47 protein-coding genes and 3 tRNA genes (2 of these 50 only partly in view) are annotated in these 57,671 nt (G+C 44.3%); 18 read left to right on the top strand and 32 right to left on the bottom strand.

The window, feature by feature from the left end:
- From lpxD to rimO, 9 genes are all read right to left on the bottom strand, one after another.
- A protein-coding gene (lpxD, locus tag JMX70_RS09905) for a UDP-3-O-(3-hydroxymyristoyl)glucosamine N-acyltransferase (protein WP_201591710.1) crosses the window boundary here: on the bottom strand, positions 1 to 254 show its beginning. 763 nt of this gene lie to the left of the window's left edge; the window shows 254 of its 1,017 coding nt (coding positions 1–254); it begins with the start codon at positions 252 to 254; its stop codon lies off the left edge, out of view.
- A gap of 160 nt (positions 255 to 414) precedes the next feature.
- Positions 415 to 2,838, bottom strand: a complete 2,424-nt coding sequence (bamA, locus tag JMX70_RS09910; RefSeq protein ID WP_201591712.1) for an outer membrane protein assembly factor BamA — start codon at positions 2,836 to 2,838, stop codon at positions 415 to 417.
- Positions 2,839 to 3,102: 264 nt separating this feature from the next.
- Positions 3,103 to 4,479: an RIP metalloprotease RseP gene (gene rseP, locus JMX70_RS09915; protein WP_201591714.1), complete on the bottom strand. Its 1,377-nt coding sequence runs from the start codon at positions 4,477 to 4,479 to the stop codon at positions 3,103 to 3,105.
- 59 nt (positions 4,480 to 4,538) lie between these two features.
- Entirely contained in the window at positions 4,539 to 5,747 is a 1,209-nt protein-coding gene (gene ispC, locus JMX70_RS09920) for a 1-deoxy-D-xylulose-5-phosphate reductoisomerase (RefSeq protein ID WP_201591716.1), read from the bottom strand.
- A 170-nt stretch (positions 5,748 to 5,917) separates the two neighbouring features.
- Positions 5,918 to 6,727: a phosphatidate cytidylyltransferase gene (locus tag JMX70_RS09925; RefSeq protein WP_201591718.1), complete on the bottom strand. Its 810-nt coding sequence runs from the start codon at positions 6,725 to 6,727 to the stop codon at positions 5,918 to 5,920.
- Between the two features lie 184 nt (positions 6,728 to 6,911).
- Complete coding sequence (uppS, locus tag JMX70_RS09930; RefSeq protein ID WP_201591721.1) at positions 6,912 to 7,670, bottom strand: polyprenyl diphosphate synthase; 759 nt, start codon at positions 7,668 to 7,670, stop codon at positions 6,912 to 6,914.
- A gap of 272 nt (positions 7,671 to 7,942) precedes the next feature.
- Complete coding sequence (gene frr, locus JMX70_RS09935; RefSeq protein WP_068404574.1) at positions 7,943 to 8,497, bottom strand: ribosome recycling factor; 555 nt, start codon at positions 8,495 to 8,497, stop codon at positions 7,943 to 7,945.
- A 150-nt stretch (positions 8,498 to 8,647) separates the two neighbouring features.
- A complete protein-coding gene (gene pyrH / locus JMX70_RS09940) occupies positions 8,648 to 9,373 on the bottom strand; it encodes a UMP kinase (protein ID WP_149489717.1) in 726 nt (241 codons plus the stop codon).
- A 206-nt stretch (positions 9,374 to 9,579) separates the two neighbouring features.
- On the bottom strand, positions 9,580 to 11,202 hold the full coding sequence (rimO, locus tag JMX70_RS09945; RefSeq protein WP_201591723.1) for a 30S ribosomal protein S12 methylthiotransferase RimO: 1,623 nt from the start codon (positions 11,200 to 11,202) through the stop codon (positions 9,580 to 9,582).
- 135 nt (positions 11,203 to 11,337) lie between these two features.
- Between rimO and JMX70_RS09950 the strand changes: the two genes are divergently transcribed.
- The 3 genes from JMX70_RS09950 to JMX70_RS09960 all read left to right on the top strand — a co-directional run bounded on the left by JMX70_RS09950 (position 11,338) and on the right by JMX70_RS09960 (position 14,727).
- Positions 11,338 to 12,687: a two-component system sensor histidine kinase NtrB gene (locus JMX70_RS09950; RefSeq protein ID WP_201591725.1), complete on the top strand. Its 1,350-nt coding sequence runs from the start codon at positions 11,338 to 11,340 to the stop codon at positions 12,685 to 12,687.
- Between the two features lie 53 nt (positions 12,688 to 12,740).
- Complete coding sequence (locus JMX70_RS09955) at positions 12,741 to 14,429, top strand: sigma 54-interacting transcriptional regulator (RefSeq protein WP_201591727.1); 1,689 nt, start codon at positions 12,741 to 12,743, stop codon at positions 14,427 to 14,429.
- A gap of 213 nt (positions 14,430 to 14,642) precedes the next feature.
- Positions 14,643 to 14,727, top strand: a tRNA-Leu gene (locus JMX70_RS09960).
- Positions 14,728 to 14,809: 82 nt separating this feature from the next.
- On the opposite strand, the gene JMX70_RS09965 is transcribed toward JMX70_RS09960, so the two are convergent.
- The gene (locus JMX70_RS09965) at positions 14,810 to 15,832 is read right to left on the bottom strand and encodes a serine/threonine-protein kinase (RefSeq protein ID WP_201591729.1); all 1,023 of its coding nucleotides are present in this window, start codon (positions 15,830 to 15,832) and stop codon (positions 14,810 to 14,812) included.
- A gap of 96 nt (positions 15,833 to 15,928) precedes the next feature.
- On the opposite strand from JMX70_RS09965, the gene JMX70_RS09970 reads away from it, so the two are divergent.
- A complete protein-coding gene (locus JMX70_RS09970) occupies positions 15,929 to 16,894 on the top strand; it encodes an ATP-binding protein (RefSeq protein ID WP_201591732.1) in 966 nt (321 codons plus the stop codon).
- Positions 16,895 to 16,918: 24 nt separating this feature from the next.
- Here JMX70_RS09970 and JMX70_RS09975 read toward each other — a convergent pair whose 3' ends face one another.
- The 7 genes from JMX70_RS09975 to JMX70_RS10005 all read right to left on the bottom strand — a co-directional run bounded on the left by JMX70_RS09975 (position 16,919) and on the right by JMX70_RS10005 (position 26,765).
- Entirely contained in the window at positions 16,919 to 18,040 is a 1,122-nt protein-coding gene (locus JMX70_RS09975; protein WP_201591735.1) for a ribonuclease Z, read from the bottom strand.
- Between the two features lie 68 nt (positions 18,041 to 18,108).
- Positions 18,109 to 18,378 carry a hypothetical protein gene (locus tag JMX70_RS09980; protein WP_201591738.1) on the bottom strand — a complete coding sequence of 90 codons (270 nt, stop codon included), beginning with the start codon at positions 18,376 to 18,378 and terminating at the stop codon, positions 18,109 to 18,111.
- 92 nt (positions 18,379 to 18,470) lie between these two features.
- Positions 18,471 to 19,139 (bottom strand): glutathione S-transferase, encoded by a 669-nt coding sequence (locus JMX70_RS09985; protein ID WP_201591741.1) that lies wholly within the window; start codon positions 19,137 to 19,139, stop codon positions 18,471 to 18,473.
- A 240-nt stretch (positions 19,140 to 19,379) separates the two neighbouring features.
- Positions 19,380 to 20,450, bottom strand: coding sequence for an EamA family transporter RarD (gene rarD, locus JMX70_RS09990; RefSeq protein ID WP_201591744.1), 1,071 nt, complete (start codon positions 20,448 to 20,450; stop codon positions 19,380 to 19,382).
- A 268-nt stretch (positions 20,451 to 20,718) separates the two neighbouring features.
- On the bottom strand, positions 20,719 to 21,789 hold the full coding sequence (rarD, locus tag JMX70_RS09995; protein ID WP_201591747.1) for an EamA family transporter RarD: 1,071 nt from the start codon (positions 21,787 to 21,789) through the stop codon (positions 20,719 to 20,721).
- Positions 21,790 to 21,985: 196 nt separating this feature from the next.
- A complete protein-coding gene (gene gyrA, locus JMX70_RS10000) occupies positions 21,986 to 24,748 on the bottom strand; it encodes a DNA gyrase subunit A (RefSeq protein WP_201591750.1) in 2,763 nt (920 codons plus the stop codon).
- Positions 24,749 to 25,163: 415 nt separating this feature from the next.
- Positions 25,164 to 26,765 carry an alpha/beta hydrolase family protein gene (locus JMX70_RS10005; protein ID WP_201591753.1) on the bottom strand — a complete coding sequence of 534 codons (1,602 nt, stop codon included), beginning with the start codon at positions 26,763 to 26,765 and terminating at the stop codon, positions 25,164 to 25,166.
- Between the two features lie 194 nt (positions 26,766 to 26,959).
- Here JMX70_RS10005 and JMX70_RS10010 point away from each other — a divergent pair, with 194 nt between their 5' ends.
- Positions 26,960 to 27,829, top strand: coding sequence for a methyltransferase (locus tag JMX70_RS10010; protein WP_201591756.1), 870 nt, complete (start codon positions 26,960 to 26,962; stop codon positions 27,827 to 27,829).
- Positions 27,830 to 27,875: 46 nt separating this feature from the next.
- Here JMX70_RS10010 and JMX70_RS10015 read toward each other — a convergent pair whose 3' ends face one another.
- The 7 genes from JMX70_RS10015 to JMX70_RS10045 form a co-directional block, all read right to left on the bottom strand.
- Positions 27,876 to 29,360, bottom strand: coding sequence for an ABC transporter ATP-binding protein (locus tag JMX70_RS10015; RefSeq protein WP_406947873.1), 1,485 nt, complete (start codon positions 29,358 to 29,360; stop codon positions 27,876 to 27,878).
- 158 nt (positions 29,361 to 29,518) lie between these two features.
- The gene (locus JMX70_RS10020; RefSeq protein ID WP_201591759.1) at positions 29,519 to 31,201 is read right to left on the bottom strand and encodes an ABC transporter permease; all 1,683 of its coding nucleotides are present in this window, start codon (positions 31,199 to 31,201) and stop codon (positions 29,519 to 29,521) included.
- A 97-nt stretch (positions 31,202 to 31,298) separates the two neighbouring features.
- Complete coding sequence (locus JMX70_RS10025; RefSeq protein ID WP_201591761.1) at positions 31,299 to 32,438, bottom strand: extracellular solute-binding protein; 1,140 nt, start codon at positions 32,436 to 32,438, stop codon at positions 31,299 to 31,301.
- 225 nt (positions 32,439 to 32,663) lie between these two features.
- Complete coding sequence (locus JMX70_RS10030; RefSeq protein ID WP_201591765.1) at positions 32,664 to 33,425, bottom strand: 16S rRNA (uracil(1498)-N(3))-methyltransferase; 762 nt, start codon at positions 33,423 to 33,425, stop codon at positions 32,664 to 32,666.
- A 20-nt stretch (positions 33,426 to 33,445) separates the two neighbouring features.
- On the bottom strand, positions 33,446 to 35,026 hold the full coding sequence (locus tag JMX70_RS10035; RefSeq protein WP_201591768.1) for a 3-deoxy-D-manno-octulosonic acid transferase: 1,581 nt from the start codon (positions 35,024 to 35,026) through the stop codon (positions 33,446 to 33,448).
- Between the two features lie 187 nt (positions 35,027 to 35,213).
- The gene (locus JMX70_RS10040) at positions 35,214 to 36,695 is read right to left on the bottom strand and encodes a tetratricopeptide repeat protein (RefSeq protein ID WP_201591771.1); all 1,482 of its coding nucleotides are present in this window, start codon (positions 36,693 to 36,695) and stop codon (positions 35,214 to 35,216) included.
- Positions 36,696 to 36,808: 113 nt separating this feature from the next.
- Positions 36,809 to 38,461, bottom strand: a complete 1,653-nt coding sequence (locus tag JMX70_RS10045; RefSeq protein WP_201591774.1) for a cardiolipin synthase — start codon at positions 38,459 to 38,461, stop codon at positions 36,809 to 36,811.
- A 442-nt stretch (positions 38,462 to 38,903) separates the two neighbouring features.
- On the opposite strand from JMX70_RS10045, the gene JMX70_RS10050 reads away from it, so the two are divergent.
- Together JMX70_RS10050 and JMX70_RS10055 are read left to right on the top strand one after the other, a co-directional pair.
- Positions 38,904 to 38,979, top strand: a tRNA-Val gene (locus JMX70_RS10050).
- Between the two features lie 51 nt (positions 38,980 to 39,030).
- A tRNA-Asp gene (locus JMX70_RS10055) sits at positions 39,031 to 39,107 on the top strand.
- 149 nt (positions 39,108 to 39,256) lie between these two features.
- On the opposite strand, the gene JMX70_RS10060 is transcribed toward JMX70_RS10055, so the two are convergent.
- Positions 39,257 to 39,694 carry a CopD family protein gene (locus tag JMX70_RS10060; RefSeq protein WP_200662411.1) on the bottom strand — a complete coding sequence of 146 codons (438 nt, stop codon included), beginning with the start codon at positions 39,692 to 39,694 and terminating at the stop codon, positions 39,257 to 39,259.
- A 60-nt stretch (positions 39,695 to 39,754) separates the two neighbouring features.
- Here JMX70_RS10060 and JMX70_RS10065 point away from each other — a divergent pair, with 60 nt between their 5' ends.
- Positions 39,755 to 40,234, top strand: a complete 480-nt coding sequence (locus JMX70_RS10065; RefSeq protein ID WP_201591777.1) for a hemerythrin domain-containing protein — start codon at positions 39,755 to 39,757, stop codon at positions 40,232 to 40,234.
- A gap of 174 nt (positions 40,235 to 40,408) precedes the next feature.
- On the opposite strand, the gene orn is transcribed toward JMX70_RS10065, so the two are convergent.
- A complete protein-coding gene (gene orn / locus JMX70_RS10070; RefSeq protein WP_102077375.1) occupies positions 40,409 to 40,996 on the bottom strand; it encodes an oligoribonuclease in 588 nt (195 codons plus the stop codon).
- A 227-nt stretch (positions 40,997 to 41,223) separates the two neighbouring features.
- Between orn and rsgA the strand changes: the two genes are divergently transcribed.
- From rsgA to secB, 4 genes are all read left to right on the top strand, one after another.
- Complete coding sequence (rsgA, locus tag JMX70_RS10075; protein ID WP_201591780.1) at positions 41,224 to 42,327, top strand: ribosome small subunit-dependent GTPase A; 1,104 nt, start codon at positions 41,224 to 41,226, stop codon at positions 42,325 to 42,327.
- Between the two features lie 164 nt (positions 42,328 to 42,491).
- The gene (locus tag JMX70_RS10080) at positions 42,492 to 42,947 is read left to right on the top strand and encodes a rhodanese-like domain-containing protein (RefSeq protein WP_144297732.1); all 456 of its coding nucleotides are present in this window, start codon (positions 42,492 to 42,494) and stop codon (positions 42,945 to 42,947) included.
- A 294-nt stretch (positions 42,948 to 43,241) separates the two neighbouring features.
- Positions 43,242 to 43,505, top strand: coding sequence for a glutaredoxin 3 (gene grxC, locus JMX70_RS10085; protein ID WP_201541272.1), 264 nt, complete (start codon positions 43,242 to 43,244; stop codon positions 43,503 to 43,505).
- Between the two features lie 205 nt (positions 43,506 to 43,710).
- The gene (secB, locus tag JMX70_RS10090) at positions 43,711 to 44,163 is read left to right on the top strand and encodes a protein-export chaperone SecB (protein WP_068407439.1); all 453 of its coding nucleotides are present in this window, start codon (positions 43,711 to 43,713) and stop codon (positions 44,161 to 44,163) included.
- 204 nt (positions 44,164 to 44,367) lie between these two features.
- Here secB and adk read toward each other — a convergent pair whose 3' ends face one another.
- From adk to JMX70_RS10120, 6 genes are all read right to left on the bottom strand, one after another.
- Complete coding sequence (gene adk, locus JMX70_RS10095) at positions 44,368 to 45,024, bottom strand: adenylate kinase (protein WP_068407441.1); 657 nt, start codon at positions 45,022 to 45,024, stop codon at positions 44,368 to 44,370.
- 228 nt (positions 45,025 to 45,252) lie between these two features.
- Positions 45,253 to 46,533, bottom strand: a complete 1,281-nt coding sequence (gene ccmI / locus JMX70_RS10100) for a c-type cytochrome biogenesis protein CcmI (protein WP_201591783.1) — start codon at positions 46,531 to 46,533, stop codon at positions 45,253 to 45,255.
- Entirely contained in the window at positions 46,530 to 47,084 is a 555-nt protein-coding gene (locus tag JMX70_RS10105) for a cytochrome c-type biogenesis protein (protein WP_227671244.1), read from the bottom strand. The genes ccmI and JMX70_RS10105 overlap by 4 nt, the downstream gene beginning before the upstream one ends.
- 86 nt (positions 47,085 to 47,170) lie before the next feature.
- Positions 47,171 to 47,821 carry a DsbE family thiol:disulfide interchange protein gene (locus JMX70_RS10110; protein ID WP_144297736.1) on the bottom strand — a complete coding sequence of 217 codons (651 nt, stop codon included), beginning with the start codon at positions 47,819 to 47,821 and terminating at the stop codon, positions 47,171 to 47,173.
- Between the two features lies 1 nt (position 47,822).
- Complete coding sequence (locus JMX70_RS10115; protein ID WP_201591786.1) at positions 47,823 to 49,832, bottom strand: heme lyase CcmF/NrfE family subunit; 2,010 nt, start codon at positions 49,830 to 49,832, stop codon at positions 47,823 to 47,825.
- A gap of 249 nt (positions 49,833 to 50,081) precedes the next feature.
- Positions 50,082 to 51,416, bottom strand: coding sequence for a hypothetical protein (locus tag JMX70_RS10120; RefSeq protein ID WP_193031309.1), 1,335 nt, complete (start codon positions 51,414 to 51,416; stop codon positions 50,082 to 50,084).
- A 591-nt stretch (positions 51,417 to 52,007) separates the two neighbouring features.
- Here JMX70_RS10120 and mrdA point away from each other — a divergent pair.
- The 6 genes from mrdA to JMX70_RS10150 all read left to right on the top strand — a co-directional run.
- The gene (gene mrdA / locus JMX70_RS10125) at positions 52,008 to 53,990 is read left to right on the top strand and encodes a penicillin-binding protein 2 (RefSeq protein ID WP_201591789.1); all 1,983 of its coding nucleotides are present in this window, start codon (positions 52,008 to 52,010) and stop codon (positions 53,988 to 53,990) included.
- A 50-nt stretch (positions 53,991 to 54,040) separates the two neighbouring features.
- Positions 54,041 to 54,727 carry a 16S rRNA (guanine(966)-N(2))-methyltransferase RsmD gene (gene rsmD / locus JMX70_RS10130; protein ID WP_201591792.1) on the top strand — a complete coding sequence of 229 codons (687 nt, stop codon included), beginning with the start codon at positions 54,041 to 54,043 and terminating at the stop codon, positions 54,725 to 54,727.
- A 211-nt stretch (positions 54,728 to 54,938) separates the two neighbouring features.
- Entirely contained in the window at positions 54,939 to 55,367 is a 429-nt protein-coding gene (gene rplM, locus JMX70_RS10135; RefSeq protein ID WP_068407459.1) for a 50S ribosomal protein L13, read from the top strand.
- A gap of 10 nt (positions 55,368 to 55,377) precedes the next feature.
- Positions 55,378 to 55,764 carry a 30S ribosomal protein S9 gene (rpsI, locus tag JMX70_RS10140; protein WP_193031305.1) on the top strand — a complete coding sequence of 129 codons (387 nt, stop codon included), beginning with the start codon at positions 55,378 to 55,380 and terminating at the stop codon, positions 55,762 to 55,764.
- Positions 55,765 to 56,297: 533 nt separating this feature from the next.
- Positions 56,298 to 57,284 carry an LpxL/LpxP family acyltransferase gene (locus tag JMX70_RS10145; RefSeq protein WP_455233755.1) on the top strand — a complete coding sequence of 329 codons (987 nt, stop codon included), beginning with the start codon at positions 56,298 to 56,300 and terminating at the stop codon, positions 57,282 to 57,284.
- 158 nt (positions 57,285 to 57,442) lie between these two features.
- A protein-coding gene (locus tag JMX70_RS10150; RefSeq protein ID WP_201591798.1) for a tryptophan--tRNA ligase crosses the window boundary here: on the top strand, positions 57,443 to 57,671 show its 5' end (the start). It continues 851 nt past the right edge of the window; only the first 229 of its 1,080 coding nucleotides appear in the window; it begins with the start codon at positions 57,443 to 57,445; its stop codon lies off the right edge, out of view.

Genomic DNA, 57,671 nt, shown 5'->3' on the forward strand with positions numbered 1-57,671 from the left:
ACGATTAAGGCAACCGTATTCTGTGCAACTTTGCTTTGATGGTCTGAGGTGGTCAGCACAGCTCCAGCCTGACTGTTTGCCAGACTAGGCAGATAATGCGGATTGGCTAAAAAGCTTAATTGCTGCGAATTGGCGGTGGTTAAATTACCGATACCCTCTAATTTTAGGCACAACTGCTCAGCGCTAAGGTCATCTTTGTTAAGAACAGGCTGACGCTGCTCAATCCGCGTGATAAGTTGCTCAATCGTTATCATAGTTGCTATTGGTATAATTAAAATTAGTATTGGTATGAATAAGTGGGTCGCCAAGTTGAGATATCAGCTTGGCGACCTATTAAATTTTAACTGCGGACTAGTTCACTTAGCTGCATAAATAAACAAAAGCAATCAAACCGCTGCATTTAACTTTATCGGACTAAAAAGTATTACCGATTTGGAACTGAACTTTTTCAGTCTCATCGCCTTCTTTGTCACCGATAGGCACAGCATAACTGAGCGAAATCGGACCAATTGGTGTATACCAGGTTACCCCTAAACCCGCACTAAAGCGGAATTTGTTATCTTGAGTTAATAGTGGAACACCCGTGTCGTCACCACTAAGTGGATCAATAAAAGTGCGGTCTTCTTTATCTGTGGTATCAAATACTTGACCACCTTCGGCGAATAATACTGGACGTACTTGATCCGCCCAATCGCCTTTAAACGGCATCGGTAGAATTAGTTCAGTACCAAAGCTAACCAACGCATTACCGCCAACCTCTTCGTCTTTATTGGCTGTATTTCCAGTAATCGCATTATAATAACTTTCTGATTTAGGTCCTAGCGTTGATGACTCATAACCACGTACTGAGCCATAACCACCGGCATAGAAGTTTTCATAAAATGGCAAGTCATTACCATAGCCAAGCTTGGTATAACCGCGCGCAACCCAATCTTTATAAATCGGATAGTAGATATTGCCGCGATAGACGAGTTTTTGATAACTTTCATCGCCAAAGCCAATGGTTGCATCGACAGTATGGCTCATACCTTTATTGGGGAATACGGGGCGATCTAGCGTACTGTAATCCCAGCCTAATAATAAGTTATAGGTCTGATAATCGTTTTTAAAGCCCGTACGATTTGAAGGGGTATCATCATCATTAACAAATTTTTCAAATGTACCGCCACCGTCAATAATTTGCTGTACGTTTGAAACACCAAGACGGTTACCACCGCGTACGGTGGTCTTATCAACGTTTAAACCTGCGCTCACACGTTTGGTTTCATCAACAGGATAGCTGTAGTTGAGCGTGGCACCGTAAGCATCGGTGACATAGTTACTGACGTTTCTGTCGTCGTATTTGGTTTCACGATAATATGCGCTGACACCTTGCGACACGCCGTTTTCGGTAAAGTACGGATCGGTATAACCTAAGCTGTAAGAATCGCGCGTTTCAGAACGTGATAGCGCTGCTTTCACGCGGTTACCTGTACCCATAAAGTTATTTTGGGTTAGATCTAACTGGAACGTCACACCGCCACTTTGCGAGTAACCAGCAGCAATCGTTGAGCTGCCAGAAGGCTGTTCTTCGACCGTATAGTTGACATCAACTTGGTCTGGCTGGTTTGGTACAGGCTTCACATCAACGTTGACCGCCTTAAAGAAACCGGTACGCATCAAGCGTGTACGCGACAGCTGAATTTTATCATTAGAGGCCAGTGTACCTTCTAACTGACGCATTTCACGGCGCAATACTTCATCTTGAGTTTTTAAGTTACCCGTAAAGTTGATACGGCGCACATAAATAGGACGCGCAGGATCAATATAATAGTCGATATCGACCACTTTGGTCTCATCATTGATACGCGGTACCGGTCTGATTTGTGCGAGATAATATCCTTCATTACCATAACGGCTCTTCAGTGCAGCAGTGGTCGCATCCAGTTTGGCTTGTGAATATTTTTCATCGGGCGCAAACGTGACCAGCTCTTTTAGCTCAGCGTTATCAAAGGTTGGTTTACCTAAGAAGTTCACCTCGCCAAATTGATACTGCTCGCCTTCGCTAAGACTGACTTCGATAAACACATTGCTTTTATCTTCGCTAATATTAAGAACCGCATTATCGACAGAAAAACGTACATAACCATCGTTTTGATAAAGTGCTTTTAAATTTTCTAAACTGGCCGCCAGCTTTTCTTTAGCATAGCGATCAGACTTAGATAATAGTCGCGTCCACGACGACTCTTTTACCGCAAAAACGTCTTTAATCTGCTCATCACTAAAGTGCTTATTACCAATGATATTGATATCGACGACTTTGGCGGGTTTACCTTCGATAAAGCGCACATCAAGCTTGACGCGATTACCATCTAATAATGTCTGATCGACTTCGATATTGCTATTGTAATAACCTTGACTAATATATTGCTGTTGTAGCTCGTTGGCAACACCTTGCAAGGTCGCTTGCTTTAGCACATCACCCACAGACAAACCAGCGTTACCAAGCCCTTGCTCAAGCCCTTCTTTTGGGATAAGTTTATTGCCTTCAAAGTTGACTTCAGCGATGATAGGACGCTCGACGACATCAAAGCGCAACTTGCCGCCTTCGACACGACTTTGAATATCAGCGAAGTTTTCAGTCGCATATAGTGCCTTAATACTGGCGGCCAAACGACTATCATTAACCGTATCACCCACCGAAATCGGCAAAACTGGATAGAGACTATCAGGAGTTAGGCGTTGTAAACCATTAAAGCCGATATCAGTGACCACAAATTCTGCAGCCTGCACCGGCATACTCATCATTGCTACAACTAACGGCAACCCAGCCGCGCTCATAAATAAAGGCGTACGCATAAACACTATCCGTCAATAAAAAACTTGCTTAAGTTAAGGTAAAAAGCACGTGTTGTCTAGCCCATTTCGCATAAAGTCGAAAAACTTCAGCACGGCAGACTCAGGACACTTTATATAAAACGCATCATAAAATAAACTAAAAAATAAAATTAGTACAGTAGCGGTAATAGAAAACAAGCGCCGTATTACATGAACTGCCTGCGCTGTAGCAGCATGCAAGCATTAAACCATCATGCTTTAGTTAATAAACCGCCGCATTATTTATCAAAATAGCCGACTGATATCATTACCAATTGCTAACACCATGAAACCTGCCAGCAAGAGTAAACCGATATTTAGACCGACCATTTGCACGCCTTCAGACAGAGGTTTACCGCGTATCAGCTCAATAAGATAGTAGACAATATGTCCACCATCTAATACTGGAATGGGCAAAAGATTCAAGACTGCAAGGCTCAAACTGATCAACGCTGCTGTCGATAACACCATCTGCCAGCTAATATCAAAGCTTTGTTTGGCGACTTTGGCAATGGTAATCGGACCTGATAAATTCTCCAAACCTATCATACCTGACAGCATCTTACCCATTGAGCTGACTGTCATAACGGCTAACTGCTCCGTCTTTTCAAATGACTTGATTAAAGATTCCCCAGGACCATAAACGACCGTGGTTTTGTAGGCGTCAGGAATGACAATTTCAGACTCTGCCACCATAGCACCAATTTGCCCGTAATCGTTACCTAAATTGTCTTTTTTACCTTGCGGCATGATGGATAACTGAACTTGTTTACCATCACGCAATACAGAGAAATTAAGCAAAGTTTCAGGATTGTCGCGAATGATACGCGTGGCGCTAATCCAGTCGGTAATCTCTTTACCATTAATAGCCGTAATGCGGTCACCAACCTGCAAGCCTTGACGGCTGGCAGCACCATCGGGCGTTAAATTGCCAACGATTGGTGCGATGTTTGGTTGCCACGGTATCATACCAAAGCTTGATAACGCATCTTTGCCTTGCGCGTCGCCTTGCATAAATTCTTTAATCGGTGCTTGATAGGTTTTGGTGGCGTTACTACCTGTTGCATCAGATTGTAAGGTGACACTGACATTGTCCGTCTCACCCATACGCCCAGCAAGGCGATAGTTAATACCTTCCCACGTCTGCACCTCATGACCATCAATAGCGACAATTTTATCGCCCACGGGCAACTGTGCCATCGCTGCTGGGGTATCTGGCAGCACCTGCCCTATCTTTGTCGCCAATTGCTCTGATGGGGTCATAAATAACACCCAAAATAATGCAATAGCGATGACAAAATTCATGATAGGACCTGCGGCAACCACCGCAATCTTTTTGAGCGGATGCTGACGATTAAACGCTAGATGTAGCTCGTCTGCTGCTACCTCACCTTCACGCTCATCAAGCATTTTGACGTAGCCGCCAAGCGGCAGTGCCGAGATACGATAATCAATGCCGCTTTTTTTACTGGTCCAACCAAAGAGTTTCGGGCCAAAGCCGATAGAATAAGTCAGTACTTTAACGCCGCAAAGCCGCGCCACGATGTAATGACCCCACTCATGTAAGGCGATGAGTGGACCTAAGACAAATATTGCCGCAAGTAGCGTTAATAAAAACGTCATGATCTTTTCTCAATATGCTCTTTTAACATCGTTTATCAAATGACTGAATTTCTATAGATTCATGCCAACTTTGCCACTAACGTATCAGTATGCTGACGCGCTATGTTATCAATCGCTAAAATATCTTCAATATCGGCAGTCTCATTTAATACCGCTACTTGTATCTCATCTAGTGCTTGCGCATTAATATCGGCAATATCAGTCAGACGAATCTGCCCATTTAAAAATGCGGCAACTGCAATCTCATTGGCCGCATTTAGTACAATCGTGGCCTGCGTACCCGCTTGCATCGCTTGCCTTGCCAAACGCAAACAGGCAAATTTTTGCAAATCAGGCTCAATAAACTCTAAACCACTTAATGCAAATAAATCTAATGGCTGCGAGCCACTATCGATACGGGCAGGGTAACTGAGGGCATGGGCAATAGGCGTCTTCATGTCAGGGCTGCCAAGCTGCGCCAAAAAGCTACCATCACTATATTCTACCATTGAGTGAATGATACTTTGTGGATGAATCACCACATTTATCTTATCCTCACTCAAATCAAATAAATGACAAGCTTCGATGAGTTCAAGCCCTTTATTCATCATCGTTGCTGAGTCAACCGATATCTTTTGCCCCATTGACCAATTGGGATGTTTAACTGCTTCAGCGACGCTAGCTTGCTGCATTTGCGCAAACGATTGCTGTAAAAAAGGCCCGCCAGACGCGGTCAACCAAAGCTTACGAACGCCATGGTTTGGCTGATGAATTTGGCTACTGTCTTGTTGAATCGCAAAGGGTAAACACTGGAAGATCGCATTGTGTTCTGAATCTAAAGGCAACAAAGTCGCGTGATGCGTTTTAACCGCATTAATCATCACCTTCCCTGCCATGACCAATGCTTCTTTATTCGCCAATAAAATACGCTTGCCTGCACGCGCTGCTGCCAAAGTAGAAGGCAGACCGGCTGCGCCTACGATAGCAGCGACGACGGTATCGGTTTGCGGATCAGTCGCAATATCGACCAACCCTGAAGCACCGCCGATTACGTCGATATTTAAACCAGCTGCACTAAGACGCTGAGCGAAATCATCGACCGCTGCTGTCGGCACACTGACGCGTTTTGGCAAAAACTGTTGGCAAAGCGCGAATAATTTATCTAAACGATGGTAGCCTGATAAGGCATAAACGTCGTAGTTCTGTGGTTGTGCCGCCAAAATTGCTAACGTGCTATCGCCTATCGAGCCTGTCGCGCCTAGTACGGCGATGCGTTGGGTCATAACCATCTATGCCTATAATACGTTGATATTAAATGAGAAATAAAGACAATAATATAAGGTATAGAATCTAATACGAGGTAGCCTAGTCGCTACCAAATATATAAGCCCTACCTACTTTATATTTTTAGCCTGATAGTTTTTTATTTTTAGACTTTTTATTCTTAAACTCTTGATTGCTATACGACCATTAAACCGAGCTGCTGTAGCGCCCAAAAGCCAAGCGCAAATATCGGCGTGGCAGACAATAACGAATCAATGCGGTCAAGTACCCCGCCATGCCCTGGCAAAATGGTGCCAGAGTCTTTGACGTCAGCGCGGCGTTTGAGCATAGACTCAAACAAATCGCCGAGTACAGAAGCCAAAATCGTCAGTGCTGACAATGCTACAAAAGCGACTAACGGTAGACCAGTCAACTGTAGTTTAAAAACACTAATGACAATAACCACAAGCAAACCTGTGACCAAGCCACCTGCTAGCCCTTCCATGCTTTTATTAGGTGAGACGTTTGGCGCCATCTTACGGCGACCGAGCTTACGCCCAACAAAGTAAGCGCCACTATCAGCACACCAGACCAATAAGAATACATACAGCAGCCACCATGCAGACAGTTGCCATAAATAGAACATAGCGGTAATGGCGGCAGTCAATATGATAGCGCCCATCAATGCTAATTTCTTACCGTACCAGTTGGTATGAGTGGGAAATAACCGTACCCAAGACAGGGCCATCAGCCAGATAACCAGTGATGCCACCCACCAAAACAGCCAGGTGACTTTAAACATCAGCGAGACGATGGTCAACGCCAAAACCAACAACACAAACAACGCAGGCTGCTGCCATTTTGGCATCAGTTTGGTCCACTCGTGGGCGGCGATAATGACACCAATCGCTAGCAGCGGTGCAAATAAAATAGGCGTTTGGCTCGCAAACATTGCAATACCAACGATAATAACGAGAACAATTGCCGTCTTAATTCGTTGCCACATACTTATCGAGCCTTATATAACGAAAAATGTTTGGTCGAAATCTAGCATAACAGCACTCTATAATAGCCCATTAAACAGGATTAACGCCAATTAAAGCAGCTTATCATAGACCAAACAAGTGTAATTCAAACCTCGCGAACGATTTAAGCAATTATTTCTACAGCACTTATTGGCTAAAATTATTTTAAGAAGTCTGCTGCTCTATGACTACTTGTTCGCTGGTTTTGCCAAAGCGGCGTTGGCGCTGAGCAAACTCCGTTATCATCGCAGCAAGCTCGGCTACTTTAAAATCGGGCCACAGGGTTTGGGTAAAAAACAGCTCCGCATAAGCAGATTGCCATAATAGGAAGTTTGACAAACGGTATTCGCCGCCCGTGCGTATCAACATATCAACCGCTGGCGCATCTGCTAATTGCACATATCCACCAAGCATTTCTTTATTAATGTCTTCTGCGCGCAACTTGCCCGCTTCGACTTGCTGCGCCAACTGCTTAGCAGCATGGGCAATATCCCACTGACCACCGTAGCTAATAGCGATTACCAAGGTCATCGCTTCAAAGTCAGCGGTTTTTGCCTCGGCATCTAACATCAATGCTTGCAACTCTTCACTAAGCTGACTGCGATCACCAATAAAACGCAAGCGAATGCGATATTTTTGCATGCGCGGCAATTGCTCATTAATAGTTAAGCTCAACAAATGCATCAGCAAAGCCACCTCGCTTGGTGGACGTTGCCAATTTTCACTAGAGAAGGCAAAGACGGTTAAGACTTCAATGCCCGTACTAACGCAGTATTCGACAATGGGATCTAGCGCATCTTTGCCAGCGATATGCCCCTGACCTTTGCCTAACTGATGGATTTTACCGTAACGGTTATTGCCATCCATAATGACGGCGATATGCCGCGGGAGAAGCGCGGGAGATGAAGTATCTGAAATAGACATAGGCTGACTTGCTTGTGGTTTGGGTAAAGTAAGGTGACGCGAATTATCGCCTGTTAAGAAAAACCATCGCTCATTAGCAAACAATTTATTAAAAACCTAAACTTGCAAAAACGCTTTAATAAAGGATTTTTAACAAAACAATGGCTTAAGAATGGCTTAATTTCTTATACAGCAATAAACAGCCAATATTTATTTAACACTGACTGTTTGTAGAGAAAAAATAATGCTAAAGCGTCGTCTTTAATCAAAGAGAAAAGACTGTCGCCTATCGCCTATACTTCCATCAAATCGCTTTCTTTTTTGCTCAAGCGGCTATCAATGGTTTCAATATATTTGTCGGTGATTTTTTGGATATCATCACTGGCGCGGCGCTCGTCATCTTCTGAAATCTCTTTCTCTTTTGCCAATTCTTTAATATCATTCATCATATCGCGGCGGATATTACGGATAGAAACGCGGCTGTTTTCCGCTTCACTGCGCGCAAGTTTTTGCATATCGCGGCGTGTGTCTTCGGTCAACGCTGGCATCGGTACACGAATAACGTCAGCAGTCATCGGGTTTAAGCCCAAATCTGCTTCGCGAATGGCTTTATCAATCGCTTGCACCATGCTACGCTCAAATGGCTGTACCAGTAAGGTGCGTGAGTCTTCGACGTTGACGCTGGCAACTTGATTCAATGGCGTATCGGCGCCGTAGTAGCTAACCATCACGCCAGATAGCATACCTGGGTGCGCGCGGCCAGTACGTACTTTGCTAAAAGTCGTCTCAAGCGCTTCTAAGGTTTTTTGCATGCGTGCTTCGCCGTCTTGCTTAATCTCTTTAATCATCATGTATCCTTATTTATCGCTATCGATAAATCACTCATTATTGTTAGGTATAAAGCTGTTAGGTATAAATCCTATGCAACGATTGATGCTTACAACATCAATGATTTTTATTCATATAATCATTTAGTCATCTATAAATAAAGTGAGCGTTTAATGATAAACGCGCGTGCCTTCATTTTCGCCCATAATGACGTTTAATAAGGCATTAGGCTTGGTCATATCAAATACTTGCAATGGGACGTTGTGTTCACGGCATAAAGCAATCGCTGTTAAATCCATGACGCCAAGTTTTTGCTCGAGCACTTCATCAAAGGTTAATCCGTCATATTTTTTGGCATCAGCATGGAGGCTTGGGTCTTTATCGTAAACGCCATCAACCTTGGTCGCTTTTAGAATTAAGCCCGCCTCGATTTCGATACCACGTAAGCAAGCGGCGGTATCAGTGGTAAAGAACGGATTGCCCGTGCCCGCGACAAAAATACACACTTCGCCATTTTTAAGATAGCGAATGGCATTACGGCTGCTATAGCTTTCAGTGACTTCGCCAATTGGCAATGCTGACATCAAACGCGTTTTAATATTACGGCGCTCGAGGGCATCACGCATGGCCAGACCATTCATCACAGTGGCTAGCATACCCATTTGGTCACCAGTGACACGGCCGACCAAACCTTCTTTTTGCAACTGGGCGCCGCGATACAAGTTACCACCGCCGACGACGATACCGACTTGTACCCCAAGTCCGCGTAAGTGGGCGATAGACAAGCTCATCTTATCGAGCACTTCGGTATCAATCCCCATCTCTTTGCCACCAGCTAAGGCTTCGCCAGAAAGTTTTAGCAAGATACGAGAGTAACGCGGGTTTTTGTCAGACATGAGGTCACCTTGTTAGCATGAAATTATAATGAAAATAAGCGGTAAAACACAAATTGCATTGGACTTTAGCTTACCCTTTCAAATTATCCTAAATGGCATAATAAGCGCCAAAAACGATGTCAAATAGGTAAAAAGCCAAATTGCGCTAATTGTAGCAAAAACTGCCCACGATTGGGCAACTTTCACTCGGTTATCGTTGTGGCTCTCTAACCTTTATAACTGGCAAACAAATCATATTCGCTGGCGTCATCGATCGTGACGGTTAGGAATTGTCCAACTTTGACTTGCGCAGTGATATCATCGACATAGACGTGACCGTCAATCTCAGGCGCATCGGCATAACTACGACAAATCGCGATGCCTTCTTCTTCATCAATCTCATCGACCAATACCATCAAGGTTTTACCGACTTTTTCTTGCAGTTTTTGTGCCGAAATCTCTTGCTGTAGTGTCATCAAACGCTCATAGCGTTCTTGCTTAATGTCTTCAGGTACATGATTTGGCAAATCATTGGCGACCGCACCTTCGACTTCTGAATACGTAAAAGCACCGACGCGATCAAGGCGCGCCTCGACCAGCCAATCAAGCAAGCACTGAAAATCTTCTTCGGTCTCACCTGGAAAACCAACAACGAAGGTTGAACGAATGACAATATCAGGGCAAATCTCACGCCACGCTTTGATACGCGCCAAAGTATTTTCGCTATGCGCCGGACGTTTCATGGCTTTTAAAACACTGTGGCTAGCATGTTGGAATGGAATATCAAGATAAGGCAGTAGTTTTTTCTCACCCATCAGCTCAACCACTTTATCGACATGCGGATAAGGATAAACATAGTGCAGGCGCACCCAAATATCCAAATCATTTAACGCTTGGCATAAGTCATAAAATTTCGACTTTAGCGGCATGCCATTCCAAAAGCTGGTTTTATATTTTAAATCCAGCCCATAAGCAGACGTATCTTGTGAGATAATCAGCAGCTCTTTCACGCCAGCATTTTTCAGCGCCATTGCTTCATTCATCACGCTATCAATCGGCCGCGAAACCAAATCGCCACGTAAGCTTGGAATGATGCAAAAAGTACAACGATGGTTACAGCCTTCCGATATTTTAAGGTACGCATAATGACTGGGGGTTAATTTAATCCCCGCCTCATTAATCAAATCTATTTTTGGATCATAGTTGCTATCTATATCGCGCTTGGGTTTGGGCACATGTTGCGAGACTGCAGTAATTACCTCATCATAAGCATGCGCACCGGTAACCGATAGCACAGCTGGGTGCATGGCACGGATTTTATCGGCCTCTTTACCCAAGCAGCCGGTGACAATCACTTTACCGTTTTTACTAATCGCTTCACCGATGGCGTCCAAGGATTCTTGCACGGCTGACTCAATAAAACCGCAAGTATTAACCACAACCAAGTCTGCGCCTTCATAATCGCTGGCAACTTGATAGCCGTCACGACTAAGCTCGGTGATAATGCGCTCACTATCGACCAGCGCCTTTGGACAACCAAGCGATACAAAGCCAATCTTTGGCGCAGCGTTCACGGGCGCATCAATCGTCGCTGAATTGGCTAACGTCGCATCGCTACTTTGCTCAATACTACGGTTTTGATTGTGATTGGCTTTATGGTGGTAAGGCTGGTTAGTGTTTGCTTGACTGACATCTGCCTGACTGCTTTCTTGCGCTATATTTGGCTTTGCAGGATTAAAAATAGTGGCAGTGTTTTTTGGCATAGAAGCTATTGAGGCAGAAGCTGGCGATGTAGGAACTGATGAGGTGGTAACAGTCGTATTAAGCGACTCGGTAGAAGTGTTGGGCATGGCTGACCTTGCTAGAGATAAATTGGCTGTGCGCATTGTACGTTTTTTTTGTGATAATCGCCAGTTTTGCCGCGCTAGTGTGTTGATTTATGGTTAAATATTATCCCCAGTCTCACTTAATTTTAGGCATTTTCCATGACGGCTGATTTGTCCATTGCCAAACCGAACCCAGATTCGACGTTTATATTACAGCATTTATTTACCGCTATTTTATACGTTGATGAAGCGCTGACCATTACCTGGCTAAATGCGCAAGCGGAGCAGCTGCTTGCCATTAGCAGCGGACGTTTGCGAGGTCAATCAATCTTGAGCCTACTTGCGCCCGATGAGTTAATGTTAAAAGACAGACTTATTAATAGTAATCGGGAAGATAAGACCTGCGCGTTGACGGAGCGTTTTGGTCAAGCAAAACACTATCAGCAGCCGTTTATTGATCATGATCACCTTATACACACCCAGCTTAACGGCGGACTGACACTATCCGTGGATTATAGCGTGACCCCTGTTAGTTATGCGCAGCAGTCTTATTTTATTATAGAGATGTGGGGCAAAGATCGGCAAAGTCGTATTTCAGAAGAACAGCGCCAGCAGCAGCAATATAGCGTCGCCCGTCATATGTTACGCTCGGTCGCCCATGAAATCAAAAATCCATTGGCAGGTATTCGCGGGGCGGCGCAATTATTACAGCGGCAATTTATTAAGTTTAATGAATTTTCTGCTATTGTGAATGAAAATTTGAATGTAGCGGATGAAAATAACCTGAGAAATAATGCGGCAAAGCTGCGGAGTTATACTGATATTATCATTTCAGAAACCGATCGTTTGACCCAGTTGATTGGGCAGCTTCTTGGCTCTCATCAATTGCCAAACTGGCAAATGCTCAATATCCATGAACCGCTAGAGCACGTTTTGGCTTTAATCATTCATCAATATCCGGACGTGGTGCTACAACGTGATTATGATTTGTCATTGCCTGAGTTATGCGCGGATAAAGCTCAATTAATCCAAGTGTTTTTAAACCTGATGAATAATGCTTGCGAATCGATGACTGAGTTTGAGCAAACGCTGCAAAAAAATACGCCAGCCACGTTTGGCAACTTTTCATCAGAAATTGCGCAGAAACACTCTGATGTTAATGATAACTATCAACCTAAGCTGCATATCCAAACGCGGGTTGTTTTTCAGCATACCATCGGTAGCCTGCAGCACAAACAAGTCTTGCAAATCACCATTACCGACAACGGCTCAGGGATAGACGACACATTAATCGGTCAGATATTTTTCCCGATGGTGACCAACCGCGCTGCTGGTACAGGTCTAGGTTTATCCATCGTCCAAGATATCATCAGCCGCCATCATGGTATGATTGACGTCAGCTCAAAGCAAGCCCAAGGTTTTAGCGACAATTTTAAAAGTCATTATCAGCACAATCAAACCCGCTTTACCCTCTACCTGCCTTTTTCTCAGCCAAGCGCTGACCGTTAAGGCTAAGATTTTATATTCATTTTCCATTTCTCACTGCTTATTAGGCCAAATCCATGACTCAGTATAATGACACGAAATACCTTACGAGCAATGAGCAAATCCCTATGGTCACTGTGGGCAATAATCCTGCTGCTACTCCCGCGACGTTATGGCTTATCGATGATGATGCGGCGCTGCGCTTGGTATTGGCAGATACCTTTGAAGAGGCAGGCTTAACGGTTATTAGCTTTACCCAAGCGCAAGCAGCGTGGACGCGCCTGAACGATATCTTGCAACAGCGCGCATCAGTTGACCAACTACCAGATGTGATATTGACCGATATTCGTATGCCAATGATGGACGGTCTGTCATTTAGTGATTGGGTACATCAGCATTTTCCTACGCTACCGATTGTCATTATGACCGCGCATTCCGACCTAAGCTCTGCTATCAATAGCTATCAGACTGGTGCATTTGAATATCTGCCTAAACCCTTTGATTTAGATGAGGCGGTCGCCACAATTTATAAGGCCATTAATTATCAGCCGAATTTAACAATAACAAATGATGCAACTAAGCCTGCTCAAAAGACTGTCAAAAAAGCTAAAAAGGAAACCAAAACGACCACCGAACTTAAATCTAAAAACCAAACGGATAGCGATATTAATAACAATCCGAGCGGTATCATCGGTCAATCACAAGCGATGCAAACGGTATTTCGCGCGATTGGACGCTTGGCACACTCTCCTATTACCGTTTTGATTACTGGTGAATCAGGCACAGGTAAAGAGCTGGTGGCAGGTGCGCTTCATGCCCATTCTCCAAGGGCGCAGCAACCTTTTATCGCGCTTAATATGGCAGCGATACCGCATGACTTGATTGAGTCAGAATTGTTTGGTCACGAAAAAGGCGCGTTTACTGGCGCAACGACGACGCGGCAAGGTCGTTTTGAGCAAGCGGACGGCGGCACGCTATTTTTAGACGAAATCGGCGATATGCCGTACAGTACCCAGACGCGTCTGCTGCGCGTATTGGCCAACGGTGAGTTTTTTCGCGTCGGCGGACAGCAGCCGGTCAAAGTCAATGTACGCATCATTGCCGCTACCCACCAAAACTTAGAAGAATTGGTCAAACAAGGCAAATTTCGTGAAGATTTATTTTATCGCCTTAATGTGATTCGTATGCCATTGCCGCCCTTACGGACGCGCCCTGAAGATATTCCTGCATTAGCAAACTACTTTATGCAGCGCGCCGCCAAACAATTAAATAGCGCCGAAAAGCAGCTGCATCCTACCACGCTTCAGATGATGCAATCTTTTGCGTGGCGCGGTAATGTCCGTCAACTTGAAAACGTTTGCCTTTGGCTGACGGTAATGACCACGGGCGACACCGTTATGATTGAGGATTTGCCGCCAGAGCTGCTAGACAATATTGCCCCTAATGTAGAGCAACAAAGCAATGCGGCATATCACGTGCATCAAAACATGCAAAACAGCCAGAACAGTCAATTGACCCAAACGCATGACAAGCAAAGCTGGCAGCAAGCGTTGGCTATATGGGCGAAGCAGTCGCTGCAAACGGGTGAAACCGATATTTTACAAACGGCAACGCCCGAGTTTGAGCGTGTGTTACTGCAAGCTGCTCTCAATCATAGCGGCGGTAAAAAAATAGCTGCCGCCAACTTACTGGGTTGGGGACGCAATACTTTGACCCGCAAATTACAGCAATTAGAGATGACAGCAGCAGAGAAAAATAATAATTAAAGCCATCAGTCTCTGAAATAAAAACCAGCAATATCAAATATTTATGAGATTTAGCAAAAATAATTTTCAAATAATTAAAAAAAATCGCAAATAGGGGTTGCCAAACCTTTGAAACTCTATATAATAGCCAACCACTGAGACGCACTACCGAATCAGTTAACTATCTCGATGGCATTTGAATTTAACTGCCTTTGATGATAGAGTAACGAAAATGGGGCTGTGGCGGAATTGGTAGACGCACCAGATTTAGGTTCTGGCGCCGCAAGGTGTGAGAGTTCGAGTCTCTCCAGCCCCACCATTTTCGGATAGTACATCTTAGACCAAATATTAAAGCCTGCTTTTTAGCAGGTTTTTTTGTGTCTAGAATTTAGCATTGATGATTATAATCTTTTCAAATCCAGCACGATTTCTTCCATACTTTGATAACGTTTTTCCATTCTCTTCGCCAACGCTTTATTGATAATACGTTGATAGCGACTATACTCCAACGGCATTGTTACAATTGGCTGTTGGCAATGCTGAGTCGCCCATTCTCTTAACGGCGCACCACTCGGATTATCAATCTTAAACGGTCGCTCGCCTGCCAATATTTCATATAGCATTATCCCAAACGCATAAATATCGCTTTGTAGCGTTGCGCCCTGTCCTTGCCAGCGTTCAGGGGCAAGGTAAGCGGGCGTGCCAGCATTGTTTTCTGTACTATTTTTCTTATTTATTTGAGTAATACCATTATTAATGGGTTCTGCCAAAGCAAAATCAGCCAATAATAAATTAGGTACGATACCGCCAATATCTGCATGATTTGGCACGAAAGCATCTAGTAAAATATTACTCGGCTTAATATCATTGTGTAGCCAACCTATGTGATGTAAATTGGCAATAAGCTTTGCGGCTTGAACGATTAATTGCTGCTTTTGCTCGGCAGTCAGGCTTTGTTTTAAATAGCGCGCGACACTACCGTTGGCATAATTTGGCATAACAACAAGGGTGAGTGTTTGACTGTTATTTAATACTTGTAGCTGTAAATGATGAGTGGCTAATAACGGCGGCGCGATAGAAGAAAATCTACCCTGATGGTTCGAGAGCTGATTGATAGATCTTAGAACGTCGGCCTCATAAGATAAAAGAGATCCGTGTCGATGAGCCTCTATACTTAATTGCCATTTCATCATGACCTCACCAAACTGGGGATGCTTGGCGCGTGTTAAACCTTGATATTCAAGCGCATTAGTGACACCCTGCTGACTGATACGCTGATGTGCTATCTTACTATACTGCAAGTCCAAGAATGCTATGGTCAATACAGGCAGAATTTGCTGCGCATCCGTTTGCAACGTTTGTTTTGCCAAGTCTTGCTTTGGCTTTGCTTGAAATACAGCCTGATTACTGGCACTATTTTTCATGATAAGTGCTACCTTGATGTATGTACTTGATATATGTAATAGGCAATCTGCCATTTTAATGATTATAAGTAACTAAATTATAAGCGACTATGTATTATGCCCCAATCTACTACGCCTGTTATGAATTACGCCCTACCCGACCATGTATTAAATTTACTTGAGCAGTATTTGCAAGAGCAGGTCACGCCGACTATCGAGATTGATCCTGCCCAGCTGGCTTATCGTTGGGTTGGCGGTAAGCAAGGGCACCTGGAGCCTTTGGCAGTGAATTTATTTTTAAGTTTAGATGACTTGCATGGTATCGATACCCAAAAGGCAAAATTGGTACAAAACACGCGCCAGTTTTTAAAGGGCTATCCTGCCAATCACGTCCTGATGACAGGCACACGCGGCGCTGGCAAGTCATCACTGATTCGGGCACTGCTACAAGCCTATCATAGCGAAGGGCTACGTATTATCGAAATCGCTCGTGATGACCTACAGATGCTTGATAAGATACGCGTTGCGATTAATGCGCTGCCAGCGGACTGTGGTTGCCGTTATGTGGTGTACTGTGATGACTTGGCATTTAACGGTCAAGATGAGAGTTACCGGACGCTAAAAAGTGTGTTGGACGGCGCACTGGATTCCGAGCAAGACAAGCTACTCGTCTATGCCACCAGTAACCGCCGTCATCTTTTGCCGCAGTTAATGAAAGACAATGTCAATATTTATAACGGTCAGACTGACGAAGTCAACCCTTATGAAACCATTGATGAAACGGTCTCCTTGTCTGATCGCTTTGGACTTTGGTTATCCTTTCATCCGATGGATCAAAACACTTACTTGCACATTGTGCGTCATTATTTATCACTTTCGCCAAACCGCAATCTAGATAATGCGAGTGACGTTAAAGAAAGTAATCATCATGCAGAGGAAAATAATACGCTGCCTGACTATACCAGAGCAGCAGCATTACGCTGGGCATCAGAGCGCGGTGGCCGCTCGGGGCGCGTGGCCTATCAATTTAGCCGCTACTGGATAGGGCAAATGCAATTAGCAGCTGAAGATAATAACGCTTAAAAGTTATTGAAATTTGTTGTTATGTTATTCTTTATGGTCGCGTGCAGAACCTAGATACTGCACGCGGCTCCCTTCTTCTGCGCTTACTAAGTCCGCTGTGCCATTTACCATATATTGATCAAAGTCAGCGGCTAACCATAGATTGCCTTGATAAGCACTTTGGGCATCCAAGCGGATATGCGCCATATTGGGCGTATCACCGTGAGGATTATCAAAGCTTTGATAACGGGCGCTAAAATGGGTCAAAATTAAATTTTTAACGCTGTTTTCTTGGGCAAATTGACCGACCAATTGCGCGCTACTGTGCATCGGATCAAAGTCTGGGTTTTTTGCCTGAATCTTATGTAACACATCATGAGTATATGTGGCTTCGTGTACCAACAAATCGGCATCGACTACCGCAGCACTTAGGCACTCTGGCGTATCGTTATCGCCCGCCACCACAACCTTTATGCGCTGACTGTTATTATCGACATAATTGGCTGAATAAAGCGTGCGTCCGTCTTCGGCTGCGACATCTTTGCCTTGCTGCAACTTGCCCCACAGCACGCTTGCTGGAATACCATCGGCTATCAATTTATCGGTATTCAGCGTACGGCGGCTGATGGTTTGATTGATAGCAAAGCCATAAGAGGCCACGCGATGCGATAAAGGATAAATACCTATCGTCAGCTGATGCTGATTGTCTAGTGTAATCGTTACTTGAATTTTGTTTTTATCGTCTGATTCAGAAAGCAAATCTTCTATCGCCATAAAGTTGATAACAAATGGAAAATATAGCTCTGTCGTCAAAGTTACCGCTTCAAGCAACGTGGCGATTGCTTTTGGCGCAACGATGATTAACGGCTCACGGCGCCCTGACATTGCCGCACTCGCAAGCAACCCCGGCAGACCATAACAATGATCGCCATGCACATGAGTGATGCAAATGGCTTGGAGCTGATGTAGAGATAACTTAGTATGTAAGAGCTGCTGCTGTGTGCCTTCGCCGCAGTCAACCAACACCCAAGGCCGTGATTTTTTAGATTGAGTCGTGTTTCGGATGTTTGAGGCATAGGGATTAAGAGACTCAACAGCTAATGCGGTGATATTACGCTGCTTGGTTGGCACGCCCGCTGAGGTGCCCAAAAAGGTAAGCTTTAACATAGGCAAACTCTTTATCTAAATACTTTTTATAGCGACGTTTTTATAGCCATGTTTTTATAAAGACGACTTTATAAAGACTGGCATAGCATGGTTCTTTGACCCTCAATCATTTGCCCACCATTGGCCGTACATTCATTGACCATATTGGATTCATAGGATTTCCAGCCACCATAAAAGCTCGCAAGGCATAGGAGTACTACCAGTAGCTTTTGTGACCACGCTTTGATAGAGACTTGCTGGCTATTTTTATTTTCTTCAGCAGCAATTATAGTTGGTTCCGTAGTTAAGCTTGTATCAGCATTGCTATGCCGGTTGTTTGTTTTATTTAAGTCTGTCATTTTTTATCCTAAAAAAGGTTTTGTCTATAAATAAACAAAACCTTTATTTTAATATAAATTCAGTCATTTATTAATGATGAAATGTGCTGCATCTAAAATTTCAAACGCCCGCCCTTTTCTTCTGCGCGCTTAAAGGCATCGCGCTCCTCACAGCGTTTTAGCCAGTTTAAGATATTGGCATATTTACTGCTATCTAAACCTGCTCCCGCATTGGCACCGACGACCGCAAGATGCATCTGAATATCCGCGGCACTGAACTCTACGCCTGCAAACCAATGATTATCTTGCAGATGTTGCTCCATCATGGCCAGCATGGTATCCAAACTTTTGCTAATCATGCTTTTCTCGACCTGATTGCGAATACTTTTGCTCACAGGTTTGATCAGCATCGGCGATTGCTCAACCACTTTGGTAAAGACCAGACGCATGACCAATGGCGGCATGAGTGATGCTTCTGCAAAATGTAGCCAAAACGTATAAGCATCCCATGCCGCTTCATTGTCATCAGCAGGCTTAAATTGATGTTCTTTATCATAATGCTTAAGCAAGTACTCAATGATAAATCCCGACTCGACGAGCGCACGGTCGTTTACCTCTAATATAGGCGCATGACCGAGCGGATGTACTTGTTTTAAACTGTTTGGGGCGCGGTAAGCCTTGTTGCGCTCGTAGCAGGTCAATTTATAATCGAGTCCAAGCTCTTCTAATAGCCATAGAATACGAAACGAGCGTGAATTTGCTAAATGGTGAAGATGTAACATAAACCACCCTAGTTATAATGTGAATAAGCGATAATCTTAAATAAAACATATATTAATAGGCTACGCCTGCCTTCAGACTTCATTTTTGTAACTCGTCAAGCATCATTGAGCAAGGCAACCTTATTGTCGATAATAGCGCAATTAATCGCTCTTTAATACAGAAACTATGTAGAGCAATAAGGAAAAATATAATGAAAAACAATGCTTGCTGAGTCTAATTGAGAGCCTTTATAGCAAAGCTTACTTAGCATGTAGCTCTTCGATTTTGCGCGTCATCTTATCTATTTTTTGCTGGTACTTTCTGATTTTACGAAACCGATGGGCAATCAAAACCCCTTTGATGCGGCGATTTTTTAGGCGGCGGCGCGGCGGGAAGCTGCCGACTTGTGGCTCATTGTACGCTTGCAGGCGGTCATGACGCTTACGTGCCAAATAGCCAAGCGCACTATCAGCAATCATAATCAGCAGCGCGATGACAATCATGCCATACATAAACAGTGAGCCGCCGTCATTGATACTTTGGTGCAAAATAGTAATGGAAAATATAAATAAAAATATCGGCTCAAGGTAACACAACGTACCAAATAGCGACACGGGCAACTTTTGGCTGGCAACCATGGTCAGCGCCATCGCCGCTGTACTAATAATACCGAGTAGCGGCAATAGATACCAAAACTTATCGGTCGCGAACGCCAGCTCAAAACCACCGCTTAAGTATAATATCACCAACACCACCGGCGTTAATAATACCAAATCCGAGATAAGTCCGGTGATGGGCGGTACGGCAAGCTTACGCCGCAGCAGATAATAAGGCGGATAACCCAAACAGACAAATAAAGTCGCCCAAGAAATGCTGCCATATTGCCACACATCATAGCCAATACCGAGCGCCGCACAAATGGTCGCAAGCCATTGCAGCAAGCTCATGTCTTCATTATAAAAAAAGCGCCCCACGACAATCATAATCATCGGGTATAAAAAGTAACCTAATGTCACCTCCAACCCCAAATCATTGACCGGCGCCCACATAAATATCCAGATTTGCGCACCCAAAATCGGCGTGGGAATGATAAATAAAAACCACTCTTTTGCCGTCTTTAAGGTTTTTAAATAATCAAAAATATGCTGCCACTGTTTCAGCACACTGACCAGTAACACCAAACTGAGTAGCATCATCAGCACGCGCCAAGCAGCAACTTGTGTCCCTGATAACGGCTGCATCAACAGACCAAATAAAAACAACCCTGCATATAAAAAGTTTGCGGCGACTGCAACGATGGTGCCTTGCGACGTCTGATTGGTGAGGAGCATAACAATTGCCTTTAAAAATAAGCGCACGTCCTTGGCAATTTTGAAAAAAAACAAAAGCCTCAGACGCGAACGTCGGAGGCCTTTTGTCTATCAGCTCTATTGTTGATAGAAATTTTTATCTATCCTTTAACTAAATAAAATTAAGATAAACGCTTCTGTATCTCATGCTCAGCATTATGTCAAAGTCGGCATAGATACGCAATACATTGGCCTAACCCGTCTGTTCATTTAAAAATCAGGTTTATTCATTTGACATACATGTGAGGATTTATTTGCTATCAAGCTGCTCGATTTTACGCTGTATGCTATCGAGCTTCCTTTGATAACGACGCATCTTACGAAAACGATGTGCGGCTAACACCCCGTCGATACGGTAGTTTATCAAGCGGTGACGCGGCGGAAAACCGCCCACTTGTGGCTCGCGGTAGCCGTGCAAATGGTTATCGCGGCGGCGGCGAAGATAACCCATGACACTATCAGTAATCATAATAAATAACGCCAGCGTAATCATACCGTACATAAATAACGAGCCGCCTTCCTCAATGCTTTGGCTTAACACGGTAATAGATAGCACAAACAATAGCATTGGCTCTATATAGCTTAGCGCACCAAATAATGAGACGGGTAATTTACTACTCGCAATCATGGTCAGGGACATCGCAAGCGCACTAAACGCGCCAAGCAGCGGTAATAAATACCAAAACTTCATATTTTGTGCCGCCACGCTAAAGCCGCCACTGCTATACAGCATAATAAGTACCACTGGCGTCAGCAAAGTTAAATCTGACAACAAACCAGTAATCGGCGGTACGGCAAGCTTACGCCGCAGCAGATAATAAGGGGGATAACCTAAACAGACAAACAAGGTAACCCAAGAGATGGTGCCATATTGCCAAATATCATGACCGATACCTAAAGCAGCCAACAGGGCCGCTAGCCACTGTAGCGCGCTCATATGCTCATGGTAAAAAAAGCGCCCCAATATGATCATCACCAGCGGCAATAAAAAATAGCCCAAAGTGACGTCAAGACCAAAGCCATTGACCGGCGCCCACATAAATAGCCAAATTTGCCCACCCAAAATCGGCGTCGGCAAGATAAATATCAGCCATTCTTTTGGTGTTTTTAAGGTTTTTAGATAATCAAAGACATGTTGCCATTGCTTAGTAAAACTGACCAATATAAGCAAACTCAACAGCATCATCAATATGCGCCATGATGCTACCTGTGTTCCTGTCAAGGGCAGCATAAATAACCCAAACAAAAACATCATCGAGAATAAAAAACTCGATGATATTGCGGCTAACGTTCCTTGAAAAGTTTGATTGGTCGTAAGCATAACAACGGCCTTAAAAAATAGCGCTTAATAGATATTATTTATCATAAGTGTATAGAAGCTAAGCATGCAAAGTTAAAGGTTAAAAAACACGCTATAAGGATAAACAGCGCTCAGAAAAAAGCCTCCAACGATGACGTCAGAGGCTTATTCTAGAGCAGTATGACTAACTAAACTAAAAAGCTAACAACTGATATGATTACTCGTCATCGTCGGTGTTTTCATTTGCGGTATCAGTCGACGTTTCGTCATCTAACGTGTAATCATTGGCAATATCAACAACATCATTGACGTCGGTCGTCGCATGACCCGTTTCGCTATCAATATCGATTTGTTCTTGACCCTCTACGTCAAAGGTACCATCTTCTTTCATCGCCTCGACCAACTCGTCGTCGCCCTCTTCGTTCTCAACGCACGCCATGGCCACCAGTTTTTCATCTTTTGACAGACGAATCAAGGTAACGCCTTGGGTATTACGACCCGAGCTTGCCACTTGCTCAACTGGCGTACGAACCAGCGTGCCTTTATCAGAGATTAAGATAATATCGTCTTCAGGCTCAACCTTGGTCGCTCGAACCAAGGCACCATTACGGGCGCTGGTTTTGATAGCAATGACACCGCCACCGCCGCGATTTTGCGTATTAAACTCTTCGACAAAGGTACGTTTACCAAAGCCATTTTCACAAGCGATAAGGATTTCGCGCACATCATCTTCGATAACCACCAGCGATTTGATAAATTCATCGGCGGCCAGGCGCATACCGCGCACACCTTTAGCGGTACGGCCCATCACGCGCGCATCGTTTTCATCAAAACGAATGGCTTTACCGCTCGAAGCAAATAACATCACTTCTTGACTGCCATTAGTAATACGGGCGCTGACCAATTTATCATCATCTTCTAATCCAACGGCAATCAAACCGTTCGAGCGAATATTGGCAAACTGCTCAAGCTCAACACGCTTAACCGTACCATTTGCGGTGGCAAAGAACACAAAATGCCCGCTCACATCTGCGGTATTTTGCGGTATTGGCAATATCGTGGTGACTGTCTCATCAGCATTTAAGCCGATCAAATTCACTAATGGACGACCACGCGAACCGCGGCTGGCAATCGGCACTTCAAAACCACGCAAGCTAAATACACGGCCTGTGTCGGTGAAACACAATACCGTTGCGTGCGTTGAGGTCACGACTAAATGATCAATCACATCGTCTTCTTTCATCGCGGTTGCAGATTTGCCTTTACCGCCACGTTTTTGCGCGACATAATCGTCAATCGGCTGCGTTTTTGCATAGCCCGTACGCGACACTGTCATCACAACGGTTTGCTCTGGGATAAGGTCTTCACGGTTAAAGTCCATGCGTGAATCGATGATATCGGTACGGCGTTCGTCACCGAAGTTTTCACGAATTTCAATCATCTCGTTTGAAATAATGGTCATTAATTTATCAAAATCACCCAAAATAGACTCTAAATGAGCAATTTCACGTAGCAGGTCTTGATATTCTTCGGTCAATTTGTCTTGCTCAAGACCCGTCAGACGATGCAGCTGCATGTCTAAAATGGCATTGACCTGCTCGAGTGATAAGCGATAGCTTTCTTGATTATCAATCAAACCAAACGGCGCTTTTGGGTCTTCGCCTTCTATAAAGTCTGGACGTACCGACTGGCTACCTGCCGCGGTTAGCATCGCAACGACGCTACCCGAACCCCACGTGTTATTCAGTAAGTTTTCACGCGCAAGGCCACGGTTTGCAGAGGCTTTAATCGTCGCAATAATCTCATCAATGTTGGCTAAGGCAACAGTTAAGCCCTCTAATAAGTGACCACGAACGCGGGCTTTATTAAGCTCAAAAATGGTACGGCGCGTTACCACTTCTTGACGATGACGGACAAAGGCAGCGATTAACTGACGCAAAGTCAATAGTTTTGGCTGACCGTTATCGAGCGCCACCATATTGATACTAAAGCTAGATTCGAGCGGCGTTTGCAAGAACAAGTTATTAACGATCACTTCTGCCGTTTCACCGCGTCGCAAATCGATAGCGATACGCATACCGTCTTTATCAGACTCGTCACGAATTTCAGTAATACCTTCGATTTTTTTGTCGCGTACCAGCTCAGCAATACGCTCAATCAATTTGGCTTTATTGGTTTGATAAGGCACTTCAGTAAAGACAATGCGCTCACGGTCACGGTTGACGCCCGTATCGCTCATTGGCTCAATGATATAGCGACCGCGTACATGCAAGCGGCCTTTACCCGTGCGATAAGCGTCTAAAATACCCGCTCGACCATAAATAACACCGCCAGTAGGAAAGTCAGGACCTGATATATGCGACATCAACTCTTCGGCAGATATTTGCGGATTTTCGGCATACGCTAAACAGGCATTAATCACCTCTGTCAGGTTGTGCGGTGCCATATTGGTCGCCATACCAACCGCAATACCGGTTGCGCCATTGACCAATAAGTTTGGAATACGCGCTGGCAAGACGCTTGGCATACGCTCAGAGCCATCGTAGTTGTCTTCCCAGTCGACCGTATCTTTATCCAAATCCGCTAGCATTTGATGGGTCAGCTTGGTCATACGCACTTCGGTATAACGCATTGCCGCCGGTGGATCATCATCAATCGAGCCAAAGTTTCCTTGACCATCAACCATAGGATAACGCAAGCTAAAGTCCTGCGCCATACGTACAATTGCATCATAGACGGCACTATCACCATGCGGGTGATATTTACCGATGACATCACCGACCACACGTGCTGATTTCTTATAAGGTTTGTTATAATCATTGGACAACACATGCATCGCATACATCACACGGCGGTGCACTGGCTTAAACCCATCACGCACATCAGGCAGCGCGCGCGAGACGATCACGCTCATCGCATAATCCAGATAGGACTGCTTTAATTCATCCACGATGGCAATAGGACTGATCGAGTCGCTCATATACACTCCTTTATTCACATTTTTTTCTAGTATTTGGCTCGGTTAAAAATGCTGATAGCCATACAAAAATAAAGGCGCTAAAAAGCGTCAATATCCCTGATAAACAGACTATAAAAAGCGCCATCAAACGGGCTAAATAATAGGAAAATGGCGATACGTTTCTTGTTAAAAGTAAGGTTTAATTAAAGAAGCTATTTTAACACATTTTTGTCTATTTAGGGGATTGTAGATGCTATTAAAATCAAGCAAAACAGCTGATTAGCACTTGTTTTTATCTTTAGTAATAAGGATAAAAACGACTTTAATAATTGGGCATTGTCTTTGCTGTTTTTAAAGGCTGTTTCATAAAAAAACTGCATCCAAAGGATACAGTTTTTTTTATTAGTATGAATATTAGACTCAAACTTAAACAATCTTACGATTGGTTAAAATTTTGCTCAAAGAATTCACGAGTAGCCTCAGTACAAGAAGTAGCCACTAGACCACCGTGATAGCTAGATAAAAAACTATTGCCAGCATCGGTAACACTAGCGTTAAAGCGAGTTTGGATATTAGGAATAGTACTGTTCTGCAACCATGGATTAGCTAGAGCCGACTGACTCAAAGGTACAATAGTAGGCACTCCTCTATTTGCTTCATCGCTATTATCAACATCTAATACCGTTATATTTAGATTAGCTGCTGAGTTATTATCGTTATATTGCTTTAAAATAGCTAACATTGACCCTGTATTTAAATCGTAGTACACGGTTGGATCACGATGACCGCCGCATAATAATGTTGGCACCTTAGGTTTATAACCACGAAGATCATTATCTTTTAATGCTTTACGAATATTACTTTTTGGATTGGCAGCGGGCATTCCCGTCGGTGTTGTCGGCGTTAGACTATCAGGGTTTTGTAGCGCATCTGCCATGTACATAGCTCGAAAATCAGTTTTTATCAAATATTTTTCAGCAGCGAATCCTAAAAAGGCAAAAGGCAGTTCACTATCGGGTAATTGATTTAGTAAAGGGTCACTAGTAGGTTTGGCTTCAAACAAGGCAAATCCAGGAAGTTGTCCAGCTGCGACTAACTCTTCAAAACTTAGTAAACTTGGAAATTGAGTATTAGCATAATCAGCACTGAATATCTCTGATCGACTGCTATAAATATTAGGATATTTTTTCTGTAATCCTATCGCTAATAGAGGTGCAAAACGAGTTGCGCCAAGATTGACATTACCTGCAAATATAAAATCACCAAACGCTGCTAAAGCGTAAGGGCCTGATGCTGGTGCCATGGCAGTAATAGGTTTACCTTGTTGCTCTAGCTTACGTGCGGTCGCCATAGCGACGTGCCCACCTTGCGAATAGCCACTCAAAAACAGCTTACCCGAGTCATCAATTTTACTGTAATTGGCATCATTGGCGCGTTTTTTGCGTTCGATAATGCTGCGCGCGCTATCTAGAGCGTCGACCATATCAGTGGCTTGTTGATCAGCCACAAGGTATGGATGGTAATCAAGATTAGACTCATCGTAACCGGCATAATTGGGAGCGACGACGATATAACCTTGGGCGGCAAAGTTTGCAGCAATTAAGTTGGCTTCCCCTACCGCAGGGTTTTTAATATTACCTACTTGGGCAAAATCATAGCCTTTATCCGTTGTCGTGCCATGCGCGTATAATAATACCGGGCGATCACCTTGACAGTCGGCGCTGTCTCCACTTGGCAGCATCAGCGCAGCGGTCGCATTAGTACGCTCGCCTGCTGCGCCTACTGTCCGATAGCTTACTTTCTCAATTTTAATATCACATTTAGCGGTTGGGGTGGCAGTAGTATTGAGGCCAAACTGAGTATTTACTTGAGTGGCAGTGAATGAGCCGATAGTTTTGACAGTTGTGGTATCAGAAACAACTCTTTCATTATCGTCATCGTTACAACCAGCAAGTAATAAGCTACTGGCAATCGCTAGCGATAATATACCGCGCGTCATGATGGGTTTGTTTATAATAGAGGTATTGGATAAGACCATGATTGCTATCCTTAGCAGTAATAATGCAAAAAATTGCCTAAACTCCTTGGCAAGGGATAAATGCAGTTTTATTGAAATAATTTAATAAAAATTATGGCTGCAATCCTACTATTTATACGCTAAAACCCTATTAAAATCCAATAAAAAAGTGATGAAAAACCATTTCAAATACTTTAGATAAAACAGAGCCCGTTATGAATCACGAAAGCAGCCAATCAACTGACCAGCCAAGCAATCAAACAAACACACCGTCCATTGACCAACCCGATACACGTACGGATCGCAGCTTTGATGCGATTGCTGACCACTTTGAAAAAAAGGTTTACGGCGGCTTAAAGGGCGACATTCGTCTGGCAGTATTGCGCCGTGATATTGTTGCCTATTGCACGCAGATGAGCCAGACACTTGGGCGACCGTTACGTATTTTGGATGTGGGCGCTGGGCTGGCGCAAATTGCGATTGAGCTTGCCACTCAAGGGCATACGCTGGTTATCAATGATATCTCAGCCAATATGCTGGAGAAAGCACAAGCAAACGCTGAAATAGTTAAAAAGGATTTGGATATTAGGTGGTACGTTTGCCCGTATCAAGAATTAGAAGAAAAGTTAGCAGGTAACACAGAGAAGTTTGATTTGATAATGTGTCATGCGCTGCTTGAATGGTTGGCAGAACCGGCCGCTGTGATGGATTTTTTCGATAAGCACTTAACTGAAAATGGCGCGCTATCGCTGTGCTTTTATAATCCAGCGAGTTTTGATTATCGCAATCTTATTATGGGTAATTTTAACTTATTGGATAACACTGAATATAAAGCGGACAATAAAAAAAGCCTCACGCCCAATCATCCGGTCGCTAAAGAAGAAGTTGAATCTTGGTTAGAAGCTCATCATTATCAAACGATACTTGCCAGTGGCTTGCGGGTATTTCATGATTATTCGCCGCTAAAACGTGGCGGTCATAATGACCCTGATGCGGTCATACGCATGGAGCTGCGCTACTCACAACTCGAGCCGTATAAATGGCTGGGACGTTATTTGCATATACTGGCAACGCGCCAAGCTTAAAGTTCTTGCTAAACTTCAAGAGCAGCGCCAAGCTTAAAATTGACAACTACCTGACGTCTTCCACGCGCTCTGATCTATCATACTCTGACCACGTGGTAGCATTGATGTCTTTTTCATCAAACACCACTACGTGCTCTAGGATAGGCAAGATGCCAATGTGTGAACCAATCTCATGGTTATGATGACTGGCAACTAACGACAGTACGGTTTGACCATCGGCAAGCTGTAAGCGATAAAGATAGTTTGCCCCGCGAAATACGCGTCCGACGACTAAAGCCGTTTGCGGGCTTTCATCGTCATGGATAATATCATCAGGACGTACTAACACCTTAATCGGCGTACCATTCGGATAGTCGTACTCGCAATACTGCGGCTGCCCTGATTCATCATAAACTTCCATACGGCGATAAATATCTCCAAGCGCGGTTTCGACATGACCTTCTTTGATGATACCGTCTATCATCGCACCTTCGCCGACAAACTCAGCGACAAATGGGCTGACTGGCTCATGATATAGCTCACTTGGCGTCGCCCATTGGACCAACTTACCTTTATCCATGACCCCGACTTTATCGGCTAACGCAAAGGCTTCGTTTTGATCGTGAGTGACCAAAATAGCGGTGGTATTGGTACGTTTAAGGATATCACGGACGTTCATCGCCAGTGACTCACGTAGTACCACATCCAAGTTAGAAAACGGTTCATCAAGTAGCAAAAGCTTGGGCTTTGGTGCCAATGCGCGGGCTAATGCTACACGCTGTTGCTGTCCACCCGATAGCTCACTAGGACGTTTATCCGCATGTTCCGACAACTCTACCAGCGCTAGCATCTCTTTAACGCGGGCTTTTTTGTCAGCAGCCGACCATTTGTTTAGGCCAAAAGCGATATTTTTTGCCACGCTTAAATGTCCAAATAAGGCATAATCCTGAAACACCATACCCATGCCGCGCTTGGCTGGCGCGACCGCAAAGGTAGTACGTGCGGTTTGTTCCGTTAAACGCTGATTGCTTAAGCGAATCTTGCCGCCACGGCTTTGCTCTAAGCCTGCAATCGCCCTTAGGGCCGTGGTTTTACCGCAGCCGCTATAACCCAAAAAGCAGCCGATTTCACCTTGCTGCAAATCTAGCGATAAGCCATTAACGATAATCGTATCGTCATAACCAACGATTAAATCTTGAACGCTAAAATAAGCATCGTCAGCGCTAGTGTTCTTTTTAGAGGAATTAAAAACATGGTTATCTTGCAAGTGAATTTGTCCTGCTGTTTCTTTATTTAAGGCAGTCTGATTTGAGACGCTTTGATTTGATATGCTTTGATTTAAAGCATCTTGTGTTGATGAGCTGTGAGGCAAACTTTTACCCGCTTGCAGCTGTGCTACCTGAGCTTTGGTTAATAGGGTGACGGGTGGTTTTTTCACATGCTCCGGTCTTGGCTTACCGCCTATCTTTAAGGATTCAGGCTTTAAGGATTCAGGCTTTAAGGATTTAGACGCTGCTGGATTGGTTGAATCGTTCATCAAGTCAGTATACATAGACGGTACCAGTAAGCTATTAGTGAATAAAACCCATCATTGACGCGGTTTTTAATATTGCTCTTCTTAATATAGTTATTTCTTAATATAGTTATTTCTTAATATTGCTTTTTAATTATGACTCTTTCATTATAGCTTTTTAATAAAATGCATTTAACTTAACCTTGTTTATCACTTTGGCGCAGCAATACCCAAACAGGTATCAGCCCAACCAGCACAATCAACAAACTGGGCAATGCGGCGCGTCCCCACATGCCTTCGCTGGTCATCTCAAACACCCGTACTGCCAGCGTATCCCAACCTTGTCGCCGCGTCATCAAGGTAATCGGCATCTCTTTCATGACTTCGACAAAGCCCATCAACAAACCCGTTAATACCCCCGGACTCAATACGGGCAACATCACTTGCCGCCAGCGCTGATACGGGCTATCGCTAAGTAATTTAGCTGCCGCTTCTTGATTGACCGTCAAGCGCTGTAGCTGACGGTCTACCGGCTGAAAGCTCACCGTCATAAAGCGCGTCGATAAGGCAAGCAGCATGACGATGACACTACCAGAAAAAAACTGCGTTGAGGTAATACCAAACGCTATCAGCTGATTATCAAGCCACGCAATCGGAATAAATATCCCAACGGCCAACACCGTACCCGGCACCACATAACCTAAATTGGCTAAGGTAGTCATGAGTTTGGTCGATTTATCCGGATATTGACGCTTGACCCACGCAATAATAACCGCCAAAAATGCGATAAATATGGTAGTCATACTGGCAATCATAAGGCTATTGGTGACAAAATCAATATAACGCGCATCAAAGTCTTGCTGGAAATTTAAAGCGGTCCAATAAAGCAGCTGCAAAAATGGAATCAAAAACGCTATCAAAAACACCAGCATACAAAGTAGCGCCATGCCCCACTGCGCAGGTTTACTGGCTTCAAAGCGCTGACTACTACCCTGCGACACCGTATTACCGCGCTTGGCTTGCCAATATTGCTCAAACAAGACGACGATAAAAACCACGCCGATTAATAACGCGGCCAACTGCGCGGCAGTGGTTAGACTAAAAAAGCCAAACCATGCTTTGTAAATTGCCGTGGTAAAAGTATCGACATTAAAGACCGATACTGCGCCAAAATCTGCCAGCGTCTCCATGCTAGCAAGCAGCAAACCACCAATAACCCACGGCAATGCTTGTGGTAATGCCAGCCGAAAAAACACCTTACTACGACTTAAGCCAAGCATTTGCCCCGCTTCAATCGCGCGCCTGCCTTGCGATAAAAACGCTTGGCGTGCCAGCAAATAGACATAAGGATAAAATGCCAACGACAATACCAAACCTGCGCCCCACACATTACGTACCGAGGGAATAGCGGTGGTAAAACCAAACTCCCTTAACGCCGTTTGCAGTGGTCCACTAAAGTCAACGATACCGACAGTGACGAATGCTAAAACATAAGCGGGCATCGCTAATGGCAGCATCAGCGCCCAGGCAAAAAACCGCTGTCCCGGGAAGCGGTACATACTGGTGACCCACGCAAGTGCTGTTCCGATAATGCCAGAAATCAGTGTCACCATCAGCAATAAAATGACGGTGTTTTTTAACACTTGCGGCAATACATATTGACGCATGTGCGTCCAAATATCAGCGACCGGCTGCGTCCATGATAATAGTACGATTAAAATCGGTACGAGCATAAACAACGAAATCAGTCCTAAGACTGATTTCGAGATAATACGTTTGCGGACGACATGGTCTTGACTGATAGACGGGCTATTATTGTCGTTATTAGCTTCATTGACAGTATTGTCTTGTTTAGCAGACGCTTCTGGCATTGTTATCATAAGTTGTTACCGTGTCATACGCATAATGACGCGATTAGATGCTAGATGACTAAACATCTAATCGCTAAAAACCAACCGCTTAGCGACTGACAGTCTGTTATTTATAACCCGCTTTATCCATCATTTGAATGGATTGGGTTTGTAGCTCACCAAACTTCTGCACGCTGATACTGTCTTGTTTAAACGGACCCCAAGATCTGAGTAGCTCTGACTCATCGATACCTACTTTGACAGGATACTCTTTATCAGAACTGGCATAAAGACCTTGCGCCTCATCAGAAGATAACCACTCCATCAATTTAAGCGCACCATCTGGATTGTCTGAGTTAGCGATAACCCCAGCGCCAGAGATGTTGACATGAGTACCAGTCGTGCCTTGGTTCGCCCAAAATATTTTTACAGGGAAATTTGGTTTTTCATCAAGCAGGCGACCATAGTAGTAACTATTGGCAATACCCACTTCACACTGACCAGCGGCAATCGCCTCTAACATGCTAGTATCATCACTAAAGACGTCTGTTGCTAAGTTAGCTACCCAACCACGAATAATTTCTTCTGTTTTTTCTTCGCCCAGATTTTCCATCATGCTTGCAACCAATGATTGGTTATAAACAGCTTTTGATGAACGCAGACAAAGTTTGCCTTTCCATTTTGGATCGGCCAAATCTGCATAAGTAGATAGCTGAGCTGCATCAACTTTGCTTGGATCATAAAAAATTGTACGCGCGCGCAAAGACAGACCTGTCCACTGACCTTTTGGATCACGGTATTTAGCAGGAACATTGGTTTCTAAGATAGTAGAAGACACAGGTTGCAATAAGCCCTGCTCCGCTGCTTGCCATAAGTTACCCGCGTCAACGGTTAATAACATATCCGCAGGCGTGTTTTTACCTTCCGCTTGCAAACGCGCCATCAATGGACCAGTTTTATCGGTGACCAGCTCAATTTTAACACCTGTTTTTTCGGTATATTTATCCAATAACGGTTTAATCAACTGCTCATTACGTGATGAGTAAATCGTAACCGTTTGCCCACCAGCGGCCGTTGCGTCATCATTTTTCGCCACTTCTTGCTCAGCGCCAGATTGTTCAGCAGTGGTTGTAGTGTCAGCATCCACGTTTTCTTCTGGCGTCGATGAGTTACTACAGCCCGCAATACCTAACATCATGCCAAATACAGCAATGGGTAAAGTAAGCTTACTAGAAGATAGATTTGCACTGATAGCAGTTAATGACATGGCATTCCCCATAATGGTGCTACGGATAAGTGAGATAAGGCGACATTAAAATTATTAATAAATAATTGAATAGCGGGATAACGGGATTAATAAGACCTTAATGTCTAAGACACATTATACTAATAGAAATGAGATTAATTATCAATACATTTATCTGGCCCTGCTGTGCCGATAAACTGGTCTAATTTTTAACAAGATATCAATGATTTATGTATCTGCCTGAGCTTAATCCTGACCTTCTAGTAACCACTGCCCTAAAATGACATTGACTGCGGCTTCGGTACGTAAGATGCGTGGCCCGATATTAACTGGCGTACATCCTTGCTCAGCAAGCAACTCAATCTCATAATCAATCCAGCCACCTTCAGCACCGATAAATACCATACTTGGTAAAGTCGATTCATGAGCTGACTTAGGTTTTGCCAGTGGTTGCTGGACATATTGCGCAAATGACAGCGCGCTATAAGGATGAGCAACGATAGCGCGTTTGGTGATTAAACTTGCAAGCTTATCTTCGACAAAGGGTTTAAAGCGTTTTTGCAGGCTAATACGCGGCGCAATTGTGTCCACGCCTTGTTGCAGACCTTCTAACACAAACTCGTCAAGGCGAGTTAGCATTGGACTTTGCCAATAGCTTTTTTGCGTACGGTAGCTATTGATAAGAATAATATCGTTAACACCAAGCGCCGTCATATCCATGATTAAACGCCGCAATACCTTTGGCCTTGGCAATGCCAACACCACTGTAAGATTGAGCTTCGCTGGCGGATTTTTGGTTAGCTGTATATCGCTTAGTTGAATACTATCGGAGGTAATGGTTTTAATGATAGCGTTACCAAGCTGCCCACCAAGCTGACCAATTTTTAACCTATCGCCTACTTTGGCATTTAGCACTTTATTCACATGAGCAATTTGCGCTAAATCATTGATATACGCAGACACGTTATCATGTTGAAAGTTGGTCGCTGGCAATAATATACAGTTCATAGCGTCACTTATATCCGCTGTTAATTCACGTCTTGGCTCAGGTCTTGCTCAAAAGATGGTTGAGCGTATTGTTCAATAACACCTTCAATCATCGATAGCTGACGATGCAAGACTGCTTGCTGTTGCTCAGTCATTGCTGCACCTGCTTGCCCTGCCTGTTTTGCTAAGGTTAAATGGCTCAGCCAATACTTTAGCTGCTGATAAAGAAGATTGTCACCATTATCTGAAGAAGATTGTTTACCATCAGAGTGATGCGGCTGAGAGACTTGGCCATTCGCATTAATCGCGCTATAAAACGCATTGTTTGGCTGATATAACGCCCCGACGCTAGCAAGCTTATCAACCACGCTTTGGCAAGACTGGGTATAAGCACCCATCAATACTGGCGTTGCTACGCTTGCCGGCTCAACGGGGTTGTGCCCGCCAATATCGACCAATGAGCCGCCTACCAATGCCACATCGGCAAGCGCATACCAGCGCATCAACTCACCCATACTATCAGCGAGATAGACTTGAGTATCTGCGCTAATGGCATCTTCAGCACTACGCCGCGCCATCGCTAATCCTGATTTTTCAATCAGTTCTGCCACTTCATCAAAACGCTCTGGATGTCTTGGCACTATAATCAGTAAGGTATTGGCTAACAAAGGGTTAGATAGGATTTGCTGCTGCCATGATAATACGATCTCTTCCTCACCACTATGCGTGCTTGCTGCCACCCAAATCGGACGATCTACTACGTCTAAATCTAAGTCCAAGTCTGCGCCATCGTTTACTATTTCAGCTTTTTTGGCACCATTATCATCATTCAGCTTCGGGGTATTAATGACCCATTTTAGCGAGCCTGCCACGCGGATTTGCGCGCTATGAGCGCCCAATTGCCGAAAGCGTTTTGCCGATTCATTATCCTGCGCAATAATCAAACTCAGGTTTTTCATCATACTGGCACTGACCGCGCCAATTTTTTGATAACTTTTAAAAGAAGCAGCCGACAGCCGACCATTGACCAAAACACTTGGGATATGATGCTCGGACAGTTTGGTTAAGATATTGGCCCAAAGCTCGGTTTCTACAAACAGGGCAGCGACGGGTTGTACATGTGCCAAAAATGTCTCAATCACCGCAGGACTGTCGACTGGAACGTAACTATGGCTTAAGCGACCTTGAGCAATATCATCGGCAAAGCGGCTGGCACCGCGCGCATATCCTGTCTGTGTGGTATTGGTCAACCATATCTGATAGCCTTTTGCCAATAGCGCATCCAGCAAAGGCGCGACAGTATTGGTCTCGCCTAAAGACACCGCATGGCACCAGATGACCCTTTTGCCATCGCTCTCTTTAAGATTGCCATTTTCGTTGGCAGTCGCATTAGGTTTAACTTTGGCATTAGGGACAGGCGGCGCAGGATAGCGCTTACCAAAACGCTGCTCGACTTCTTGCTGGTAATTATCACGCTTATGCGAGCGGCGCCATACTTGCAGACGATAGAGCGGTTTTAGCAAACCAATCGTCACCTGATAATAAATAGGTGGTTTATAAACGGCTCGGCTTGGCTGAGTCGACTTATCAAAAGAAGGTAAGGAATTATCAGAAGATGGCATGAAGAAGCCCAGATTAGTAATGGATCGGACGATAGGAGGTGACGTTGTAAAATGACAATAAGAGATGCCAATAAAAAACGCGCCAATTCTACCTGAATTTAATGCTAAACAATAGTTTTAAAGCACTCGCTATCAGAAACAAAGATTTAAAAACGAGGATTTAAGAGCTAGAATTTAAAATAAGCATTTAGACAATAATGAAGATTAATATAGCGACGACAATAATTACCGCAAACAATAACTGATAACGTTTAAGGCTATGCTGTTCTTGTTTTTGTGTGCTAATCAACGCCTGCGCTTGCTGCCATTGACTGACCAAACTGGCCGCTTCTACATGACCGTTTTCGGCCGCTTGCTCAAGCCAATATTTGCCATTGGTCATATCTTGCGGCACGCCAAATCCTTGATAGTAGATCTTACTTAATAGGCGCTGGGCACGGCTGTCGTTTTTGCTCGCTGCTTGCTTCACCCATTCAACGCCTGCTTCCATGCCAGCTACTTTATCCGTATTTATTCCTTCACCAAGCAGCTCATACATTGCCAAACGTAGCATCGCCGCGCTATTACCTGCATGGGCAGCGTCTTGCAATCTTGCTAGAGCTTGCTGCTTTGCTGCCAAATGCTGCTGTGAAAAGGCAACTTGCGCGCGCGGTTTCTCTTGCTTAGCAATATACTGCTCAAATTGATCCAAGACTTTACGGGCTTGCTCGTATTCTGTCTTGCCAGCGCTTTGGGCGACGTCTATTTCATCAAGCTCTATCAGCAATTGGCTAAAAAGCTCTGGAGTTGGCGCGAATTTTGTTGTTGGTTTTACTGCAACTTCTTTTAACGCTGCTTGTGAAGATACTACTGACGTAGTTTCTGCCGTTATAGTTTGTACAGGGGGGCTTTCTAATGAAGCCGTCGATAAATTAGCTTTTGCTAATACAGTATCTGCTTTAACAGGTTCAGGTGTTGATTGCAGCTCATGATGAGAATAACTATTATCAATATTGTCTGTCTGAATATCTTGTCTGCTATGCTGCGTCACACCTACTTCAGTCAATTTTTTATCGAAAGATTGCGCGTCATCTAAGGGTAATGTATAACTATTATTAATGGCGTTTGGCACTCTTGCAGTTACTGCTTGGTATAGTCCACTTGCCACCTGACCGCCTTGCACTGCTTGAAACGGTCTATCAATATGACCAAACAGCCGCATTCCTATCGGCTCTAAAGCAAAAAATAGCGACTCAGTCGTATTAAACTGATTATTAACCTCACTATCATCGCGATAAACCACGGCCATATGCTGATAAAAGTCATCGGTCAGTAGCGGCAAGGTAGGATAGCGCTTACGTAGCTCAAACTCTCCGAACCAATGCGGCGTATACTGCCATTGCTGTGCCAATACGCGCCCAGCATAAAATGCCAAAAATACCATAAAATTACGATAGCGCTCATCTATTAATAGCGCCGCCTCATCCCAGCTGTCCGACTTAACCATGTCACGGCGTATCTGCGACAGCAAAGTATCTACGCGCTGTAAACTTGCCAGCGATTCATCGAGTGTGCATCGATGCAATTCCGCTTCATAAGCCATGCCGCCGGCAACAAAACGGCCGGCTAAAAAATCTTGCCAATAGCCTGCTGCGATATAATCAAGCGGTGTTAAGGGCGATGCAGACATAAGGCGAGCCTATCCTTTAAAGTTGAGCATTTTGAAAACAAACATTTCAAATAATAATAAAAATAAGATGGTAATAAAAATAAGTAGTTTACCTTAACCTAAAATCAAAAGCGCTACAATAAAGGACTAAATAAGCGCACTACATTATCAAATAAGCGCTCTGCTCCGTGGCGCTCTTGCCATTCTTCTAAACGTAAAAACCGACAACTCTGCAAGTAAACCTCTTGGCAATCCGCAACCTGAGCGACCATTTCTGGCGTATAAATCGCTAAGCTGACCTCCATATTTAAATAAAAACTGCGCATATCAATATTTACCGTACCAAACAGACAATAATCATCGTCAATAACCACGGTTTTAGCATGCAGCAGTCCACCTTTGAATAAAGCAATGGTTACCCCGGCTTCAAGTAGCTCTTGATAGTACGCTTGCGAGGCGTGTTGCACCAAAAATGAATCTACCTTTTCGGGCACAATAACCGTCACCTCGACCCCTCGTTTGGCCGCGGTGGTCAGCGCCCCTGATAACGCTTCATCGGGGACAAAATACGGCGTGGTAATACGAATACGTTTATTGGCACGATGTATCACCGTCACCAAGGTATTATAAATCACGTGCGCCGTCACTTGCGGCGCCGAAGGTATCAGCTGCGCTAACACATTCTCAACGACTGGCATACGCGGTATCACAATCGATGTCGAGCCAATCTCGGGTAGCTCATCTGTATCGCTAATCTCGTCTAACACTTTAACGCGACTATTGATATCATTAATAGTCGGATTCATGACATAAAGCTTACGCGTATAGTTATTCACGCGGTGATTGAGCGCATCGAGATTGTCTTTATTTTCCGCGCCAATATCGGTGACCACCACTTTTGCCATCGCCGTGGCAATATTTATCGGTTGTTGGCTGACGCTACGTATCGCCACATCAATCCATTGACCGACATTTTTGTTTTGTTTAAAAAACTTTGGATCAACCAAGTTAAAGCTACCGATATAACCGACATGTTCGTCAATGACGATAATCTTGCGATGATTACGCAAATCGGAGCGCTTAAACAAAGTTTTAAATAATCCCACCGGTAGCGACTGGTGTACAAAAACCCCAGCCTCTTCTAACATGCGATGCTGTTTGCTATTAAAAAAACTAAAACTGCCCACACTATCCGCCAAAATATGACACTCGACACCGCGCCGCGCCGCTGCCATCAACGCGTCCATGACGTCGAGTATCTGACCTTTTGGATAAATAATATAAAACTCCATCAGGATAATGCGCTGGGCGGCATGAATGTCTTCAATCAAGCGCCCAAAGATAGCACTCGGCGTGGTCAACAACTGCATTTGATGGTCGGGAAACACTCCAAACCCTGTCCAACGTGTGCCTATTTTACTGACACCGCGATAATTATCGGGTAGCAGCTCTTGTCCTTCATCAAACACCATTTGCTCACGCTTGGCCATATCATTCATCAGTAGCCGCGCCTGATTCATACGCGCACGATAACGCCGCCCAATCATTGGCTCACCCAATAAGATATAAGCGATAAAACCAACCAAAGGCAAAGTATAAAGCACAGCAACCCAAGCAATCGATACCCCAATATTGCGCTGCACCGAGACGATACGCAGGGTCATGACGATCATCAAAATCACGTGCAATATCAGACCCAATCCAGCAAAGTCTCCTACCGACCAGGTAGTAAAGTAGTCTTCAATAGACAGAGCTTCTATATTAAAATTATCTATGCTCAACTCCATGACCCTATATCACTCAAATCATTCATCTATTTATTAGTTATTGGTTATTAGTTATTAGCCCGCTGTTTTATTAAGTAGACGCCCTATAAGTAGACGTCTTGTTCGTTAGATGCAAAAAGCCTTATCAGTATAGTGACTTTTAGCAAGCACGCAATAGCCAGCAATATAGCGGCTATATAGTCTATCATCACCCTACTTACAGCTTAGTTTGAGCGGTAAGTAAGTTTATTAGCCATAATTTTAAAAATACTTAAAATAATATTTGACAGTCATGTGTAAATGTATATAATACACACCCACAGAGCGAGGCTTTAGTTAGTTCTCTTCTGTTGAAAGTTATTTAAAGGGTGACAGCTTTGAATGTTAAAACTTTCAGGAAATCCTATTTAAAGGATTTCCCTTGCGAAGCTAAAATTGCAGTGCAATTTTTTAACGCTTCTCAGGGTGATTAGCTCAGTTGGTAGAGCGTCTGCCTTACACGCAGAATGTCGGCGGTTCGAATCCGTCATCACCCACCACTCATTTAGCGAGTGGGTCTTTTAGAAGACGACATGCTAAAGACGACCTAAGCAGCGGTAGTTCAGTTGGTTAGAATACCGGCCTGTCACGCCGGGGGTCGCGGGTTCGAGTCCCGTCCGCTGCGCCATATTTAAAACTTGGTTTTTAATTACATTATTAAGTACAAAGTTTCAACCTCAAGTATTCATTTACTTGAGGTTTTTTTGTGTTTGTTGATTTGTATTAGCTATTAATTGCTACTTAGTCTATATCATTTTATCTAAGAAAACTTTCTCATTAAAACCCCGTACGGAACAGCGTACCAACCACGACGAACGCCACTGAAAATAACGTCACCAAAATAATATTGATGGCAAACCCATTCAAATTATTAGCGGATAAGCGTGGTATAACCCAAAAGCGCGCATGCATCGCGACTAGTGCCGTCAGTAATAATAAGCTCAGCTTCATACCAATCAAGACACTGATGTCATTATCAAAGGCAAACCACATCTCTATGTTAGGTAATATCTTATATGCCATCCATAATCCAGTAATGATTTGAATGGCTAATGCCGGCATGCCAATCTTTTCAAACTGACCTTCAAATTGTAACAATGCGTCTAAATTACGTGAAGATAGCACTTTTGGCAGCACCACTAATGCTAGTATTAAATGACCACCTGTCCAAATTGCCGCCCCCAGTAAATGCAAAATTAAAAGATAGTTGAACATAAAGTATAACTCCAAATAATGAATCAATCATAACTTCTCGAAGCATTAAGGTATTTAATTATGAAACGCGCCAATCAATTGCAGCCATTGTCACGCCAACACCATCTTGGGCTTAATCTGTCACGCCATGCCAAAGAAAGCTTGGATGAACCCGAAGAGATTGCCAAACATTGGGACAATCTCACTTCTTATATTAATGATATGGCTTACCACTTCCAAATTGAAGACAATTTAATCGCTAATGCCTTAGAGCCGTACCGCGTGACTGAATCCGATGTGGCCTTAGTACTCGATACCCTTGATGGACAGCATAAGCAATTACATCAACTGATAAATACGGTCGAACAATCACAAAAATCTGGCAATAAAGGGGTCAGCGTGGCACAAGTTCATGAGCTTGGCACTCTATTATACGACCATATTCGCTTTGAAGAGCGCGAGTTATACCCGACGGTAGAAAAATATTTAACGGAAGCAGAATTAGATGCGGTTTATGAAGCCAGCTCTGATAGCATTAAGCGGCCTGATGAGGGTCGCTAATATACTATTAAAGGATTATCCCAATAAGAGTTAATTAAAAATATCACTGAAACAAAAAGTCCGCCAAGAAACGAGCCATATCTTGGCATTCGCTTCTTTGACGGACTTTTTATTTGTTCTTAAATGGTTATTTCTAAAGATTGATTTTTAAGGCACCAATCTTTAAACATGACGTTAAGGCATCAACTTAAAGAAATGCTGACGATAATGTTTTAGTTCACGAATAGAATCGCGAATATCATCTAGGGCTAAATGACTGCCGCCTTTTTCGAAATTTCTTAGAATATCTGGACGCCAGCGGAAGCACAGCTCTTTGATCGATGACACATCAAGGTTGCGATAATGGAAGAAGCGCTCAAGCTCGGGCATTTGGCGGGCTAAAAAGCGGCGATCTTGGCAGATTGAGTTACCACACATCGGCGACTTGCCACTATCGACCCATTTATTCAAAAACTTAATGGTTTCCGCTTCTGCTTCCGCCAAGGTCACCGTACTACGGCGCACACGGTCCACCAAGCCTGACTGCCCATGCTGCTTGGTATTCCAGTCATCCATTTTATTTAATATTTGATCGGATACCTTGATTGCGAAAACAGGTCCTTCGGCAAGGACGTTTAAATCCTCATCGGTCACCACGGTCGCAATCTCAATAATCTCATCATTTAAGGTATCAAGTCCGGTCATTTCTAGGTCAATCCACACCAACCCTTTTTTACCTTGGTTTTTGATTTTAATTTTATTGGGATGGTCGTCGGTACTCATAAAATATCCTATGGTCAATAAACTTTGGCACAGCTTGTGAGCCTTGTTAATCAATTAAACTGACTCTAAATAGTCAGGCTAAAATCATATGCTTTGCACTTGGTTGGCTATAATGCCTAATAAAACGAAAACATTACAAAACCACTATCTGCTAGCGGCGCTTTAGGCTGTATGTTAGCAAATTTTCACGCTACACTTAGCAATATTTTTCTAATAGGTCACAACCCATGGCATTAATCCGGCAACGCAAACTGACTAAACAACAGATTCGTCGCATCGACAAACAACAGCTCGATAGCCAAGACAGCATCGATGACAGTTTGATGGATGGCGTGGTCATGGCGCATTATGGTAAGCAGCTAGAAGTACAAGTGACCAGCTTGCCGGCAGTAATTCCTGTGCAGCCGGAGATTGCGCCCGATGACCCTGAGCCATTTTGGCAGGAATTAACGTTAGGCGATATTTGGCGCTGTCATGTGCGTACCAATCTACCTATGCTAGCAGCGGGCGACCAAGTACGCTGGACTGCCGATCCTAATACCGGCTTTGGACGTATCGAATCAGTCAAGCCTCGCACCTCGCTCGTTTCGCGTCCTGACCGTTATCATAAGCTCAAACCCGTCGCTGCTAATGTTGATATTTTGGCCATTGTATTTGCGCCCTTGCCTGCCGCTGCGCCGACATTGATTGATCGCTATTTGGTCGTTTGTCATCATGCGGGCGTAAAGCCATTATTGGTACTTAATAAAGCTGATCTACTGGCCCAAGAAAACGGCGTCGATACCAGTGAATTATTGGCACAATACGCGGCGCTTGGTTACGAGAGCGTACTGACCTCGGTTGCGTGCCCTGAAAACATCGCTAATAGCGATGAGCAAATAGGGCTTGATGAGCTAAAGCGCTACATCGATAAGAAACTGGTCATTTTTGCTGGTCAATCAGGCGTCGGTAAAAGCAGCTTAATCAATGCCTTGCTGCCAGAGTCAGGACAAGTGGTAAATGTCATCTCTGAAAACTCAAAGCTCGGTCAACATACCACCACCACCAGTCGCTTATTGCCATTTAATCCAGATGATTTAACCCAAGGCGGCATTGTCGACACCCCTGGTATTCGTGAGTACGGTATTTGGCATCTCACCCCTGATGATATTATCTCAGGCTTTATCGAGCTTGCACCGCTGGCAGGTGATTGCCAGTTCCGCGATTGTCGCCATACCCATAACAGTAAAGGCTGCGCCTTATGGCAAGCGGTTGCGGACGGCGAAGTGTTGCAGCGCCGTGTTGAAAACCTTGTGACGTTAACAGAAGAGGCGGATACTAAGCCTTATTAGCAGATATGTCTAAAGGTTACTGATAAAGGAACGACGAAATAAAGTAACGACCAAGTCATCGCCCGTTTACTATAGATGACCTTATCGGTATAATAGCGCCTTGTTCACCATCGTTGGGCTGTTATCTCAGTTTGACCGAACACTTATATTTTTGGAGGTATGGTTTGGATCGTGCGCTGGAATTTGTGGGCAACCACCCGTTTTTATTTGGTATATTAGCCGTGCTTGCCGTGCTATTTTTTGCCATTGAAAATAAACGTAGTGGCAGAAAAATATCGCCCAACACTTTGGGTATGATGGTCAACTCGCAAAATGCGCAGCTCATCGATATTCGCGCCAAAAAGAAATTTGAAACTGGTTATATCCAAGGCAGCCGCAACATACCTTTTACTGAGCTTAAAGACCGAATTGAAGAAATTCGTGCGATTGAGCAGCCAGTCATCATCGTCTGTGATATGGGCATCCAAGCAGGTGCTGCGGTACAAATGATTGGTAAAGACAATGTCTATCGCCTAGATGGCGGAATCGGCGGCTGGCAAGGCGCTGGTATGCCATTGGTTGGCATAAAAGATACTAAATCTAAAAACAAAGGTAAAGCCAAGCCAAGTTTGCATAAGTAAGACAAATCCTATTAGCTGGTCTTATTAACCAGCAGTACCAATCAAAAAGACACCTTTTTATCAGGTGTCTTTTTTTATACGCTAACTATGCTACCGTCAGCACTTTTTAACCAACACTGCTTGAATTTGCCATAGCCATCCCCACTTTATACGGAGGAGCAGCAAATATAGGGGTTATTTACGTATTGATAACGGATTATATTAATGACTACCCTATAATTTTTTTATCTTACTATTTATCCTATTACTTATAACAAAATTGCTCCCCCATAAATTTATAAATAAGGAATGACCATGACTGTACCTGTGCAAGTTTATACCACTCCAATGTGCCCATACTGCTCAAACGCTAAGCAACTATTACAATCTAAAGGCGTTGATTACGAAGAAATCGGCATGCATGACATCAGCCGCGAAGAGCGCCAAGCTTTGATGCAAAAGACCAACAACTATCGCACTGTACCGCAAATTTTTATTGGTGACACCTTTGTCGGTGGTTTCGACGAGCTTAACCAAATGAACCAACAAGGCAAACTTGACGAGCTATTAGCCGGTTAATTTGCTATTGTCCTTTTCTGTCTATTTTTATTGGTGTAAAAATAGACAGCGTTAAGAATAAAGCTTTGTGATAAAAAACATTTAAAAAAACTGCGTAAAAGACCTTGAGATAAATCTCAAACCTTAGTTTGCATTTATATTACAATGATATGTTGTTACAATGACAATCTGCCCTATTATTTGATTAACTTTTAGAGGAATGACCATGGCTGAAGAGCAAGCACAACCACAATTGGCACTAGAACGCATTTATGTAAAAGACATGTCACTTGAAGTCCCAGGCGCCGCTGTATTTACTAAAGAGTGGAACCCTGAGCTTGATATCAATCTATCGAGCAACGCTGAAAAGCTTGATGACGATCATTATCAAGTGGTATTAACGGTCAGTGTCAACGCTAAAAACGCTGAAGAAGCGGCATTTATCGCTGAAGTGCATCAAGCGGGCATTTTCTTATTAAAAGACATCCCAGAAGATCAAATCGGTCAAATCTTGGGTGCTTACTGCCCGAACGTATTGTTCCCGTATGCGCGCGAAGTGATCAGCGACATCGTAACGCGTGGTAGCTTCCCGCAGTTATTGCTTGCACCAGTCAACTTTGACCAAGCATATGCGCAAAGCCAACAGCAAGCGCAAGTTGATGCCCAAGGTAACGCGTAACTTTTTGCTAAAGCATTAGCTAAGCTGCATTTAAACAATAGTAGCTAAAAGCCGTTTACTGAATTTAAGTAAGCGGCTTTTTTATTGGTACTGGTTAGCATTTATTTTTAAGCATTAAAAAACCCTGCTGCTTGTGATTACAAGTAGCAGGGTTTTGAATATGACTGTTAATCAACAAGTCCTATCAGCAATTCTAAAAAAGCATTAGCCTTTTAGCGCAGATAAAATTTGCTGTTTAACATCATCAATGCCTTGGGTGCCATCGAATTTGTCATATTTAGGGGCATCACCGCCCTCAGCTGCTTTTTCTTGATAGTAACCAACCAAAGCAGAGGTCTGCTGTTGATAGGTCGCTAAACGATCACGAATGGTCGCTTCTTTATCGTCTTCACGCTGAATCAACGGCTCGCCCGTCACATCGTCGATACCTTCGACCTTAGGTGGATTGTGGTCGATATGATAAACACGCCCAGAACCAGCATGCTGACGACGGCCTGATAGGCGCTTAACGATTTCATCATCAGGCACGCTGATTTCAATCACATGGTCAATCGCTACGTTGGCATCAGCAAGCGCTTGGGCTTGTGGAATGGTACGCGGAAAACCATCTAAAATACAGCCGTTGACACAATCAGGCTTGGCGATGCGTTCTTGCACGAGGTTAATGATAAGATCATCAGAAACCAAACCACCAGCGTTCATCACATCTTTTGCTTGTTTGCCAAGTTCCGTACCTTCTTTGATGGCGGCACGTAGCATATCACCTGTTGAGATTTGCGGGATATCATACTCTTTAGAGATGAACTGGGCTTGGGTACCTTTACCGGCGCCTGGTGGACCTAGCAAAATAATACGCATCATTATACGACTCTCCTTAATAGATAGGATTTTGGGACTAATAAAACTTAGGGATTGGTGGGTTGCAGAGCTTACCTTACCTTGTGGCTTTCAAAAGCTCAAGTATTTTTAGTCTTGATGCGGCAAGTTACGATGACTTATCTGTTCATGAGATAAGATTGTGCGGGTTGTGCGCCGCCAAAAGTATGACGGCGCACATTTACTAAGTATTCAGTTTTTACAATATATCTATCAAGGAACTTGTTGATTAATCGCCACATTGACCTGATTTTGGTCGGCGCTAATGACAATAGGATTACCGGTTAAATCACCGGATTCAGCATCGGCGGTGCCGCTATGGCTAATACGCGCAATGACAGCAAGCTGGACTTTATCGCCTCGAGCAGACGCAAGCGTACGTTCAGGCATCATGGCGTCTAAATCACTTAGACTAATAGTCGCCTCTCCTTGTTTAATGACGCTAATCGGTAAACGCTTGGCAGCGAACGGTGGCCCACCTTTGACATCACGAATAGCGACAAACAACACATCGTCTGCTTTTACTAATGGTAGTAAACTTGCATTAATAGAGACGGTGACCTCAACGCCCTCAGATGCCTGCTGCTGCTGCGCGCTGACGTTGGCACTCAATTCATCAAGGCTTGCCAGCGCCTGGCTATGGTCGCCCGGTTTGGCGGCAATACTGGCGCGCAAACGCTTAATCCAGCCTTGTGCCTGCTCAAAGTTATTGCCACGCGCCTCGCCCATTGCCATCAGCATTTGAGCGCCTTCGTGCTTTGGATTTTTTGCTAGTACGTCTTGTAAGACGCGGCGGCTATTGGCATCGAGCTGGCCTTTATTGGCAAAAAAGCTGATTTGCGCATAAGTGGTGGCAATCTCTTCATTGCCTGGCGACAAACGATAAGCACGCGATAAAGCTTCAAGCGCTGAGTCGGTTGCTTCTAATGATAAAAACAGCTCAGACAGACGCATCCAGCGATCAGGATCATCAGCATGACGATAGACGTTGGTCTGCATAGCACTAATTAGCTGCGTACCATCTTCAATCGCCCAAGCAGGCGGCTGATCGATTTTACCAGTCAATAAGTCATCTGCCACTTGTCCGACTTTATCTTCAGCTGCCCATAAGTCAAATACTGACGTACGGTCACTGATTAAGAAATAGGCCAATCCTGCCAATACCGGCACCCATATCATGATAATCAAACGACTTTTGAAACTTGGCGCTACCATGGGCGTGACTGTGCGCTGCGCGTCCAGTAATTGGCGCTCAAGCTCGAGCTTTTGATTGCGGTAATGGACGTCATCAATGATGCCGCTGTCTTTATCGGTTTGCAGCTCTGTTAGACGCTCACGGAATACGGCAACGTTGATGTCTAGCAGTTGGTTGTCAACGGGCTTGTCGCGCAAGCGTGACGCGCGCAGCCATGGCATGATAGCGATAACCGCCAGTAGCAGCGCAATAAATAAGCTTAGGGCAATAAATAAGCCAAAAGTAGAAAATAGGGTCATTTTTTGTCCTCTGTACTGGTGATAACAGCTTCGCTTTTAGCATTGCTATTGCTATTGCTATTGCTACGAGACAATAAACGATCAAGCTCCGCTTTTTCTGCCGCCGATAACGCTGCGGCGCTGTCTACATTAACCGCACTTTCACCGCGCGCCACGCGCTGACTACGTTTACTTTGCCAAAACCAGCCAATGATTAGCACAATCAATAATAATGGCGGAAAAAACCACAGTATCCAGGTCGATGGGCGCACAGGCGGCTTGTAAGTAATAAAGTCGCCATAACGCTCTTGCATATATGCGCGTATTTCCGCATCACTACGACCCTCTTTAATCATGTCGTACGTTTTTTGCTTTAAATCTTGCGCAATGGGCGCATCAGAACCTGCTAAATTTTGGTTCTGGCATTTTGGGCAACGCAGCTCCTCGATAAGTCCGCGATACTGTGCTTCTTGTTGCGGCGAATCAAAGTCATAAACATCGATTGCGGCATGCGCACTGAAACTGAGGATAAAACTCAGCAAGCACGCAAGCATTAAGCTGGCTAACTTTATTATAAAATTTGCTGGTTTTATGCTTTGTGCTGACAGGCTTTTTGATGACATGTTTTTTGATGAATGTGCCTTTAAAGATATGGCTTTCATTTACACACCTCCTGAACCTGACTAGGATCGGGACTGACATTTTTCTTATCCGCTTCATTGAGCACCATCAGACAGGGCATGATGCGGCTTTGCCAGTTGCTTTCATTAATCTCACCAACAATATGCTGACGAATAATACCTTGCCCATCAACCACAAAGGTTTCAGGCGCGCCAGTTAAGCCTAAATCTAAAGCAAACTGCCCAGATAAATCCTGAATAGACATGGAGAATGGGTCGCCGCCACGATTTAAATATCCTAGCGCATCACCGATGTCATCTTTGTAATTAACACCAACCAAATTGACTCCGCGCTCTTCTAATTGCATTAAAAAAGGATGCTCAACGATACAAGTTGGACACCACGAGCCCCAAATATTCATCAAAAATGGTTGTTCGGGCAAATTGTCATTGGTCATCATACGGCTTGTATCGGATAATAATGGCAGCTCGAATGTCGGTACCGGCCGCTCAAGCGCAGTATTGGTGACGATATCCGTCGGCTGACCCAAACGCAGGTACAGCATAATAATAAAACCAACAAACACAATCAGCGGAATCAAAAACCATATCTTTATTTGGCTTTTTTTCATAGTTTTAGTCTTTTTATCTGCAGGCGCTTTTTGGGAAGAATTATTTGACTGACTCATGTTACTTCTCCCCTACGTGAGCTTCGGTAATAAATCCTGCTTTGTTGGCTGCCGTTTGCGTTGATGCCTTAGCCTTTTTAAAACGATAACGGCTATCAAGCATACTTAGCAGACCGCCTAAGGCCATGATAATCGCCCCAAGCCATATCCAGCGCACCAGCGGCTTGACATAAATACGTACCGCCCACTTATTACTGTCTTCTGCGATAGGCTCGCCCAGCGCTACATAGACATCACGCATGAGACTGGCATCAATTGCCGCCTCGGTCATTGGCATACCACTAATAATATAAGTACGTTTCTCCGGATACAAAGTTGTCACCGCGCGACCCTCTTTGGTCACCTCAACCTGTGCTTGCATACCATCAAAGTTACTGCCCCTGACTTCATGGAAATCTTTGACCTCAAAGTCGTAGCCTTGTACGTGCATAGTTTCATTTTCACCCAATGCCACATCGCGCTCGACACTCAAGGTGCTGGTAAACGCCACCCCGATGACGGCGACGATTACGCCAATATGAGCAGTTTGCTGCCCCCAGTAGCTCAAACGTAGCTGACGTAGTCCTTTAAAGAAACTTGGGGCGTTTTTGGTTTTGTCTTTAAAATCGACTGCCATCCAAAGTAAGACCCAAAAGCTAACCGCCAGCGTCACGCCAATATTTAACATATCAGACGGGCTAACAAAGTAGGCAATAATCGCTGCTAATAATAAACTGCTGAACGCAATGACCATACCGGCGCCTAAGAGCGGACGGCTGTCTTGTTTCCAGCGAATATTAGAGCCCATACCCATAGCGATTAACAACAGCCATGTCAAAGGCACAAACAGCGCATTGAAGTATGGAGGCCCTACAGATACCTGACCGAGACTAAAGGCATCAGCGATAATAGGATAAAGTGTACCGAGCAATACCACGAGCGTTGCAATCAAGATAATAGCGTTATTAATGACTAAGAAAGACTCGCGCGAAACCAGCTGATACTGACTCTCAACCGTCAAACGCCAACCACGGACAGCGAACATCAGCAGACCGCCACCAACGATGATACCAAGAATGATTAGGATAATCAGACCACGGGTTGGATCGGCTGCGAACGAGTGTACAGAGGTGATTACCCCAGAGCGTACTAAGAAAGTACCGAGCAGACTGAGTGCAAAAGCAAAAATTGCCAGCATAATGGTCCAAGCTTTAAACACACCACGCTTTTCGGTGACTGCTAAAGAATGTATCAATGCGGTCCCAGCAAGCCATGGCATCAATGACGCGTTCTCTACTGGATCCCAAAACCACCAACCGCCCCAGCCAAGCTCATAATAAGCCCACCAAGAACCAAGGGCGATACCAACAGTCAAAAAGCCCCACGCCGCCAGTGCCCATGGACGCGACCAGCGGGTCCAGACAGCGTCCAAACGTCCTTCCCATAATGCCGCCATACAAAACGCAAATGGCACGGCCATACCCACATAGCCCATATACAGCATTGGTGGGTGGACAACCAAACCAAAATCCTGTAGCAGAGGGTTTAAATCGGCGCCATCGACGGGTAAATTTGGTAAAGTGCGATCAAACGGTGATGAGGTAAAGATTAACATCGCCAGCATCATCACCTGCACGCCAGCCAATATCACCAGTACGCGGGCGCGCATGGTCAATGGCAAGCCACGGCTAAAGTAAGAGACCAAGGCACACCAAGTGGCCATAATGGTCATCCATAGTAGCAGCGAACCTTCATGCCCGCCCCACGTCGCCGACAATTTATAATACCAAGGCAACAAGGTATTAGAGTGCTGGGTGACATAAACCAAGCTAAAATCATTAAAATAAAAGCCTGCCATCAATGACCCAAACGAGACAATCATGGCCGCAAACTGCGCCCACGCTAAACTCGGTGCAAGGCGCTGCCAGGCAACGTGGTCGTTCATGACACCAATGGTTGGTAATACTACCTGCAAAATCGCCAACACAAAGGCGGCCAGCAAGGCAAAATAACCCAATTCTGTGATTAACATACGGTCTAACCTTGTTTACCTTAATACGGTCATTGTTTATTTTAGAAAGCAGTATTTTTAATGCGTCTGAGAATAGTCAATAGTCGTTACTTCTAGACATTACGCCGTCATTGTCATGCTTTTTTCTGCATCTGTATCTATCAGCTATTGCAGCTTAGAAGACTTACAGCATGGTACATTAGCGTCAACTTGTCACGTTTCTGTATCCACTCTGTAGGTAATGTGTGTAAAGAACATAAAAACCCTTTCTCACTGCATGGCAGGGAAAAACACCAAGACCAAATGCAACCAACCTGCCAAGAAACCTGTCAAACCACCAAGGATAATTAGCGTCATCTCATCTTCGCGAAAAGCGGGACGCAATAGGTTTTGAAACTCATCAGGGGATAGCGCGCGAATACGATCACGAAACAGCCCAAATATTTTACTGGCACGGCTTTCATTAAGTTCAGGGTCTCGCAGTGGCACCATAGTCGCGACGATGGATTTGTCGATAATGGTATTTTTCAATTGCCCAAACTCGCGGCGACCCAATCCAACCCGCAATGTGGTACTAATGACCGGCGATTCTAACACTTTATACAAGTGCGATTTCATCAACTCACGCGTTTCGGCGGCGCGGTCACCATACATCATCTCATTCATGATGTTTTCTAAAGTGACCAAATCTTTGACCACAATCTCAGCAAAAACTTCAGATACTTCCTCTTGGCGCTTCATAAAGCCGCCTTGGAAACGGTACTGCGCGATATGCGGTAGTTGCGGCTTAATAAATGGGAAACGGTTTTGTAGCGCAAAAAACTTCACATACGGAATAAAACGTGGCTCAACGGGGTTAAACACCATCCAAATCGCAATCCAGTTGGTCAAAAACCCCCAAATAGCGGCAAAAAACGGTACCGTCCAATGCTGCGGTACCACCAAAAATATAAACATTTGGATAATACCGAATACAAGGCCAATCAAAGCACTGATATGCCAGATAAAATCAATCTCTTTTTGCCCAACTTTTAAAAACATATTGACCATCAAACGCCGGTCGCTTTCCATTTTATTGACAATCATTTTGCGCATATCGACCAAATCTTCGACGTGATAGGTCAAATCGGTCACCAAGGATTGCATGATATTTGGCAACTCTTGATGCGCTTGGGCATAGACGCGGCGCTTTAATGCATAAGGCAGATTGCCCCACAGCGCTGGCGAATGGTCAAGCATAATCTCATCAATCAAACTCTCAAGGTTTTCATCGACCGTATCGGTGATAAATACCGCCATCTGTTCTGGCTCCATCGCCTGAAAAAACTCATCGAGCGAACCCAGCTTTGAGAGCGTCTGATCAACAATCACGCCCGATATCTTGCCTGCTTTACGTGGCACGATCCCTTGCCAACCCAATCCCGGCAAACCAAAGAATGGAAAGTTTGGAATCCTAATACCCCAAAATTTAATCGGATAAAATAGCATCTTGAGTGCCATCCACACATGTATCCAAGTGACAAATGCAGTCACTGGTGGAATGGTCAACATAGCAAAAAACTCGGGGTGTTCCGCTATCGTCTGCCACAATGAATTTGCATCCATGACTCTAATTATCCTTGAGGTGATGATGGTCGTTGTTAAGCAAATATCCTTAGTCGATTAAGAACGCTCAATAAAAACGCTCTGTCCTCAATAACCACTGAATTAAATAACGCTATAGATGCGATAAGTGGCTAAAATAAATCGCCTGATTTTAGCATACTTGTTATTTATTAGCACATATCAAGCCTTGGCAAGTTGTGACTAGCGATGACACGTTTTGCGCCCTACTCACCACCCTAAACCTTTACTATCATTTAATGATGTTAAAAACACCTAAAGAACAATGACGATCATGGCAATAACGATCCTCACAAAATAGACGACTGCCTACTGCGCGCAAGTGTTTGTTCTGTTATAATTTACGGTTGCTTAATGCTACTGGCTAGCTGGCGATGGTAAGTAAATTTTTTGACCTTTTATCGATAAATAACCCCGCTATGTTATTGAAATACTTTGTCTTATCCTTTATGCTCACCCCGCTTTAGATAAACGAGCAAACGGCTTTATCTCTCTTTGCTTTATTTATCTGTGCTTAATCAATCATCACTTTATCAACGACCATTTTACTGATCGTCTGGGTACTGACTTTATATGAACAAACCGCTCGCGTCCGATACTGAACAGGTCAATCGTATTTTTACCAGCCGCATTATTATCCTTGGGCTGTTCATGTTTGTGGGCTTGTTGGGTTTGATCGCGCGGTACGGTTATCTGCAAGTGTATGCTCATGATAAGTACACTACCCAAGCCGATAACAATCGCATCAAGCTCATCTCTGCGCCGCCCAGTCGCGGTTATATTTACGACCGTAACGGCATTATTCTCGCTGATAATCAGCCGGTATTTACCGCTATGCTCAGCCCGGACGAAGTCGAAGACCCAGAGCGCACGCTAAATCTGCTCGCGCCCATTTTTGATCTTACCGAAAAAGACATTACCGATATTTTGGCCCGCGTTAGCAAAACCAAAAATGACCCAGTGACAATCAAAATTGATTTGACCGAAGCGCAATTGGCGCAGTTTAGTGAACGTCAGCCTTTTTTTCGTGGCATCAGTATTCAGAGTAAACTCACGCGCTCGTACCCTTACGATGAGCTATTTGCCCATGTGATTGGCTATGTCGGACGTATTAACGATAAAGAATCCAAGCAAATTAATAAGGATCGCTACGCGGGTACTGACCTTATCGGTAAAATTGGTATCGAAGACTACTATGAAGACATATTGCTGGGACAACCAGGGTATCAGTCAGTGGAAACAGACGCTCATGGCAATATTTTACGTCAATTGGATACCAAGGCACCGATAGCTGGTAACGACCTTACCTTGAGCCTAGATTATGGCTTGCAGACTGTGGCACAGCAGCAGCTAGATGGTCGCCGCGGTGCCATTGTCGCTATTGACCCCAATACTGGAGATGTACTAGCGTTTGTGAGCAACCCAAGCTATGACCCTAATCCTTTTATTTCTGGTATCTCATTTAAGGACTATGGCAATCTACGTGACGATCTAGATCAGCCGCTTTATAACCGTGCACTGCAAGGCATGTATCCGCCGGCTTCTACTATCAAACCTTTTGAAGGTTTAGGGGCACTGCATTACGGCCTACGTGAGTGGGAAACCTCAATTTATGATCCTGGTTATTTTAGTCTGCCAGGTGACAGTCATCGTTTCCGTGACTGGAAACGTGGGGGTCACGGCACGGTAGATTTAAAGAAATCCATCATGATGTCGGTAGATACCTATTATTATAAGTTGGCGTATGAGATGGGGATTCAGCGCCTTCATGACTGGATGGTGCGCTTTGGTTTTGGTGAGCAGACCGGTATTGACTTACCCAATGAAAAATCAGGCGTTATGCCGTCACCAAAATGGAAAAAAGACACCTATGATAAAGGTTGGTTACCAGGTGAAACCATCTCTGTCAGTATCGGCCAAGGGTATTTTTTAGCCACGCCATTACAGATTGCCAATGCCACCGCCATGACCGCCAACAAGGGTTATCACATCACCCCGCATTTATTAAAAAGCAGCGATGGCGCGGCGGCCGTTAACGTGATTAGCAAGCCTGATGGCAAAATTGACTACAATGGTAAACCGTCAGATTGGACGCGTATGCACGATGCGATGGAACAAACGGTTAAGGCAGGTACAGCGCGTGGCATTTATACACCGCGCTATCGCATCGCTGGTAAAACCGGAACGGCGCAGGTCAAATCTATCGCTCAAGGTAAAAGCTATAATAAAGCGGCACTCGATAAACGTCACTGGGATCATGCTTGGTTTAATGGTTTCGCGCCTGTAGAAGAGCCAGAAATCGCCCTTTCAGTACTGGTCGAAAATGGCGGCGGCGGTAGTGCCGTTGCAGCGCCTATTGGTCGCGCCTTATTTGATTATTGGATGCTACAGCGTAAAACCGACCCTATTTTGCCGCCAACCGCCGATGAGCTAAGGGCCATCAAACGCCAAAAGGCTTTTGAAAAGGCCATGCGCGACGCCTTACGTGATAAAGAGCAAGCGCTAGCGGAAAAAGCCGAGGCGCAAGCTGCCGAGAACGCAGCCACATCTGAATAAAATATATAAAACGAAATGCACCGAATAAAAAGCTGTAGATAAGAGACACTATGAAGAAACTCTCAAATGGTCGCGAACAAAAGAAAAATCATAAAGCAAAAAACGCAGTAGCGGGCGACGTACGTATCATCGGCGGGCAGTATAAACGCCGTATCGTCAGCTTTATCGATGCCGAAGGTTTGCGCCCGACTCCTGACCGCCTGCGCGAGACCTTGTTTAATTGGTTGATTGCCGATATTCATGACGCCAAAGTACTTGATAGCTGCGCTGGTAGCGGCGTTTTAGGCTTTGAAGCCTTATCACGTGGCGCGGCTCATACAACCTTTATTGAAGTAAGTTCAGCGCAAGTCATTATGCTGCGCCAAAGCGCCGAGCAATTACGCTTAGATGCCAGTAACTATCAGATTATTCAAGGCACCGCCGAGCAGGTACTGACGCAAAACCAAACGATACAGCGGCATTTTGATATCGTCTTTATCGACCCGCCGTATGCGCAAGATTTATGGCAGCCGATTTTGACAGCACTTATTAAACAGTCTTTAATCAATACAGAAACGCTGATTTATTTAGAGGCGGATAAAGATTTAACCCTGCAACTGGACCAATTGGTAGCAAGTATCAACGAAAGCGCTGAGCCGCCAGCAGATATAGCGCAAAGCCTAATACGTTTTGAATGCCTAAAACAGACCAAAGTTGGGCAAGTTGTCGCTGGACTTTATCAGCTTTCAGCGTCATAATTGTCAGGTTAATAAAAGCCATTAACAAATTTTGAAAATGTTTAAAACCGCTAAAAAACTGGCCAACGCTGCAGTTTAATGTATATAAGGCGAAAATAAACCCCAATGCAGCTTGCAAGCGTAGGCGCTACTGCTTATAATGTGCAGTCTGTTTTTTGAGAGCCCCGTTCCCAGCTAAACTCTCAACGAATTCTAATTTTAAGGTTTTATCATGAAAACACTTAGTGCAAAACCAGCTGAAGTGACCCATGACTGGTATGTCGTAGATGCTGACGGCAAAACCCTTGGTCGCTTAGCTACTGAAATCGCTAGTCGCTTACGTGGCAAGCACAAGACTTGTTACACGCCGCACGTAGATACTGGTGATTTTATCGTTGTTATCAACGCAGAAAAAATCGCGGTAACGGGCAAAAAAGCGCAAGACAAAAAGTACTATCGTCACAGTGGTTACCCAGGTGGTATTAAAGAAACCAACTTCACCAAGCTGATTGCACATAAGCCTGAAGATGTTCTACATAAAGCGGTTAAGGGTATGCTTCCAAAAGGTCCTCTTGGCTACGCGATGATCAAAAAGCTGAAACTATATGCGGGTACAGAACATCCACATGAAGCTCAGCAACCTAAAGAACTAGACATCTAAGGATATACTTATGGAACGCAATTACGGAACTGGTCGTCGCAAAACTTCTACCGCTCGTGTCTTTTTAGCGAAAGGTACTGGTGCTATTGTTGTTAACGGCAAACCACTTGATGAGTACTTCAGCCGCGAAACATCGCGCATGGTTGTTCGTCAGCCTTTAGAACTACTTGAATCACCTACTGCTTATGACCTATACATCACTGTAAAAGGTGGCGGTATCAGTGGTCAAGCGGGCGCAATCCGTCACGGCATCACGCGTGCATTGATTGAGCTTGACGAAGCCAACAAACCTGCTCTAAAAGCAGCTGGCTTTGTTACTCGTGACTCACGTCAAGTTGAACGTAAGAAATTGGGTCTACGTAAAGCACGTAAACGTCCACAATTCTCAAAACGTTAATCAAAGCTATCTCTTCCCTTTTTACCACTGCCTTCTTTTTCTCAGAGTCGCTGCAGCAGTATTAAGCAAAAGAGTAGATTTGCAAAACCTTATAAGCTGGTCTCAGTTTATAAGGTTTTTTTATGGCTATTTTTTAGCGCTGCTGTTTTAACTCTATAGTGAGTGAAAAGTAATATCAATACATCACGCACTGCTGATATCAATTTTTCTTGCTTGCTGTGCCTGCGCAGACAGAGGCTACAAAAAATTGATATCAGCAGTACCGTAGTGTTTTTAGGATATTTTGACTATATTGTTTAAATGCCTAATAGTTTAAAAGTCCTTAGCTCTCGTTGGCGTTAGTTTATTAAAACTTGCTTGCAAACTTGGACGCGCTCCCCCATCATCATAATAACTTTTATTACACTGTGCTCATTATGAAAGCCCCCGAACAATACGATCCTAGTAACCCATCAAAAACGGATATGCCGCCGCCTACAGGTAGGCATAATAAACAGAGTGAAATGGCTAAGTCGCCCGCTATTCCTGCTGGCATGCCTACAATTACGCAAACCCATAAGCAAACGGCGCAAGCAGAAAAGAAACCCTTTCAGTGGCAATTTTTATTACCAAAGTATTGGGGTATCTGGCTGTTATTAGCGATTTTCTTGCCGATGATATATTTACCGCTGCGTTGGCAGTTTTGGTTGGGTCGTAAACTGGGTATTTCAATCTATAAACTAGCCGGCTCGCGCAGACGTGATACCTTAATTAATTTAAGATTGGCTTTTCCAGAAAAGCCTGAAGCTGAGCGCGAGTTGATGGCAAAGCAAGTGTTTGTCAATCAAGGTATTGGGGTGTTTGAAACCTTATGTGCATGGTATCGTCCTAATATTTTTACCCGTACGGTTTCTATCTCGGGCTTACAGCACCTAGTGAATGCCCAAAACCAAGGTCGTCCAGTGATTTTACTTGGTGCGCATTATACAATGCTCGATCTTGGCGGCATGCTCTGTACGCAGTTTTTTGCCACCGATTGTATGTACCGCCCGCAAAACAATCCGCTTCTTGATTGGTTCATTTATAACGGACGTACTAAGATTTTTGGCAAGCAGATTTCTAGCCGTGACATGCGTAGCCTTGTTAATTCTATTAAAGCTAAGCACGTGATTTGGTATTCACCTGACCAAGATTATGGTTTAAAACAAGGTGTCATGGCGCCGTTCTTTGGTGTGCCCGCTGCTACTATTACCGCATCTCGGCGGATGGCAAAATTGGGTGACAAGCAAAACCCACCCGCACTCATGGCGCTGCATACTTATCGGCAAACACCTGATAACCTGCCCAAAGGCAAACGTCCGCATTATCATCTGACCATCACACCAGAGCTAGACAATTATCCAAGCGATGATGAGGTTGCCGACGCGACCCGCGTTAATGAAGTGCTAGAAGGTTTGATTCGTATCGATCCCACCCAATGGATGTGGTTCCATCGTCGCTTTAAAAACGGCCCTAACGGACGTACCGATATTTATAAGTAGGTTTTGATTCCCCAAAAAATAGCTGCGAAATTTGCTATACTTTGCAGCTGGTATTTTATCAGCCCTATTACTTACCTCGATAACTTATTAATAACTCACTCATATCAATAACTCATCTGCATAAATAACGATGTGAGAAATAAAATAACGGATTTTTCATGAGTACTCAAACTGACGCAGCTGTAGACAGTTCTAAACAAGAAAGCAAACGTATCCTAACCGGCATCAAACCGACGGGCATTCCTCATTTAGGTAATTACGTTGGTGCTATTCGCCCAGCCATTCAGTCCATTCAAAATAGCGATGATGAGGCGTTTTTCTTTTTAGCAGATTATCATGGCATTATCGGCTGTTATGACCCTGCTGTCATTCATGAATCGACCAAAA

This window comes from Psychrobacter pulmonis (assembly GCF_904846465.1).
Classification (GTDB): domain Bacteria; phylum Pseudomonadota; class Gammaproteobacteria; order Pseudomonadales; family Moraxellaceae; genus Psychrobacter; species Psychrobacter faecalis.

Excerpts from the sequence above, each read along its gene's own strand:
- bamA (WP_201591712.1), bottom strand. The coding sequence starts at position 2,838 with ATGCGTACGCCTTTATTTATGAGCGCGGCTGGGTTGCCGTTAGTTGTA.
- rseP (WP_201591714.1), bottom strand. The coding sequence starts at position 4,479 with ATGACGTTTTTATTAACGCTACTTGCGGCAATATTTGTCTTAGGTCCA.
- ispC (WP_201591716.1), bottom strand. The coding sequence starts at position 5,747 with ATGGTTATGACCCAACGCATCGCCGTACTAGGCGCGACAGGCTCGATA.
- JMX70_RS09925 (WP_201591718.1), bottom strand. The coding sequence starts at position 6,727 with ATGTGGCAACGAATTAAGACGGCAATTGTTCTCGTTATTATCGTTGGT.
- uppS (WP_201591721.1), bottom strand. The coding sequence starts at position 7,670 with ATGTCTATTTCAGATACTTCATCTCCCGCGCTTCTCCCGCGGCATATC.
- frr (WP_068404574.1), bottom strand. The coding sequence starts at position 8,497 with ATGATTAAAGAGATTAAGCAAGACGGCGAAGCACGCATGCAAAAAACC.
- pyrH (WP_149489717.1), bottom strand. The coding sequence starts at position 9,373 with ATGTCTGACAAAAACCCGCGTTACTCTCGTATCTTGCTAAAACTTTCT.
- rimO (WP_201591723.1), bottom strand. The coding sequence starts at position 11,202 with ATGCCCAACACTTCTACCGAGTCGCTTAATACGACTGTTACCACCTCA.
- JMX70_RS09950 (WP_201591725.1), top strand. The coding sequence starts at position 11,338 with ATGACGGCTGATTTGTCCATTGCCAAACCGAACCCAGATTCGACGTTT.
- JMX70_RS09955 (WP_201591727.1), top strand. The coding sequence starts at position 12,741 with ATGACTCAGTATAATGACACGAAATACCTTACGAGCAATGAGCAAATC.
- JMX70_RS09965 (WP_201591729.1), bottom strand. The coding sequence starts at position 15,832 with ATGAAAAATAGTGCCAGTAATCAGGCTGTATTTCAAGCAAAGCCAAAG.
- JMX70_RS09970 (WP_201591732.1), top strand. The coding sequence starts at position 15,929 with ATGCCCCAATCTACTACGCCTGTTATGAATTACGCCCTACCCGACCAT.
- JMX70_RS09975 (WP_201591735.1), bottom strand. The coding sequence starts at position 18,040 with ATGTTAAAGCTTACCTTTTTGGGCACCTCAGCGGGCGTGCCAACCAAG.
- JMX70_RS09980 (WP_201591738.1), bottom strand. The coding sequence starts at position 18,378 with ATGACAGACTTAAATAAAACAAACAACCGGCATAGCAATGCTGATACA.
- JMX70_RS09985 (WP_201591741.1), bottom strand. The coding sequence starts at position 19,139 with ATGTTACATCTTCACCATTTAGCAAATTCACGCTCGTTTCGTATTCTA.
- rarD (WP_201591744.1), bottom strand. The coding sequence starts at position 20,450 with ATGCTCCTCACCAATCAGACGTCGCAAGGCACCATCGTTGCAGTCGCC.
- rarD (WP_201591747.1), bottom strand. The coding sequence starts at position 21,789 with ATGCTTACGACCAATCAAACTTTTCAAGGAACGTTAGCCGCAATATCA.
- gyrA (WP_201591750.1), bottom strand. The coding sequence starts at position 24,748 with ATGAGCGACTCGATCAGTCCTATTGCCATCGTGGATGAATTAAAGCAG.
- JMX70_RS10005 (WP_201591753.1), bottom strand. The coding sequence starts at position 26,765 with ATGGTCTTATCCAATACCTCTATTATAAACAAACCCATCATGACGCGC.
- JMX70_RS10010 (WP_201591756.1), top strand. The coding sequence starts at position 26,960 with ATGAATCACGAAAGCAGCCAATCAACTGACCAGCCAAGCAATCAAACA.
- JMX70_RS10015 (WP_406947873.1), bottom strand. The coding sequence starts at position 29,360 with ATGTATACTGACTTGATGAACGATTCAACCAATCCAGCAGCGTCTAAA.
- JMX70_RS10020 (WP_201591759.1), bottom strand. The coding sequence starts at position 31,201 with ATGATAACAATGCCAGAAGCGTCTGCTAAACAAGACAATACTGTCAAT.
- JMX70_RS10025 (WP_201591761.1), bottom strand. The coding sequence starts at position 32,438 with ATGTCATTAACTGCTATCAGTGCAAATCTATCTTCTAGTAAGCTTACT.
- JMX70_RS10030 (WP_201591765.1), bottom strand. The coding sequence starts at position 33,425 with ATGAACTGTATATTATTGCCAGCGACCAACTTTCAACATGATAACGTG.
- JMX70_RS10035 (WP_201591768.1), bottom strand. The coding sequence starts at position 35,026 with ATGCCATCTTCTGATAATTCCTTACCTTCTTTTGATAAGTCGACTCAG.
- JMX70_RS10040 (WP_201591771.1), bottom strand. The coding sequence starts at position 36,695 with ATGTCTGCATCGCCCTTAACACCGCTTGATTATATCGCAGCAGGCTAT.
- JMX70_RS10045 (WP_201591774.1), bottom strand. The coding sequence starts at position 38,461 with ATGGAGTTGAGCATAGATAATTTTAATATAGAAGCTCTGTCTATTGAA.
- JMX70_RS10060 (WP_200662411.1), bottom strand. The coding sequence starts at position 39,694 with ATGTTCAACTATCTTTTAATTTTGCATTTACTGGGGGCGGCAATTTGG.
- JMX70_RS10065 (WP_201591777.1), top strand. The coding sequence starts at position 39,755 with ATGAAACGCGCCAATCAATTGCAGCCATTGTCACGCCAACACCATCTT.
- orn (WP_102077375.1), bottom strand. The coding sequence starts at position 40,996 with ATGAGTACCGACGACCATCCCAATAAAATTAAAATCAAAAACCAAGGT.
- rsgA (WP_201591780.1), top strand. The coding sequence starts at position 41,224 with ATGGCATTAATCCGGCAACGCAAACTGACTAAACAACAGATTCGTCGC.
- grxC (WP_201541272.1), top strand. The coding sequence starts at position 43,242 with ATGACTGTACCTGTGCAAGTTTATACCACTCCAATGTGCCCATACTGC.
- secB (WP_068407439.1), top strand. The coding sequence starts at position 43,711 with ATGGCTGAAGAGCAAGCACAACCACAATTGGCACTAGAACGCATTTAT.
- adk (WP_068407441.1), bottom strand. The coding sequence starts at position 45,024 with ATGATGCGTATTATTTTGCTAGGTCCACCAGGCGCCGGTAAAGGTACC.
- ccmI (WP_201591783.1), bottom strand. The coding sequence starts at position 46,533 with ATGACCCTATTTTCTACTTTTGGCTTATTTATTGCCCTAAGCTTATTT.
- JMX70_RS10110 (WP_144297736.1), bottom strand. The coding sequence starts at position 47,821 with ATGAGTCAGTCAAATAATTCTTCCCAAAAAGCGCCTGCAGATAAAAAG.
- JMX70_RS10115 (WP_201591786.1), bottom strand. The coding sequence starts at position 49,832 with ATGTTAATCACAGAATTGGGTTATTTTGCCTTGCTGGCCGCCTTTGTG.
- JMX70_RS10120 (WP_193031309.1), bottom strand. The coding sequence starts at position 51,416 with ATGGATGCAAATTCATTGTGGCAGACGATAGCGGAACACCCCGAGTTT.
- mrdA (WP_201591789.1), top strand. The coding sequence starts at position 52,008 with ATGAACAAACCGCTCGCGTCCGATACTGAACAGGTCAATCGTATTTTT.
- rsmD (WP_201591792.1), top strand. The coding sequence starts at position 54,041 with ATGAAGAAACTCTCAAATGGTCGCGAACAAAAGAAAAATCATAAAGCA.
- rplM (WP_068407459.1), top strand. The coding sequence starts at position 54,939 with ATGAAAACACTTAGTGCAAAACCAGCTGAAGTGACCCATGACTGGTAT.
- rpsI (WP_193031305.1), top strand. The coding sequence starts at position 55,378 with ATGGAACGCAATTACGGAACTGGTCGTCGCAAAACTTCTACCGCTCGT.
- JMX70_RS10145 (WP_455233755.1), top strand. The coding sequence starts at position 56,298 with ATGCCTACAATTACGCAAACCCATAAGCAAACGGCGCAAGCAGAAAAG.